We start from the raw sequence: 57,671 nt of genomic DNA on the forward strand, positions 1-57,671 counted from the left end.
GTTCCTACATTCACATGAGGTTTAGTTCTTTCAAATTTCTCTTTTGCCATATTAGATCTCCTGATTATAAAAAAATTAAAACTATATATAAATCTTAAACTTCTTAACCTTATCAACTGGAGCCCATGAGCGGATTCGAACCGCTGACCTTGTCCTTACCAAGGACACGCTCTTCCTCCTGAGCTACATGGGCATGGTTGCGGGGGCTGGATTCGAACCAGCGACCTTCGGGTTATGAGCCCGACGAGCTACCACTGCTCCACCCCGCAAACCATTTGGAGCGGGAGACGGGACTCGAACCCGCGACACTCAGCTTGGAAGGCTGATGCTCTACCAACTGAGCTACTCCCGCATGGTGGAGAGGGTAGGATTCGAACCTACGAAGGCGCATGGCCAACAGATTTACAGTCTGCCGCGTTTGACCACTTCGCTACCTCTCCACATTATGGAGCCGGCGGAGGGATTCGAACCCACGACCCGCTGATTACAAATCAGCTGCTCTGCCACTGAGCTACACCGGCAAATCCCTATCTTTTAAATTATATTAAAGAATAATTTTTTGTCAAGAAGCACTTAATATAATAAACACATTTATAATTTTTGTCAAGTGTTATATTTCAAAATTAAAATTAGATTCTTTAAGCAAATTTCTTGCCAACTCTAAATCTTTTTCTTCAACATATAAATCTCTTGGACCAGTGCTCCCTAAATATGGATTATCAAACCATTTTGTTCTTTTAATTACAACAGGAATCCCTTCTTTTTCTAAAAATTCTTTAATAATTTCGGCTGAAAAAAGATCGTTTACTGTTATTAATTTAACTAAATTCATAAATATTCAAGACCCATCAATCTTTTTACTTCACTTAATGTTTCTTCTGCAACTCTTTTAACCTTGTTTCCTCCTTCTTTTAATATATCCCAAATTGTGTCTTTATCTTTTTCAAGTTGAGCTTTTCTCTCTCTATATGGTTCTAAAAATTGATAAATTTTTTTAGCTATCTCTTTTTTACAATCTACACAACCTCTTAAACCTTTTTCACATTCATTTTTTACTATTCTTGACTTTTCTTTATAGAAATTTCCATAATATGTAAAAACAGAACAAATATCAGGATGTCCAGGATCACTTTTTCTTATTTTTTGAGGGTCTGTTATCATTTGCATAACCTTATTTATAATTTCCTCCTCATTATCTGATAAATTTATTTGATTGTTAAGTGATTTGCTCATTTTTTTTCCATCTATTCCTAAAATTAAAGGAGTTTCAGTTAAAAGAGCTTGGGGTTCAGGAAAATATTCTCCATATAAATAATTGAATCTTCTTGCTAATTCTCTACTAAATTCAAGATGGGGTAATTGATCTTTTCCTACAGGAACTAATTCTCCTTTAACAATCAAAATATCTGCTGCTTGAAGTACTGGATAACCTAAAAGTCCGTATCCAACATTTTCTTTAAGGTCAAGATCTCTTATCATCTCTTTTACAGTTGGATTTCTCTCAAGCCATGGCATTGGAACAATCATTGAAAAAATTAAGTGTAAAATTGGAATTTCAATTACTGAAGATTGAATATAAATTGTAGCTTTGTTAGGATCAAGACCCATTGAAAACCAATCTAATGCCATTTCGTAAATATTTTCTCTTATCTCTTTTGATTTTTCATATCCAGTTGTTAAAGCGTGGTAATCAACTATAAAATAATAACATTCATATTTATCTTGTAGTTCTATCCAATTTTTTAATGCTCCAAAATAATTTCCAAGATGTAATTTTCCGGTTGGTCTCATTCCAGATGCAACTCTTTTCATTTTACTCCTCCTTACGCTTTAGTTGAGGAAATAAAATTACCTCTCTTATAGAGTCTTTATTTGTAATTATCATTGTTAATCTATCAATTCCAATACCTAAACCACCAGTTGGCGGCATACCATATTCTAGTGCTTCAATATAATCTGCGTCAAAATAGTGAGATTCTTCATCACCCTTATCTTTTTCTTTTATCTCCTCTAAGAATCTCTCTTTTTGGTCAATAGGGTCATTCAATTCTGAAAAAGCATTTGCAATTTCCATTCCTCTTACGAATACTTCGAATCTTTCAACCCATCCATTATTATCTCTTTTCTTTTTTGCGAGAGGAGACATCTCTATTGGGAAATCATAAATAATTGTAGGATTAATTAAATCCTTCTCAACCTTTTCTTTAAAAATTTCATCTACAATATTTTTAAAATTTGGTTTCTTTGTTAACTCAATATTTTCTTTCTTTAAATATTCTAATCCAAAATTTATATCTTTAAATTTTTCAATTGGAACATTTGTCTTTTCTTCAAATATCTCTTTATAAGAAAATCTTTTCCAGGGTGGCTCAAAATTTATTTTAATTCCATTGTAATCAATTATATGACTACCATTAACATGTAAAACTACTTCACTAATCAAATTTTCTGTTAAAACCATTATATCTTGATAATCAGAGTATGCTTCATATAACTCAAGCATAGTAAATTCAGGGTTGTGAATAGTTGAAATTCCTTCATTTCTAAAATTTCTGTTAATCTCATATACTTTTTCAAAACCACCAACAATTAATCTTTTTAAATATAATTCTGGTGCTATTCTCAAATAAAAATTTTCTTGTAGAGCGTTATGAAAAGTAACAAAAGGTTTTGCTGTAGCACCACCTGGAATTGGCTGAAGCATAGGAGTTTCAACTTCTATAAAACCGAGGTTATTTAAATAATCTCTTATTTTTTTTATAATTTCACTTCTTTTTATAAAAATATCTATATTTTGTGGATTTGCAATAAGATCAAGATATCTCTTTCTATATCTTACCTCTACATCTTTAATTCCATGATATTTTTCTGGTAAAGGAAGTAAAGATTTTGTAAGAAGAGTAAAATTATTTGCGTTTATAGTGATTTCACCAGTATGAGTCTTAAAAACAGTTCCAGATACTCCTATAAAATCACCAGGATCAATATATTTTTTAAAAAAATTATAATTAGATTCTCCTAAATTATTTATATTTAGATAAATTTGTATTGTTCCACTAAAATCTCTAATTGTAATAAAACTTGCTTTTCCATGTAATCTTTCAGAAATAACCCTTCCTGAAACTTTAACAAGTTTATTTTGAAGTTCATCAAAATTTTTTTTAACTTCGTTAGCAGTATGTGTTCTATCAAATCTATACTCGAAAGGGTTAATTCCTTTTTCTTTTAACTCTTTTAATTTTTGAAGTCTAATATCTCTTTCTTCCATTTTACTTTTCTATGGAGACAATCTTTATCAAAACTTCACCTTTTGGAATTTTTACTTTAACAACATCTCCCTTTTTTTTACCAAGAATTGCTTCACCAATTGGCGATTCTATAGATATTTTATTCTCTTCAGGCTCTCCTTCAACCGAACTTACTAACATAAACTCCATTATTTCCTCACTTTTATCCTTTAAATTTTTTACAAGAATTTTAACTCTACTACCTATTCCCACAGCAACTTTAGAAATTTTTTCAGTATCAATAATTATTGCTTTTGATAAAAGTTCTTCTAACTCTGAAATTCTTCCCTCAATTAATGCTTGTTCTCTTTTTGTTTCCTCATATTCTGCATTTTCAGTTAATTCGCCAAAGGCTTGAACAGCATCTTCTAGTTTTCTTGCGATTTCTGGTCTTTTAACATTTCTTAAATATTCAAGTTCATTTTCAAGTCTTTTTAACCCTTCTTTTGTCATATAAACTTTATCACCTTTTGGTGTAATAATCTCTTCCTTTTTTTCTTTAGAAGTCATATTATCCTCCTTATAGATTATAATTCTATTATATTAGGTTTAATGTTTAGTTTATCAAATAATTCATAATATTCACTTTCGCTTATTTCATTTGGTTTTTTTCCAGTATAAGCACAAATAAGAGCCTCAATTACATTTGTTCCAAAGGTTCTACCATCAAATTCAGGTGTAGTTGTTATTAAATATTTTACACCTCTTTTCTTTAAAAGTTCTCTATCTTCAGGAGTAGTTGTATTTGTAAAGATTATTTTATCTTTAAGATCTTCTGGCATATGCTTTTTTATGTAAAGAAAATCTCCTGCAATAACATCTGCCCATTTATAATATTTTTCATATTTTGGAATAATTTCTTCTTGAGATTTTCCAGTAGGGTATAACCATTCATAAGGTAAATTTCTTGCAATTGGTACAATGAGTGATGCAAGAAATAAAAAAGTTTTATAGTTATAAATAGGAAATGGAAGGTTTAATGAAAACATAAGATCTCCATATAAAATTTTACAACCAACTTCAAGAAAACCTTCAACCTGTCCATATCTACTAACACCTGAAATTACCATAACTTTGGTATTTTTATCTATTAAGCCTTTATCTCTTATAAACAAAACTGCTTTTTTTTCAAGTGTATCTTTAACATATTGCCCATCACAGATGGGTGTAAATACAACATTTTTAACTAATTTTTCTATAGATTTTAATGTTGTTCTTCTTTTACCAACACTTATATAAAGATCTGCTCCTCCTAAACCAAACGCATCAACTTTTCCATCTAGTTCTTTAAACATATTTATCATCTTTTCTTTACTTCCATCGGTTCCTATTCTTTCAATAATAAACCTCTCGCCCAAAATCTCCACTTCTACCTTTTTGTCTCTTTTTGAAGAGCCTAAACTAATACTTACAACTCTTTTCATGAAACACCTCTTTATAATTTCCTAAAATTAAAAAGGAGATTTTTTAACTCATTTATTGATTTTACTCCATTTAACAATTTATTCAATCTTGAAATTCCTGGATATCCCTTTAAATATTTGGGAATATGAATTTTCATTTGTTTTATTGCATAATTTTCAGAATAAATTTTTTTTAATATCTCCATATGTTCAACAATAATTTCAATTTTCTCTTCTAATGATCTTTTCTGAGGATATTTTTTATTAAATAAATAATCTTTAAAATCAGAAAATATCCATGGATTTCCAATAGCAGACCTTCCTATCATAACACCATTACAATTTGTCTCATTAAAAACTTTTTCTAAATCATTAATACTAAATATATCTCCACTATGGATAATTGGTATCTTTAAAGAATTTTTTAACTCCTTTGTTATATTTAAATCTGCTTTTCCAGAATATTTCATTGATACAGTTCTTGGATGAATTGTTAAAAAGAAGACACCCTCTTCCTCACAAATTCTACCAACATCTAAATAATTCATGCTATTTTTATCAAAACCACTTCTAATTTTAACTGAAACAGGCACTTTAGAATTATATATTGCGCTTTTGATTAAATCTCTTATTTTTCTTAGATCGAGCAAAAGATAGCCACCATTGCCACTCATTATAAGATTTTTAGATGGACAACCAAAGTTTAAATCAATAATATCAGGAGTAGTACCTAAAATTTTAACAGCAGTTTCAATTATATGTGGGTCATTTCCAAATATTTGAACTGCTATTGGTCTTTCCTCAGCAAAAATTTGAAATGGAATGGCTTTTTTATTTACAATTTCATATGAAGAAATCATTCCAGTATATGTTAAATCTGCACCAAATCTTTTTGAAAGAATTCTCATTCCTGTATCTGAAAAATTTGACAAGGGTGCTAAAAAAATAAGTTTTTTATTAAACTCTATCATTTTCTATTCAATTCATAAATTAATTTTAGACCTTTTAATATCAAATCTTTTTCATAAATATAATCAATTTTTATAAAAGGTATAATAAAATGAGATGCACCACCAGTAATTATAATTTTTATTTTTTCATTAAGGAATGATTCTACCTCAGAAACTATTCTTTCAACAATCCCACTCCATCCATATAACATGCCCGATTTTATTGCATTAACTGTATTTTTTCCTATTGGTGACGGAGGTGCACTTAATTCAACTTTTGGAAGTTTTGCTGTTCTTGTTATTAATGATTCAAGAGAAATTAAAATTCCCGGCGCAATTGCACCTCCTATAAAAATTCCATCTTTTCTTACAACATCAAAAGTTGTTGCTGTTCCAAAATCAACAACAACAGTGTTTTCTTTTGTAATATAGTATCCCATTGAACTTCCAACAACTCTATCCATACCTATTTCGCTTAAATTCTCTATTTCAAATTTAATTGGTAACTTCATAGAAAGATTTATAAATATCGGTTTTTTATTAAATAGTTTTTCACAGGTCTTTTCAATAATTGGATCAAGTGGAGGAACAACAGATGATATTATTATATCTTCTATATCTTTTATTGGTAATTTATCAAGATAAAAAAGAGAGAATATCTCAAGTGCGTACTCATCTGAGGTTCTCAAAACTCTTGATGATAACCTATATGTTTTTATTAGAATATCCCTTTTAAATACCCCAAAAACAATGTTTGTGTTTCCAATATCAATTGTTAAAAGCATATTCCACCTTCCTTAAATAGTTCTCAATAATAATAAAAGCATCTCCTCTTGATAATCTATTTTTAAAAGATAAACCATCAATATAAAATTTATGTGATACTGCGCTAATTAAAACTTCTCTACATTCTTTTTCATCCAAAGGTAGATTAATATTTTTAATCTCACCATTATATTTTGATGCTTTTAATAATAAATAAAGAGCATCATAAATATTTATGTAAGAAAGTGGATCTATTTCATCTTCAGAAACATCTGAAAAATTAAGATATTCAATTAAATATGGATGAAACCACTCATTTTGAAAATTTTTAAATTTTTCTTTTTGCTCTCTTTTAAAGATTGATTTATAAAAATTTAAAAGTGTCAACCTTAAATTATCAAAAATATTTTTTTTGTTTTCTATTTTTTCATATTTTAACTTACACCTAACAATAAGTGTTATAAATTCACTCTGAGTTATTGCCCAATTAACTTTAAAAGTTCCATCTGGAAAACCTTTAATTATGTCTTTTTCAATTAAATAATTAATTGTATTAATATATTTTTGATCTATTTTTTCATTGAATTTTATACCAACAAGGAAAATTGAAATTAAAATCACTATAAATAAAATTTTTTTCATCTTTTAAATTTTAACACATTTGCTTGGAAATCTTATTTATTAAAATAGTGTTAAAATTAAAATAATTATAAGGAGGATTCATGAAAAAGAAAAACATTATAATATTTATATTTTTAGTTGTTTCAATTACATCAATTTTCATAATAAACAACTATCTAATAAATAAAAAAGAAGAAATAACACTTACAGGTGTAGAAATATTAAATTATAAGAGTGAAAATCTTTCTTCAATTAATGATTTTAGAGAAAATTCTATTAAAGGACCACAATATGTTGATATAAAAAACTATAAATTAAAAGTTTGGGGATTGGTTGAAAAAGAGTTAAATTATACATATGAAGAAATTATAAATAAGTTTCAAAAATATGAAAAAGTGACAACTCTTAATTGTGTAGAAGGTTGGAGTGCTAAAGTTTTATGGGAAGGTTTTCTTGTTAGAGATTTAATAAGTGAAGCAATAGTAAAAGATAACGCTAAAGTTTTAATTTTTTATGCATATGATGGATACACAACTTCTTTTCCAATTGAATATTTTTATGATAAAGATATTATAATTGCATACAAGATAAATGGTTTGATACTTCCACCCGAAAGAGGATTTCCATTTCAACTTGTTGCTGAAGAAAAATGGGGTTATAAATGGATAAAGTGGATAACACAAATTGAAATTAGTGATAATGAGGAATATAGAGGTTATTGGGAAGAAAGAGGATTCTCTAATGACGGAGACATTGATAAATCTTTTATAGAGAATCCAAAATAGTTAAATTTTTAAAAATAGAAGATATGCACCAATTATCATAATTATTGTTCCAATAAATCTATATTTTATATTTTCTTTAAAAAGAAATTTGGAAAGCCAAAGAGTAACTATTGTCCCCAACATGGTTGATGGTTCTGCAATACTAATATCAATTTTTTTAAAAGCAATCAAAAGAAACAAATATGAATATGCATTTGTAATTCCTGCTAAAGAAGATAACAAAAATTTATTTTTTAATAAAAGTTTAACTTCGTAAAATTTTTTTGAAAATAACAAAATCAAGAAAAGAAATATTGTTATTGTTAAATATAAAAAGAAAGAATAAAAAATTGGAGATACACCAGTTTTTGCCGAAAACCCATCAATTGTTCTACCAATTGCAATTAAAAAGGATGACAAAATCATATATTTTGATCCCTTATTTTTAAAAAGTGCACTAAATGATTTGAAAATACTCTCCTTCTTCATAAGGAAAGACGATCCATATACAAGTAAAGAAAGTCCAAAAATTTTAATGAGTGTAATTTTTTCATCTAAAAATATAGATGTTAATAAAATAAGAAAGAAAACATTAAAATTATAGAGCGGGGCAACAAGTGATACATCTTCAATAGAAATGGATTTAACATAAAGAATAAATGAATTTGTATAAATTAGACTAGATATAATGACATTTTTTAAAAAGATAAAATTTGTTGGTTTTTCTATAATAAATACGAAAGGTAAAAGAAATGGTAGAGATAAAAAGAAAAAAATAAATGTTACACTTAAATTGTTTTGTTTGTCTGTTAATTGTTTTATAACTATTCTTTCAAGGCCAATTAAAAAAATTCTACCTAAAAGAGACAAATATGATAACATAAATTATATTTTAACAAAATTTATTTAGTAAATTATTTTAAATTTCTTTTATCATATAATATGCGTCTTCCTTATTATCAGGATAATATTCCTTTTTGATCTTCTCAATTTTAAAACCAAGTTTTTCATATAGTTTTTGTGCAATTATATTAGATACTCTAACTTCTAAAACTACTTTTTTTGCTTTTTCGCTTTTACCCATATCTATAATATAATTCATTAACATCTCCCCAATTCCCCTTCTTCTGTATTGAGGATCCACTGCAATAGTTGTTATATGAATAAGATCTCCTAAAAACCAACTTCCAATGTATCCAACAACTTTTCTATCTATTTCAGCAACAAAATATCTTCCAAATCTATTATAATTTATCTCCCTAAAAAATTCATTTACTCCCCATGGTTGTGAATATGATTTTCTATCTATTTCTACAACTGATAAAATATCTCTATTTAACATTGGTCTAATTTTTAAATTTTCGACCATTCAATATTTTAAACTCGTTTCTCTTTTTTCATTAATTGTCTCAATCTTCTTATAGCTTTTGATTCTATTTGTCTAATTCTTTCTCTTGTTACATTGAATTTTGCGCCAACCTCCTCTAATGTATGTGGAACTTCTCCACCAAGACCAAAACGAAGTTTTACAATTTCTCTTTCTCTTTCAGGTAAAAATTTTAAAAGTTCAAGAAGTTCTTCATTTGAGCAATTTTTAATTGTTTCCTCCTCTGGTGATAAAATAGATTTATCTTCTACAAAATCTGCAAGAGTTGTATCTTCATCATCACCAACTGGAGTTTCAAGGGAAATAGGAACTTGAGCAACTCTTTTGAAATCTTGAACTTTTTTAACTGAGATACCCATCTCTTTTGCAACCTCTTCATCTGTTGGTTCCCTACCTAACCTTTGCATAAGTTGTCTTGTTATTTTCTTTAATCTATTTATATTTTCAACCATATGAACAGGAACTCTTATTGTTCTTGATTGATCTGCAAGGGCCCTTGTAATAGCCTGTCTTATCCACCATGTTGCGTATGTGGAAAATCTCCAACCCTTTTTATAGTCAAATTTTTCAGCCGCTTTAATTAAACCAAGATTTCCTTCTTGAATTAAATCTAAAAAGAGAAGTCCTTGTCCAATATATTTTTTTGCTATACTTACAACAAGTCTTAAATTACTCTCTATTAACTTTTTTCTTGCTTCTGCTCTCTCTTCGGGTGTGCCTTCTTTCATTTTTTTAGCAAGTTCATATTCCTCTTCTTTTGTTAAAAGAGGAATTTTACTTATTTCAACAAGATATGAATTTACAGGATCAAGTGGTTCTCCTAATTCTTCTTTTGTTAAATCTATTCCTTCTTTTAGTTTTTCTAATTCTTCTCTTCTTCTTTCCTCCTCAAGTTCTATTTCTTTTTCATCTCCAAAAATAATTCCATTATCAATTAAAGATTCATACATTTCATCAATTTCTTCTGGAGATAAATCTTCAATAGAAGAGAGAGTTTCAAATATCTCATTATATGATAAATTTCCACGTTCTTTTGCTTTTTCTATTAATCTTGATATCTCATCATGTTTAAACTTATTGCTCAAACTTCACACCTCCTTATATCTTAAATTCTTGATCTCTTTTTCTAACTCAATTAATTTTAACTTAAAATAATCAATAAGTTCGTCCTTTTTCTCTTTTTCTGCTTTCTCTAAATTAATTAATAACTCTTTTTTCTGATTCTGTAAATAGATAAATTTCAATCTTTTAATTATATCAAAAAAATGCTCCTTAGGTCCAATTTCAATATCTGAAAAAAGCAGTTCTCTATATAAAGCATCTTCCATTAAAATAAACTCACTTGAATTTTTGATTTTTATGTACAGATCTTTATATTTTTTAGTCATTATATAATTTTCATTTATTTCATCTTTTATTAAATCTAAAAATTCTCTATTTTTAATAATATATGTTAAAAATTCTCTCTCTAAAATATTATCCTGTATCTCTATAATTTGAGATTTTTTTACTTTTTTCTCTTTAATCTCTTCAAGTAAAATTGTCTCAGGAAAGCCGGTTCTCTCTGAGATTCTTTTTAAAATATCAAATCTTTTTGTTGGATCTTTTATTCTTTTAGCAATTTCAATTAAATCTTTAACAAGAGGAACAAGAGTTTCACTTCCTTTGTTCTTTTTTTCTGCTTCATTCCATAAAAAGTTTATAGCATCCAAAGAATTTTTAATTAAATTAAGGAATTCATCTCTTCCATATTTCAAAACAAATTCATCTGGATCAAGTTTATCTGGAATTTCAATTACTTTAACTTCAAAGTTATATTTCTCACCAATTTCAAGTGCTCTTTTTGTACCTTCAACTCCACCAATATCTGGATCAAAAGAAATGTATAATCTATCAGCAAATCTTTTTAAAATTTTCCCTTGATCTTCTGTAAAAGATGTACCCATTGAAGATACAACATTTCTAATTCCTTTAATATTTAAAATAATTACATCCATATATCCTTCCACAAGAATTGCTTCTTTTGTTTTAAGAATTTCATCTTTATTTTCATATAAACCATATAAAATTTCTCCTTTTTTAAAAATAGTTTCTTGAGAGTTTATATATTTTGGCTCTTCTCCTTCTAATGCCCTACCTGAGAATCCAACAATTTTCCCTGAAACACTTTTTATTGGAAAAATTAATCTTTTTGAAAAATTCCTATAAGGATAAATTCCGGTTTCTCTTAGTTTAGCATCGGAAACATTTTCTTTTTTCAAGAAATCATCGATTTCAATAGGTGCATAACCTAAACAAAATTTCTCAATTCCATTTAAATCAAGTCCTCTTTTAAATAAATAATCAACTATGTTTTCATTTTTAAGTAAATTTTCTTTAAAATAATTTGCTAATTTTTCATGAAATGAATATACCCAATCATTCTTCTTTGAATATTCAAAACTTGGAATTTCTACATTTGCCCAATTTGCGACAATTTCAACTGCTCTTTCAAAACTAACATTTTCCATTTTCATTACAAAATGATAAATTGTTCCACCCACACCACATCCAAAACAGTGAAATAGTCCTTTTTCTCTCGAAATATTTAAGGAAGGATTTTTATCAGGATGAAAAGGACACAACGCAACATAATTTTTACCTCTCTTTTTTATATTTAAATATTGAGATAAAAATTCAACTATATCAACTTTTTCTCTTAAATCTTCTGCAAATTCAAAAATATTTTTCATGCTTTCCAGGGCTTTGGAAGAAAAGTTTCATTATAAATTAAAAGAAGATATTCATCACTCATACCTGAAATATAATCACATACAAATCTTGCTCTAATTTCTATTTTTTCTAAAGCATCCTCCCATGTTTTAAAACTTATTGGAACTTCATATTTTTTAACAAAATTTAATATTTTACTTGGATTTTCCATAAAAAAATCAAAAAGATCACTTATAATTTTTTCAATTCTTAAAATTTCTTCTCCTCTGATCTCCGTGTTATAATACAATCTTTCTTTTAAAAAATTTAAAAATAAATCAACAATCTCTTTTATTTCGTCACTAAATTTTAATTTAAAGGTTTTCAAAAAGTTATAAATTAAATCTTTAACCATTTTATCAATTCTTTCTCCACTATCTTTGCCAAGAATCTTTTTTATTTCCTTTGGAATTTCTCTCTCTTTAATAATTCCACCTCTTATTGCATCATCAAGATCATGATTTAAATACGCAATTCTATCTGAATAAGCAACTACCTCTCCTTCAAGAGTAGTTATATTTTGGATATTACTTTCATCTAGAATTTTTAAACCTTTTGAGTGCATCAAAATTCCATCTCTTGTTTCCCATGTTAGATTTAAACCAGTTATTTTTTTATTTCCATATCCTTCTTCTAAGAAATCAACAACTCTTAAAGATTGTTCATTATGTTTAAAACCACCAGTTTTAACATACTCTTTGTATTTTTTATCTAAAATCTCTTCCCCAATGTGACCAAATGGTGAATGACCTAAATCATGTCCTAAGGAAATAGCCTCAATCAAATCTTCATTTAGTCTTAATGCTCTACCTATTACTCTTGCTATTTGAGAAACTTCAAGTACATGAGTAAGTCTTGTTCTATAATGATCACCCAATGGAAAAAAGAAAACCTGTGTTTTATCTTTTAATCTTCTAAAGGATTTAGAATGAATTATTCTGTCTCTGTCTCTTTGAAAATCGGTTCTTATTTCACATTTTTTTTCTTTAAATATTCTTCCTTTACTTAATTTTGATAAAGTTGCAAAAGGGCTTAAGTTTTTTTCTTCTAATTTTTCAGCGAGTATCCTGATAGGTTGTTGTCTTGGCAATTTTCTCCTCAATTACCGCTTGTGCAGCAGCAAGACGTGCTATTGGAATTCTAAATGGAGAACAAGATACATAATCGAGGCCTGCTTTATGGAAAAATTTAACACTTGTTGGCTCTCCTCCATGTTCACCACATATTCCAACTTCAAGTTTTGGATTAGCCTCTTTTCCAAGTTTTGTTCCAAGTTCAACTAGTTTTCCAACTCCTTCAATATCTAAAACCATAAATGGATTCTCTGGGAGTATCTTCTTGTCTATATAGAAAGGTAAAAATGTTGCTTCAACATCATCTCTTGAAAATGCAAAAACTGTTTGTGTTAAATCATTTGTTCCAAATGAAAAGAAGTCTGCATATTTTGCTATTTTATCTGCACAGACTGCTGCTCTTGGAACTTCAATCATAGTTCCAATTAAATAGTGTATCTCAACTCCTTCTCTCTCCATAACTCTTTTAGCAATATTATCAGTTAATTCTCTTAAGATCTTCAACTCATTTTCATGCGAAACAAGTGGATGCATTATTTCAACAAACGGATTAAGACCTTTTTTCTTTAAATTTATAGCAGCCATAATAATTGCTTCTATCATTGATTCATAAATTTCAGGATAAACTAATCCGACTCTGCAACCTCTCCAACCAATCATTGGATTATGTTCATACAGTTCTTTAACTCTCTTTAAAATATTTTCTCTTTTTTTTACCTCTTCAATATCACCTTTTTCTTTAAATTCCTTTATCTCTTCTTCCAATCTTTCTCTTTGAGGTAAAAATTCATGAAGAGGTGGATCAAGCAATCTTATTGTAACTGGAAGATTATCCATAACTTCAAGCATCTCTTCAAAATCTTTTTGAATCATTGGAATAATTTTTCTTAAATGTTTTTCTCTCTCTTCCTTTGTTTTTGCCATAATCATATCTTGAACAATTGGCAATCTCTCTGGATCAAGAAACATTCTTTCTATTCTTAAGAGTCCTATTCCTTCTGCTCCAAATTTTTTAGCCTTTATTGCATCTTGAGGAGTATTTGCGTTTGCTCTTACTCCAAGTTTTCTAATTTCATCAGCAAACTTTAATAATTTTTCAAGGTTTCCACCTAATTCTGGTTCAATTAATGGTGCTTTACCTAATATAACTCTTCCAGTTCCTCCATCAATTGTTATATATTCATCTTTCATTACTCTTGTTCCATCTGGAGCAATAAAATATCCCTCCTCCATGTTAATTTTTATCTCTTCGCAACCAACAACACATGGTTTACCCATTCCTCTTGCAACAACTGCAGCATGACTTGTCATTCCACCTCTTGCTGTAAGAATTCCTTTTGCAGCAACCATACCATGAATATCTTCAGGTGTAGTTTCTGGTCTAACAAGAATAATTTCTTCTCCATTATTTCCTCTTAATGCTGCTTCATCTGTATCGAAAACAACTTTTCCATATGCAGCACCAGGAGATGCTGGTAAACCTTTAGCTATATGCTTCACATTAGCTTTTGGATCAATCATTGGATGTAAAAGAAGTTCAACTTGATGTGGATCAACTCTCATTATTGCTTCTTCTTTTGTTATTAAACCTTCTTCAACCATATCTACAGCAATTTTTACAGCTGCAATTGGGGTCCTTTGTCCTGTTCTTGTTTGAAGCATGTATAGTTTTCCTTTTTCAATAGTAAATTCAAAATCCTGTATATCCCTATAATGTTTCTCGAGAATATCTTTTACTCTTAACAATTCCTCATATGCAGATGGAATATCTTTTTTAAGTTCATCAATTGGTTTAGGAGTTCTAATTCCAGCAACAACATCTTCACCTTGTGCATTTAGTAAATATTCTCCATAAAGTTTATTTTCTCCAGTTGATGGATCTCTTGTAAATCCTACTCCTGTGCCTGAATCATAACCTGCATTTCCAAATACCATCATCTGGATATTAACCGCAGTTCCAAGTGTTTCGGGTATCTTATAAATTCTTCTATACTCTATTGCTCTTTTGTTATTCCAAGATTTAAAGACTGCCTCAACTGCCATCATAAGTTGTTTGTATGGATCTTGTGGAAATTCTTCTTGAGTTTCCTTTTTATATAACTCTTTGTATCTTTCAACAACCTCAATTAAACCTTCTGCTGGTATTTCTGAATCATATTTGACATTATATTTCTTTTTTACATCATCAAGAATCTCTTCAAATTTTTCATGTTTGATTCCCATTACAACATTTCCAAACATCGATATGAATCTTCTGTAAGAATCATATGCAAATCTTTTATCTTTTGTTAACTCTTCAAGTCCTTTAACAGTTTCATCGTTTAAACCAAGATTTAAAATTGTGTCCATCATTCCTGGCATTGAAACAGGGGCGCCAGATCTTACTGATACAAGTAGGGGATTTTCTTTTGAACCAAACTTTTTATTAACTTTCTTTTCTAATTTATTTAAATATTCTAAAATCTCTTCTTTTAAACCTTCTGGGAGTTTCCCTCCAACTCTATAATATTCATTACAAACCTCTGTTGTAATTGTGAAACCGCTTGGAACAGGTAGACCTATTCTTGTCATTTCTGCAAGACCTGCTCCCTTACCTCCTAAAAGATTTCTCATCTCTTTAGAACCTTCTTCAAACTCATAAATTCTCTTTGTCATTCCCTACTCCTTTCTATTGTTTTAAAATCTCTTCAAAATGGCCAAATTTTCTAAAAATATTTAATAAATTCTTTAGCAAATTTAATCTATTTATTTTAATTTTTTCATCATCAACCATAACAAGAATATTGTCAAAAAATTTATTTATAATATTAACAGATTCAATAAATTTATTGTAAACTTTTTCCAATTCGATTATGTTTCTTTTCTCAATTTCATTTTTAATGTTTAAATAAAATTCATATAAATTTTTTTCCTCATCTTTTTCAAATAGATTCTCTTTAATTTCTCCTTGAATATTATGATTTTTGGTAATGTTATATACTCTTTTATATGCTAAAACAAAATTGTTGAATGGTTCTTCATTATATATATTTTTTATGAATTTACTATTCACATATGCTTTATAAGGTATAAATGGTTCAACATTAATAACAGCATTTATTATGTCATAATTTAAATTTTCTTCTTCTAAAATTCCTCTAAATCTATTTTTTATAAATTTTAAAATATTTTCTAAATTAAAGTCTTTCTTGAGAGAATCTTCAAATGTCTTTAATGAATAATCAATTAAATTATTAATTGAAATTGAATTTTCAAAAGAGATTAAAAGTTTAAGAAGGGTTAAAGAAACTCTTCTTAGACCCATAGGATCTTCACTTGAAGTTGGTTCTAACTTAACAAGAAAACTTCCAACCAGGGTATCAATTCTATCAATTATTCCAAGAATTTTTGGAAGTTTTGACTCTGGAAGTCTGTCATCTTTCTTTCTTGGATATATAAACTCTTTTATTATTTCACAGACATCTTTTTCTTCATTTGATTCAATGCATAAAAATCCCCCAATTATTCCATGTAATTCAGGGTATTCTTGAACAGTTAAAGTTGTTAAATCAGACATTGATAACAGAGCCGCTCTATCAAGAAGTGCTTTCTCTTCTTCTGTTAATTTTAAATCATTATAAAGATTCTTTAATAATTTAATTAATCTAATTGTTTTATCATAATATGTCCCGAGATTTTTTTCAAAAATTATATTTTTTAAACCATCAATTCTGTTCTTTATTGGAATCTCTTTATCTTTTGAAAAGAAAAATAAGGCATCATCAATTTTTGCTTTAACAACACTCATAAATCCTTCTTTTATTATATTTGAATCTTTGAAAATTCCATTTTGAACACCAAATGCATAAATTATTTCATTATTTTTCTTTCCAGGAAAAACTCTTGCACCTTTTATTAATATTTCAACGAGTATCTCATATGGTAGATCTCTTCCTTTTGATGGTAAAGTAAAGTAAAAAACTTTTGGTGATTCAACTAAATTTGTTACTTCATTTAAAAGATCTTCATCTTTATTTATTTCAACTTGAAGTTCTTTTTCAAAATTAGACAACTCTTCAAGAATTATCTTTTTTCTTTCTTCAAAGGATAAAATAATCCCTTCTTTTTTAATAGACTCAAAATAATCATCAACTGAATTAATTTTGATATAATCCATTGAAGTTTTTAAGAATCGTCTTGTTTCTCTTTTACTTTTTATATCTCCAATATTAATATTTATCAATTCATCATTAAACATTGATAAAATCCATCTTATTGGTCTTACAAAAGAAAGCGAGTCCCATTTCATTGGTTTTCTTATTGGAATTGAAAAAAGAATTTTTTGAAAGTTATCTCTTATTAATTCTTTAGTATCTTTACCAAACATTTTCTTTTCTATAAAAACGTATTCTTCATCACCAACTTTTTCAATTTTAATATCATCTATGGTACTATCATTTTTTTGCAAAAAACCTTTTAAAGGGGTAAGAGGTTCTCCATTTTCGTTAAATGCTAAAGATTTTTTTGGACCTTTTACTTTTAAAACTCTATCTTTTTGTCTCTCAGAAATTTCATCAACAAAAATGACTAACCTTCTTGGAGTAAAGAAAATTTGGAGATTCTTATATTCTATTGCCTCAGAATTAAGAAAATCAGAAAAATTTTTCTTAATTAATTCACCAATTTCATTTAAAAATCTGGCGGGTATCTCTTCTACACCAACTTCAATTAAAAGTTTATTACCCATTTCGTTCCTTTAAAAATAACTTAGCACAATTATTAGCAATATTTCTTATTCTTGTTATATATTGATTTCTTTCTGTTAATCCAATGGAGCCTCTCGCGTCCAAAATATTAAATATGTGAGATAATTTAAGGCAATATTCATAAGATGGAAGTATTAAATTTTTATCAAGAAGTTCATGTGCTTCTTTCTCAAAAGAGTCAAAAATCTCTCTTAGCATTTCTGTATTTGCCTCTTCAAAAGAATAAACACACATTTCTCTCTCCTCGAGTAATCTTAAATCTTTATATTTAATTGTTTGATTCCAATTTATCTCAAAAATTGATTCTTTTTTTTGAAGAAAAAGAGCTATTCTTTCTAAACCATAAGTAATCTCTGCAGAAATAGGTTCTAAATCTATTCCACCCGCTTGTTGAAAGTAAGTAAATTGAGTTATTTCCATTCCATCACACCAAACTTCCCATCCAACTCCCCATGCTCCAAGAGTCGGAGATTCCCAATTGTCTTCAACAAATCTAATATCATGATCTTCTTCTTTTATTCCAAGACTTTTTAAACTGTTTAAATATATTTCAATAATATTATTTGGGGGAGGTTTTAAAATAACTTGAAATTGATGATGTTTATATAATCTATTTGGATTATCTCCATATCTTCCATCTTGTGGTCTTCTTGAAGGTTGAACATATGCAACTCTATAGGGATTTTTTCCTAAAACACCAAAAAAAGTTAAAGGACTCATTGTCCCTGCTCCAACTTCAATATCAAAAGCTTCAGCAACTACACAATTTTCTTTGCTCCAAAAAATTCTTAACTCAGTTATAATATCTTGAAAGGTCATTTCTTTAAAATTTTACCACAAATTAATTTTATTTAAAACTTTTTCAAACAAAAATTTTAATTTTGTAGTTAATAATTAAAAATTAACAACTATATATTAAAAAAATTTTAAAATTATTGAATTTTATTAAAATAATGTTAAAATATATTTAAATTATTTTTAATTTATTTTTGGAGGTTATAATGAAAAAACCTCAAGGATTTAAAGGGTTTATTTTAATGTCAATTGGTCAATTTATCTCAATGGTTGGTTCAAGTATGACTCAATTTGGTTTATCAATATGGATTTGGAAAACCACAGGAAATGCCACGCCATTTAGTATAATTACAACTTTATTCTTTATTCCAAACTTAATTTTCTCACCTTTTGCAGGTGCACTTATTGATAGATGGCCTTTAAAAAAATCTCTAATCCTTCCAGATCTAACAGCAGGATTAATAACATTATTAACTTTGATTTTGTATTTGATGAATAAATTAAATCTTCCTTTTTTATACATTGCATCTTTTGTTTCAGGAATATTTAACGCTTTTCAATGGCCAGCATATTCAGTAACAATAAGTGTTATGTTAAAAAAAGAAGAATATGGAAAAGCAAATGGCCTTTTTTCAATGGTTGAAAATGGTCCAATGATAATTGCACCAATCCTTGCGGGTATATTTTTACCTTTAATAAATTTATCTGGAGTAATGATTATTGATATATTTACTTTTTTATTTGCCATTATTGCAGTTCTATATGTCTACATTCCAAAAATTGATAGAGTTTTATCTATTGAAAAATTAAATATTTTTAGTGAAGCCCTCTTTGGATTTAAATATATTTTTAAACATAAACATTTATTATCACTACTCACTGTTTTTCTTCTTGTTAATCTCTTTGAAGGATTTATAAACCCTTTATATTCGCCATTAATTTTGTCAAAAACAAATAATAATAGTATTTTCTTGGGAATAATACAAATGTTTTTTGGTTTAGGTGGGCTTATCGGAGGATTTGTTATGACAATTTGGGGAGGAACAAAAAAGAAAATATACAGTTTATTAGGTGGAATTTTTCTTGGAGGAATCTCTTTAGTTTTCTTTGGAATATCTAAAGCAGTTTATATTTTATCAATTCTTGGATTAATAATCTCTTTCTCAGGTGTTATTTCAAATGCATCTTCTCAAGCAATTTGGCAATCTAAAATTTCTCCTGAATTACAAGGAAGAGTTTTTTCAGCAAGAAGAGTAATAGCACAACTTATTGGAACAATACCAATGATTTCAAGCGGACCAATTGTTGATAACATTCTTTCTAAATATTTTACTTATGAAAATAGATTTTTTTCTTATTTTGGAAGTGGAAAAGGAGGAGCTATGTCTTTTATGACATCTTTATCTGGAATTCTTGTTATATTTGTTGTAATTTATGCTCTTTCTAATAAACTTATAATGAATGTTGAAACAATAGATTAAATTTTGATTTATAATAAATTATGTGGAAATTATGTTTAAAAATATATGTTTATTAATTATTGATATGCAATATGATTTTATTAAGAGCCCTTCTCCAGTTTTTGTTAATGAGTGTAGAGATATTATTCCAAATATCCAAAAAATTCTTAATAGATTTAGAGAAAAAAATCTACCAAGAATTTTTGTTAAAAGAGAACATAGAGAATCTGGTATTGATGTTGATTTACCAAGAAGAGAATTATTTATAAAAAATGGTGGGTTTTTAATAGAAAATAATTTGGGATCTGAAATTATAAATGAATTAAGACCAAATAAAGATGAGATTGTCGTTATAAAAAGAAGATTCTCAGCCTTTTTTGGCACTGAACTTGACTTTTTATTAAGAAGAATGGAGATTAAAACTTTAATTTTAACTGGAATTCAAACTCCAAATTGTATAAGAACAACTGCGTTTGATGCTATCTCTTATGATTATGAAGTAATAGTTATTTCTGATGCAACAAAATCAAAAACAGATGAAATTCAAAATGCAAATTTATTAGATATGAAAGAAGTTGGTATAAAAATTTTATTAACCAATGAATTATTAAATATGTTAAAATGAATTTAAATGATACATGGTATTACCAGATTAAATAGTGAAGAATTAAATAAAAAGAAAGAAGAATATGAAATATATTTAGAAACATCAAAAAAACTTTTTGAAAATTTTATTGATAAAAGAAACCCTTTCACAATTTCATTAATTGATAAGGAGGGAGTAGTATTATTAGTTTGTAGTGCTGAAAAGAACCCTATCATTGAAGAAGGAATAATTATAGATGAAAAATTTGGAGTTACAGCAATATTGAATGTAATAAAAAGTTGCAAAGAATCAGAAATCTTAGGAAATGATCATACTTTACCTTTATTAAAATCTTGGTCATGTGCTGCATCTCCAGTTAAAGATATTTATGGAAATTTAAAATGCATTATTAGTTTATCAAGTGAAAAAGATAAATACCCACAATATGGTTTAAAATTGGTAAAATTAATTACAAGTGCTATTGAAAATGAGGTTAATTTAAAACATACATTAAAAGAAATTGAATTATCAAAGCATTACGCTGAAATAATAGCAGAAGGTAATAAAGATGGTGTCCTTGTTTTAGATAAGAATGCTAATGTATTGTATATAAATCAAGTTGGAGCAAATATTTTAAAAATTGACAGAGAAAAAGCAATAGGAAAAAATGTTACTGAAATAGTAGATTTTACTCCAGTTATATTGAATGTTTTTAAAACACATAAAGGTTATGTAGATAAAGAATTTATTATAGAAAGTCCATCAAGAGGTTTACTTCATTTCATAAAAACAGCCGTTGTATTAAGAGATTCGAATGGGAATTTTGCAGGTGTAGTAGATTTTTTTAGAGAAATTGAAAGAGTAAGAAAATTTGTAACATCGTATATAGGAGCTGAAGCAAAATTTACTTTTGATGATATAAAAGGAGAAAGCGAAAAAATAAAAGAGGTTGTTAGAATAGCCAAAATTGCTTCTAAATCGAATTCAACTGTTTTAATCACTGGAGAAACTGGTACTGGTAAGGAAATGTTTGCTCAAGCAATACATTTTGAAAGTGAAAGAAGATCTGGACCGTTTGTAGCATTGAATTGTGGAGCAATTCCAAGAGATTTAGCAGAAAGTGAATTATTTGGTTATGAACCAGGAGCATTTACAGATGCAGATAAAAGAGGAAGACCCGGAAAATTTGAACTTGCAGATGGTGGTACTCTTTTTTTAGATGAAATTAATGAATTGCCTCCTTCCCTCCAAATTAAACTTTTAAGGGCAATTGAGGATAAAGTAATAACAAGAATAGGTGGAACCAAATCTCTCAAAGTTAATGTAAGGATAATTTCAGCAACTAATAAAAATATTCAAGAGTTAGTAGAAAAAGGAATTTTTAGAAAAGATTTATATTTTAGATTAAATGTTATCCATATAAATATTCCTCCATTAAGAGAAAGAAGAGAGGACATTCCTATTCTAATTAATCATTTTATTAACAAATTTAATATGACACTGAATAAAAATATAAAAGGTTATGATAATTCATTTATTGATCCACTTTTAAATTATGATTTTCCTGGTAATGTAAGAGAATTACAAAATATTATTGAAAGAGCCATAAATATATGTGAGAGTGATAAATTAACTATAGATCATTTACCAGAATATTTATTTGAAAAGAAGTTCGATTTTAAAAAATATATAAATTTAGAAGATATTAAGAGAGACTATATTGAAAAAATTTTACTTGAATGTGATTTTAATATCTCTAAAGCAGCTAAAAAAATTGGTATTTCAAGACCGACTCTTTATAAAATCATTAAAAAATATAAATTAGAGAAATATATTTAATATGTAAAATTTTTTTACAAAAATTTACAAATCTTTGTTAAAATTTTTTACAAAATCATAAAAGAATTAATATAAAATCATTATTTTATTATTTGGCACAAATTTTGCATATATTTTTTGAAACTTAATTATGAAAGAAAGGAGGGATTAATGTCAGATTACTCAAAGGAATTTTTGCAATCACTTTACAGAACTATGGTAAGAATAAGAGTTTTTGAGTTAAAAGCAGAAGAACTTTTCCTTCAAGGCAAATTACCGGGTTTTATACATCTTTATATTGGTGAAGAGGCTATTGCAACAGGGGCAATGGCTAATTTAAGAAAAGATGATTATATCACCTCAACTCATAGAGGACACGGTCATATGATTGCTAAAGGTGCTTCAATGGATAGAATGATGGCGGAGTTATATGGAAAGAAAACAGGTTATTGCAAAGGAAAAGGAGGTTCAATGCATATTGCAGATGTTTCAATTGGCGTATTAGGAGCCAATGGAGAAGTTGGTGGTGGTTTACCGATTGCAGTTGGAGCAGCAATGGGTTTGAAAATGCAAAAAAAAGATTCTGTTGTAATATCATTTTTTGGAGATGGAGCATCTAATAGAGGTTCATTTCATGAATCATTAAATTGGGCTTCTGTTTATAATTTACCTGTTATATTCATATGTGAAAACAATCAATTCGCATCAACAGCAAGATTTAAAGAAACAACATCAGTGGAAAATATTTCAGATAGAGCAGTTGCTTATAGTATGAAAGGAATAACCATTGATGGTAACAATGTTCTTGAAGTTTATGAAACAGTAAAAGAGGCTGTTTATAGAGCAAGAAATGGAGGAGGACCTACATTAATTGAAGCAAAAACTTATAGAATAAAAGGCCACTTTGTTGGTGATCCAATGTTATATAGAGATCAAAAAGAAGTTGAAGAATTTTGGAAAAAGGAACCAATAGGAAGATTTGAAAATTATCTTTTTGAAAATGGTTTTATGAATAATCAAGAAAAAGAAAGTATTTGGCAAGAAGCGAATAAAGAGGTTGAGACTGCTGTTAAATTTGCTGAAGAAAGTGAATATCCAGAACCAAAAGAGGCATTAGAAGATTTGTTTGAAAATGATACTGGATATGACTATTTTTAAAGGAGGAGATAAATGAGAGAAATAACCTTTGCTGAAGCGTTAGGCGAGGCAATGTTAGAAGAGATGGAAAGAGACCCAACTATATTTACTTATGGAGAAGATATAGCTAAACAGGGTGGAATTTTTGGTCAATATAAATCTTTGTTAGGAAAATTCAAAGATAGAGTAATTGATACGCCTATTTCTGAAGAAGTTATATATGGATCTGCTTTAGGTGCAGCATTAGTGGGAATGAGACCAGTTGTTGAGTTTCATTTTGCAGATTTTATTTTTACCGGTATCACATCAATTGTAAATCAAATAATGAAATTCAAACATATGACAGGCGGACAAGGAAAAATAAGGGTTGTTTTAAGAGGACCAGATGGTGTTGCAAAATCTGCTGCAGCACAACATTCTGAGTCTATAGAAACAATCTTTATGCATATTCCAGGAATTTTTGTAGTTATTCCATCTACTCCATATGATATGAAAGGTTTGCTAAAAACTGCATTAAGATGTGATGATCCAGTAATTATATTTGAACATAAAATGCTTTATAAAATTAAAGGTCCCGTTCCAGAAGAAGAATATTTTATTCCTTTTGGTAAAGCGGATATTAAAAGAGAGGGTAAAGATGTAACAGTTGTTGCAACATCAAGAATGGTGCATGAATCATTAAAAGCAGCAGAAGAATTAGAAAAAGAAGGTATAGATGTTGAGGTTATCGATTTAAGAACACTTGTTCCATGGGATAAAGAATGCGTAATTAATTCTGTCAAAAAAACTCATCATCTTGTAATTGCCCATGAAACATGGAAAAGAGCTGGTTGGGGGGCAGAGGTTGCAGCAACTGTTCAAGAAATGGCTTTTGATTATCTTGATGCACCAATAATACGAGTTGGAGCAAAAAATGTTCATATAGCATTCAGTCCTCCTCTTCAAGACTATATAGTGCCAGATTATAAAAGCGTCATTGATGCAGTTAGGAGAGTATTAAATGTATGAGTTAAAGATGCCTAAATTTGGTTTAACAATGGAGGAGGGGGTTATAACAAAATGGTATAAAAAAGAAGGCGATTTTGTTAATAAGGGAGAGGCTATATGTGAGATTGAATCAGAAAAAATAGTGAATGATTTAGAATCTCCTGTGTCAGGTTATATAAAACAAATATTAGTTAAAGAGGGTGAGTCAAAAAAAGTTGGAGAAGTTATTGCATTAATATCAGAAAGTAAAGAAGAATTAAGAAAGGAGGTGATAAAAGAAGAGAGTGAAAAAGAGATTTTAGCATCTCCAAGAGCAAAAAGATTGGCAAAGGAGAAGGGTGTTGATTTAACAAAAATTAAAGGAAGTGGACCAGGAGGTAGAATAGTAGAAAAAGATATTTTAGATTATTTAGAAAGCGTAAAAGAGTCAAAAGAGATTATAGAAGAGTTATCTCAAATAAGAAAAGAAATTATAAAAAATCTTAAAAAAGGATATGAAAATTCTATCTTAGTAACAAATGTAACGAAAGTTGATTTTAGTCATTTAATGAATATAAAAAGAAATTTTCTTAAAGAGATCTCTGTAACTTCTATTTTAGTAAAAGTTGTATCTCAAGTTTTAAAAAAACATCCAAAGTTTAACTCAAATTTTGATGGAGAAAAATTGATTAAATTTAGAGACATTAATATTGGAATTGCAACAGATACAGAAAAAGGTCTCATAGTGCCTGTATTAAAGAATGTTGAAAATATGTCAATTGAAGAGATAGATAAAAAATTAAAAGATTTAATTAAAAAAGCAAAAGATGGAAAACTTTCTATAGATGAGACAAAGGGCTCACATTTTACAATTACAAATTTAGGTATGATGAGAACTGATTTCTTTACACCAATTTTAAATGCTAATGAAGTAGGAATTTTAGGTATTGGAAGGATTGATAAAGAAATTAAAATGGATGAAAATGGGAGAATCTATCCTATAGAAATTTCACATCTTTCTTTATCTTATGATCATAGGGTTATTGATGGTGCTGATGCTGCAAGATTTTTAGATGATCTCTGCAGCATCATTGAAAATGAAAGTAATTTAAAAAAATTATTAAATTTGTAAAAAGGAGGTAAGGTTATGAAAAAATTTTTAACAATTTTTTTAATTGTAACTTTAACATTATCTATTTTTTCATTAACAGGATGTAAAAAGGAAGAAAAAGTTGAATTTGTACCAAAAGCAGAGTATACTATGCAACTAAATGTTGGACCTGCTTTTGGATGGGGAATGGGAGCACAAAAATGGGCTGACTTGATTAAAATTAAAACTGGAGGAAAAATTAATGTTAAACCATATTTCTCGAGTGCTTTACTTCAAGGAAAACAAACAAACTGGTTCCAAGCAGTTGCAGAAGGAAGTATAGATTTTGCAGTAGAATCAACAATTAATTCTTCACCAGTTGTTAAATCACATAATTTATTTTCTTTACCATTTTTCATTAATACTTATGAAAATTTAGACAAAATTGAAAATGGTGAAACAGGTAAAAAACTTTTTGAAGAAATGGAAAAATTAGGAGTAGTTCCTCTTGCATGGGGTGAAAATGGATTTAGACAAATCACCAATAGTAAAAAACCAATTAGAACTCCAGAAGATATGAAAGGATTAAAATTCAGAGTTGTTGGATCTCCTATATTTATTGATATTTTTAAGGCACTTGGTGCTGATGCTGTTAGCATGAACTGGGCAGACGCTGTTACAGCATTTCAACAAGGAGCAGTTGATGGTCAAGAAAATCCATATGGTGTCTTACTTCCAGTTCAAATTTGGCAATACCATAAATATGTAACGAATTGGAACTATGTTGTAGATCCTCTTATCTTTTGTGTAAGTAAAAAAACTTGGGATACATTTCCAGATGATATAAAACAAGCAATAAAAGAAGCAGCAATTGAGGCTGCAGAATGGGAAAAAGCATATGTTAGAAGAGGGCTTGATGATGGAACAGCGCTTAAAATATTGAAAGAAAAATTTAATTATATTCCTGAAATTTCAGATCAAATTGCCTATGTAAAGTTAAATGGGATGACAGTAATAGATATTACTGAAGAAGAGAGACAAAAGTTTATTGAAGCCACAAAGCCAGTTTTTGATAAATGGGTAGAAGTTGTCGGTAAGGATTTAGTTGAACTTGCAAAAAAAGATATGGGAAAATAAAAGAAATTTTTTTATTAAAGGGGGTGATTAACTCACCCCCTTTTTCTTAAAGGAGGAATTATGAAAAAATATACAATTGAAGAAATTTTATCATCAATTATTCTTGGAATAATGGCAATTATTGCTTTTATTAATGTTTTAAGTAGATATATATTTAAATTATCAATAGCAGCGATAGAAGAACTTGAAATTAATTTTTTTGTTTGGTTAACAATATTAGGAATAGCATTAGCATTTGAAAAAGGCTCCCATCTTAACATGACAATTATTTATAATAAATTTCCAAAATGGATGAAAAAAATTTCTATTATTATCTCCTCAATTTTAGCAATAATCTTATTTGCTATTGTTAACTATTTTGCAATTAGAGAAATTTACATGGATTTAACACTTTTTCACATGAGAAGCGAAGCACTTAATATTCCTAATTGGATATATGTTATAGGAATCCCAATTTTTTCAATTTTTGTTTTTAAAAAAATAATTACATCTACTGTTAAAAATATTAAAAATTTAAAATAGGAGGTTATTAAATGTTTCCAGCATTATTATTGTTTGGCATATTCATTATTTTAATTATATTAGGTACTCCAATTGGCACCTCTATTGGTATTGCCGGAGTACTTGGCACAGTTTTTTATAAACTTGGTATAACAATGATTTCAAGAAATTTCGCTTCAGGTATAGCAAAATTTCCATTAATTGCAATTCCATTTTTTGTACTTGCTGGTGCATTAATGGCAAAAGGCGGACTTGCTAAAAAAATTTCCGATTTTATTATTCTTTTAGTAGGTAAATCTGTTGGTGGTCTTGCAATTGCAGCCGTTATTACTGCAACTTTTTGGGGAGCAATTTCAGGATCTGGACCTGCAACTGCGGCTGCAATTGGTTTAATCTTTCTTCCAGCAATGATAAAACAAGGATATTCTGATCTTTTTTCAGCAGCAGTTATTGCTGCTGCTAGTGGACTTGCAATTATTATTCCACCATCTATTGCTTTTATAGTCTATGGAAATATAACAGGAGTTTCTGTCGCAGCACTTTTTTTAGGTGGAATAATACCTGGTTTGGTTGTTTCAGGTTTTTTAATTTTAATCACTTATATTATTTCTAAAAAAAGGGATTATAAAGGAACTGAAAAAAGAGGAACAGTTAAAGAAATTTTATTTGCATTAAAAGAGGCTGTATGGGCACTTATTGCTCCAGTTATAATTCTTGGATCAATTTATGCAGGAGTTGCTACACCAACAGAAGCAGCTGTAATTGCGGTATTTTATTCTCTTTTTGTTGGAATTTTTATATATAAATTACTTGATTTGAGAACAATTATTGATGCTTTAATTGAAACAGCAATAACTTCTGCAGTTGTTATGTTTGTAGTTACATTTGCTGGTATTTTTTCTATTGCTGAAGCAAGATTGGGAATTTTAGATTTAGCAGCTAATGGTGTAATAAATATTTCAAAAAATCCAATAATCTTCTTATTACTTGTCGATATAGTTTTCTTAATTGCTGGTTTCTTTTTAGACGCAATTTCAATAATGTATGTAATTATGCCAATCTTTTTACCAGTTCTAAAATCATTTGGTGTTGACCCTCTCTTTTTTGGAGTTGCAGTAACAGTTGCATGTGCAATCGGACAAATAACTCCACCAGTTGCAGTTAATTTATATGTAACAGCTAATTTAATCAAAAAACCATTAGATCAGGTATCTAAAGAAGTTTGGCCTTTTGTTATATTTACAATAATTGCTCTTTTGATAATAACTTATGCACCAAAACTATCTCTTATAATTCCAATTGCTTCAAAACTTTATATTCCATAAGATTTTTTGAATTCCTCAATTGCTTTAAAAGTTAGAGGATTTTGTAAAATTTCATCAAAAATATTTTTTGGAATTGTTATCGCATCGCTTCCATTTTTTACAACTTCTTCTATTTCTTTAGAACTTCTAAAACTTGCTGAAAGTATTTTTGTGTTTATTTTATTTTCTTTAATTATAAATTTAGCATCTCTTACAATAGATAATGGTTCTCCACCATATCTTCCAATTCTATTTATGTAGGGAATTACATAAACTGGTTCATATTTTAAAGATAAAATTATCTGTGAAAGTGAAAATATTGATGTTATTGAAAATGGAATATTTTCTTTTTTAAAAAGAGATAAACTTCTTAAACCTTCTTTTAAAAATGGTATTTTTAAAATTAAACCCTCAGGATAAAGTGAAAAATAATTTTTTCCTTCTTCAAAAATTTTTATGTAATCATCTTCTAAAGTTTGGACAAAAATTTTTAAATTTAATTTTTTACAAAAATTTATAACTTCTTTTGGTAATACTTTTTCTTTTGAAAGAAGAGTTGGATTTGTTGTAACTCCATCTATTATTCCAATTGAATTTAACTCTTCAATCTCTTTTAAATTAGCACTGTCTAAAAATATTTCCATATTTGATAAAATTATAATACATTGTCTTAAGGAGGTAAAGAGATGAAGTTAAGAGAGATTTACAATTTGTTTATAAAGTTAGGAATAGAATATGATCCAAGAGGGAAAGATGAAGTTTTGAAACTTCTTGATGAAAGAAAAAAAGAATATGAAAAACTTGATGATAGAGAGAAGGAATTTTTTGATTTAGATTCTCTTTTTAATCCATATGGAGACACAAGGATCCTTTATGGAACTGGAGATGAAGAGATAAATAGTTTAATTGCAGGAATTGATATTGATAGTGCAGAAGTTATTCTTGCAAAAAATTTAAATTTTGATCTTGTTTTATCTCATCACCCGAGAGGAAATGCTCTTTTAAATCTTCCAGATGTAATGAAACTTCAAGAAGACGCAATTGTTCATTATGGAGTTCCAATTAATGTTGGCCAAAAATTAATGGCAAAAAGAATTTCTGAAGTTGATAGAGCAATAACACCTCAAAATGCTTACAGAGCAGTTGATACCGCCAAAATATTGAAAATACCTTTTATATGTGTTCACACTCCTTCAGACAATGCTGTACATTCCTATTTAACTAATTTATTTGAAAAAGAAAAACCAAAATATTTAAAAGATGTAATTGATATTCTATTAACAATTCCTGAATATAAAGAAGCAAAAAAACTTGGTTTCGGGCCAAAAATATTTAATGGTGATCCTAAAAGTAAAGCAGGAAAAATAATTGTTGATATGACTGGTGGAACAGAAGGAGCAAAGGAACTTATGAAAAAATTCTCTGAGGCAGGAGTTGGAACTATTGTTGGAATGCATTTCTCTGAAGAACATAGAAAAGAGGCAGAAGAGGCATTAATTAACCTTGTTGTTGCTGGTCATATGTCATCTGATTCACTTGGTTTAAATCTCATTCTTGATGAATTAGAGAAAAAAGGTGTTAAAATAGAATCTTTTTCAGGATTTATAAGAATAAAGAGGATATGAAAATCAAAGGGGAGTGAAGTTCACTCCCCTTTTTTATTTCTAATTAAAATTCAGTTTTTCCTGTAAAATTAAATTCTTTAACCCTAATGTATGGAACAACACTTACATGGGCATTGCCTTTTTGAACTTTTCTCTCTTTTGAAATTTCTAAAACATTGTTCATAAGTTCAACCATATTTTGTGTAAACCTTAAATTTTTTAATGGAGTTGTTATTTTTCCATTCTCAATTAAAAACGTACCGTCTCTTGTCATACCAGTTATAATAACTCTTTTTGGATCAAGTGGATTTGTATAATGAAATCTTGAAACAAAAATTCCCTTCTCAACATTTTTTATCATATCCTCTAAATTACTTTCACCCTCTTTCATAAACAGATTCAAAGCAAATGGACCTATTGAATTTGGTTGAGGAAGAGCATGACCTGTATTTTCTTTTCCATATTTATAAGCATGATATGAATCATACACAACTCCTTTAGCGATTCCATTTTCAATTAAATTTACTCTCCTTTTTGGAACACCTTCAAAATCAAAAACAATTGGAGCACCAATTGGATCTAATCCATCATCCCAAATTGTTATATTTTCACCAAAAACTTTTTCACCTAATTTACCACTCATAAAACTTGTATCTTGATGAAACGATTTCGCTCCAAATGATAGATATGCGAAGAAGAAAAGTATATCTTCAACTGCATAGGGTGTTAAAATTACTTCATATTTTTGAGGTTCAATATCTTTAGGATTTTTACCCATTAAAACTCTATTAATTACTTCTTCAGCGAGATCAATTTCATTTAATTCTGAGAATTTTAATGCAAATCTATCACCATACCCAGATGAATTATCACTCATAATAACAGTTGAAAAAGTCAATGAAGAATACGGTGAGTAAGCCTCAATTCCTCTTGAATTTAATACTAAATACTCTTCAAGATCTAGTGATAAAGCACCTGAAGCAATTAAATTATTTTTTTCAGCAAGTTTAACTAGATTTAGAACTTTATATGCGAGATCTTGTGGAGTAACAGAAAGATTTTCCTCATATAAAGTTTTCACATCTTTTATACTCTCTCTTTCTGGTAGTTTAACAAAATCTGGGTCTTCTTTTGAATATTCAGCAATTTCCTCAGCATCTTTTACTGCTTTAATTATTCCTTCCTCTGTGAGATTGTTTGTTTCAACAAATCCAATTTTTTTGTTTTTAATAACCCTTACTCTTATCTGAGAATTCGTCTCTTTTACATTTTGATGAATAGTATTATTTGCAAATCTTGTTAAAGTAGATTCTTTTCCAAGATATAAAATTTCAATTTCATCAGATTTTGATGAATTAATCCCTTTCTTTAAAATTTTTACAATCTCTTCTTTTCCTCTCATCTTATCACCCCTACTCTAACATTTCTAAATCTTGCAGGTGCTGTTCCATGAGATACCTGCATAATTTGAGTTGGTTCACCTTTTCCACAATTTGGTAAACCCCAAACATGCCATAAATCTTTGTTGCCGATTCCATCACAAGATCTCCAAAATTCATAAGTAATTCCAGTATATGTTGGATTTTTAATCATTTCCCCTAATTTTCCATTTTTAATTTCCCATCCAATCTCACATCCAAATTGAAAATTGAGTTTTTATCATCTATAGACCAACTTTTGTTTGTTTCAACATAAATTCCTTCTTTTACACCACCAATTAAGTCTTCAAAAGTAAGATTTCCAGGTTCAAGATTTATAGAGGTCATTCTTATTAAAGGGATCCTATTCCATCCATCTGCTCTCATAGCACCCATTGGTTTTAATCCTACTTTATGCGCTGTTTCTCTTGATGTTAAATAACCCACAAAAATCCCATCTTTCACAAGATAGACTCTTTGTGCAGGAACTCCTTCATCATCATATTTAAAACCTCCAAGAGCATAGGGTATTGTTGCATCCGCTGTTATATTTACAATTTTCGAACCATATTCAAAATTTCCTAATTTCTCTGGTGTAAGAAATGAAGTTCCAGCATAAGATGCTTCCATTCCAAAAACTCTATCAAGTTCTGATGGATGTCCTAAAGACTCATGAACTTGAAGAGCCATTTGATAACCACTTATAACAATATCCATATACCCTTGCGGACAAGGTTTCGCAGAAAGAAGTTCAACGCTTTGTCTTGCTACTCTTTCGCTATTTTCAATAAGTTTTAACTCTTCAATAAACTCATAACCTTTTCTTGAAAAATCACCACCTAAAGATGCAGGATAACTCCTTCTTTGTACCTCTCCTGTATCACCAATTGCATATGCTTCTATACCACCACCTGATACGATCCTTTCTTGAAAAATGTATGAACCTTCAGTTGAAGCAAAATATTTATTTTGTTTTAAAAAGTATAAACTTCCCTTTCTTATTTTAACCATTTTATATTGAGACATTATTCTATCGCACTCTAAAAGAAGTGAGAGTTTTTTATTTAGCGGAACAGAAAATGGATCAATTTTATAACTTTCATAATATTCATCTTCAACAATCTCAATTGGAGATAAAAATACATCTTCTTTTTTTACAAGTTGTGATGCCTTTGCAATGTTTATTGCTTCATCCAAAACTTTAAGCATCTCATATTTATCTATTTTTGAAGATGAAGAAAAACCCCATGAACCATTGACAAGCACTCTAATTCCAAAACCTTTTGATATTGATCTTCCAATTCCTTGAACTATACCATTCTCTGTGTCTAGAGTTTCAATTTCATCCTCAACCACCCTTACATCTCCATAATAAACTCCTCTTTTTTTAGCCTCATCCATAATCCATCTTACTTCATCTTTCATAAATCCTCCTAAATTTTAAAATGTTAAACTTAAAAGTCTTCTAATTCTTTCTTCAATTGGAGGGTGAGTTGCAAAAATTTTTTCACCAGAAAAAGGACTTCTAATAAATAAGTGAGCAGTTGCATCAGATGCTACTTTCATATCTTTTTTATATTCACTTAATTTTTTTAATGCATTTGCAAGTCCATAAGGATTTCTTACTATATATGCACCATCTGCATCTGCGAGATATTCTCTTTGTCTTGATATTGCTGCTCTAATTAAAGCGACAAGAATTGGAGAAATTATTGCTAAAATAAGTGCAATTAAAATAAGAACTGCATTTCCACCCTCTCTGTCTCTTTTTCTGCCGCCTCCATAGAAAAACATGCTTCTTAAAAAGATATCTCTTAATAAAACTATCAACCCAACAACTATTCCAATAACAGTCATAAGAAGAATATCATAATTTCTTATATGAGCTATTTCATGTGCTATTACACCCTGAAGTTCTTCTCTATTCATCATTTCAAGAAGTCCTGTTGTAACACAAACTGATGCATTTTGTGGGTTTCTCCCTGTCGCAAAAGCATTTGGTTGAGGTTCATTCATAATATACACTTTTGGTTTTGGAACACCAGCAGCAATTGAAACTTCTTCAACAACATTGTGTAATACGTAAAACCTTTCTTTATCAGCAGGAATTGCTCCAACAGAGAGAAGGGCAATTTTATCAGAATTGTAATAAACAATTAAGTTGTAAATAATTATGAATATCGTAATTAAAATTAAACCACTAACTCCCCATTCTAATACATATATAAAAAAATATCCAATAAGAAAGAGAATTATAGAAAATAAAATAAGAAAGAAAAATGTTTTTCTTTTATTTTCTGAAATTAATTCATAAAGAGTTTTCTTCATTTTCTATTTAAAAACTTACTGTAATTCTTCCCCTTTCTTCTTCAGGTACTGGATAATATTCAGCAGGTGTTAATCCCATTATTCTTGCAACAAGTGCTGCAGGAATTCTTTCTTGGGCAGCATTATAATTCATAACGATATCATTATAGAATTGTCTTGCAAAAGCAATTTTATTCTCTGTATTTGTTAACTCTTCTTGAAGTTTTAAGAAATTTTCATTTGCTTTAAGTTCTGGGTATGCTTCTGCAACAGCAAATAAAGTTTTCAAAGCACCAGTTAATTGATTGTTTGCCTCTCCAATATCTTTTATAGAACCAGAAGTCATTGCTCTAGTTCTTAGATCTGTAATCTTTTCAAAAACCTCTCTTTCATGCTTTACATAACCTTTTACAGTTTCAACCAAATTTGGAATTAAGTCATATCTTCTCTTGAGTTGTACATCAACTTGTGCCCATGCATTTTTAACTCTATTTTTTAGAGTTATAAACATATTGTAAGTGCCTATGAACCAAAAGAGCACAATCAGCACTATTCCTAAAATGATCCATCCAATCATTATTCACCTCCAATTTTCTTTAATTATACTTTATTTTAAATATTTTTGTTATATAGATAAAGTAAATATAAGGAAAAAAATATCCCAAAAATTGAGAAAATCAATAAGAAAAGAGGGGAAGAGTTTAATTTTTTATCTATGAAAATTCCAACTGCCCCAAAACTTAAGGTTGTAGTCAAAAAAATAAAAATAATCTCAAAAACTATTTGAATAAAACTTTTATTTTTCATCTACAAGTTAATTATATATAAATTAATGATATAATAGTTTAAAGATGAAAGGAAAAAGTTTTATACATAAAAATGCAATTAGAGATATAGCAATTCTATCTGCTTTAAGATGTTATGGTATAATTGGAATGGCACCAGTAAATATATTACAAAAAATAGAAAAGGCTCTTGGCTCCAGTGAAGCAACAAGAGGTGTCGAAGTTGAATTTTTTAATGGAAAATTTATCATTAAATATCACATTATTGTTTCAAAAGGAATTAATATAAAAGAAGTGATTAACAATTTGATTGAACAAGCAGAATTTTCTTTTAAAAAAATGATTCATATAAAACCTGAAATAAAAGTTTTCGTTGAAGAAGTTAAGGAGGAGTAAGTTTTGGAATATCTCGATAAAGATTTCTTTCTCAATTTTTTTTATCAAGGATATAAAGAAGTTGAAAAAAGAAAAGAAGATATTAACAAATTAAATGTATTTCCAGTACCAGATGGAGATACGGGCACAAATATGTTTATGACACTTCAATCAAGTTATGAAGAAATACAAAAAAATAACCCAAAAAGTGTAGGCGAGATTTCACAATGTATTGCGAGAGGAAGTTTAATGGGAGCAAGAGGAAATTCTGGTGTTATTATGTCTCAAATTTTTAAAGGGATGAATATAGTTTTAAAAGAAAAAGAAAAAATTACTCCTAAAGATTTTGCACTTTCATTTGTTGAAGGTGTTTCAAAAGCATATAAAGCAGTAATAAAACCAGTTGAAGGAACAATTTTAACTGTGGCAAAAAGTTTTGCAAAAACTTTTTATGAAAAGATCAAAGAAGGAAAAAATTTAGAAGATGCTTTTCTTGATGCAATTATAAAAGGAAGAGAAACTCTTAAAAAAACTCCTGAAATGTTAAGTATTCTAAAAGAGGCTCAAGTTGTTGATGCTGGTGGTCTTGGGTTTTTGTGTTTTGTTGAGGGTGGTTATAAAGCAATCAAAGGGAAAGAGGTTGAACTTGAAAAAATAGAACTAAAAGAACCAAAAAAATTTAAAAAATTGCTTTATCCTTATGATGTTGTGATCTTGCTTTCTACAAATTTAAAAGAAGAAACAATAATTAAAGATTTTAATATAGATGGTGATTCATTAATAGTTGGTAAAGAGGAGGATTTCTTTAAAATTCACTATCACACAAATAATTTATTTGATTTAATAAATTATTTCAGCAAGAAAGGAACGATTATAAAAATTAATATAGAAAATATGCAATATGAAATAGATAAATTAAGTCAAATAAAAAAAGAGGTTGGATTTGTTGCAGTATCTCGTGGAAAAGGATTTGAAAAAATTTTGAAAGAAGCAGGGGTTGATTATATAGTTGAAGGAGGACAATCTTTTAATCCATCAACAAAAGATATACTTGAAGGAATTGAAAGTGTTAATGCAGATAAAATTATTATATTTCCAAATAACTCAAATGTTTATTTTTCAGCACTCCAAACAAAGGAACTAACAAATAAAAAGATAGAAGTTATTCCTACGAAATCTATACCAGAATGTATTACATCTCTTACTATGGTTGACAAAAATAAAAGTTTTGATGAGATTGTAGAAGATTTAAAAGAGTATATTAAAAATATTAGAGTTATTGAAGTTACTAAATCTATTAGAGATACCGTTTTTAATGGAACAAAAATCAAAGAGGGTGATTATATTTCAATTTTTGAAGAAAAAATTGTTAGTAATAAAGATTCACCTGAAAAATCACTTATTGAAATGTTAAAAACAATAGAAATTGAAGATGGAACACTCATCTCAATTTATTATGGAGAAGATATAGATGAAAATAGAGCAGAGGAGTTGAAAGAAGAACTTCAAAAATCATTTCCCAATTGTGATATAGAAATTTATTATGGTGGTCAACCTCTTTATTATTATATTGTAGCTTTGGAGTAATTATGATAAAAGTTGTTATTGATTCTGGATGTGATTTACCAGAAGAATATTTGAAGGAGAAAGATATAAGGGTTATCCCTTTATATCTAAAATTAGATGATAAATTTTTAAGAGATGGAATTGATATTAAACCTCAAGAGTTTTTTGAATTATTAAAGAAAAATAAAAATATTAATACCTCTCAGCCTCCAATTGAAGATTTTATAAAAGTTTACAAAGATATAATCAATGAGGGAAATGAAGTAATATCAATACATATAACTGGAAAAGGTTCTGGAACAGTAAGTAGTGCTAAGATTGCAAGAGAAGAAGTAGATAGAGATAAAATTGATGTTCTTGACTCAAATCACATCTCTGCATCATACGGTTTTATTGTAAAAAGAATCCAGGAGTTAATAGACAAAGGATTTTCAAGGAATGAAATTTTAAAAAGATTTACTGAAATTATAAACAAAGTTCAACTTTTTTTTACATTAAACACGCTTGAATATGTTTATAAAGGAGGAAGAGTTAATGAGATAAAAGCAATTTTTTCAAATATACTTGATGTTAAACCAATCCTTATAATGAAAGATGGATTACCTAAAATTTATAAACTCATTAGGGGAAGAAGAAATTCATTAAAAGAGTTAATAAAAATAGTAATTGAATACTTAAAAAATGTTAAAAATTTTGAAATTGCCTTTGTGCATGGAGACGCTTCCTTAGAAATAAATTTAGTAAAAGAGGAGATATTAAAAGTCTTAAAACCAAAATACTTTTTTACTAAATTAATTAACAGCGCCCTTGGTGTTCATGCTGGTCCTGGATCACTTGGAGTTGCTATTAATTTAATTGAGGAGGAGTTATGAGTGAAAAATTTAAATTAAAACCAAATCAATTAAAAAAAGAGTGTGATTTATCTATTTTTAATTTCAAAACAACTGAAGAGATTCAACCAATTGAATATTTAATAGGACAAGACAGGGCTCTATCAAGTATAAATTTTGCTCTAGACATAAAAGTTGACGGATATAATTTATATGTTTCAGGATTGCCTGGTTCAGGAAGAACATCTGCTATAAAAAGAATTGTAAGCGAAAAAGCAAAAGATGAAAAAACACCTGATGATCTTTGTTATGTTTACAATTTCAAAGATCCTGATAGACCTAATTTAATAAAATTTCCTGCTGGAAGAGGTAATAGTTTCTCAAAAGATATAGATGACTTTATATCAACAATAAGAAAAACAATCCCTAAAGCATTTGAAACAGAAGATTATGAAAGAAGAAGGAATGAAATAATAAAAAGATTTCAAGTAGAAAAAGAAAACATAATTCAAGAAATAGAAAATATTGCAAAAGAAAAGGGGTTTTTAATTCAATTAACACCAACTGGAGTTTTAACAATTCCACTTAAAGATGGAGTTCCAATAAAACCTGAAGATTTTCAAAAACTTACACCTGAAGAACAAAAAAGAATTCAAGAAGAAGGTCAAAAACTCTTAGAAGAGTTAAATGAAGTAGTTATAAAAATTAAAAAAATAGACAAAAAATTGATTGAAAATTTAAATGAACTTGATATTGAAATTGCTGTATTCGCCATTGGACATCTTCTTAAAGATTTAAAAGAAAAATATAATGATGTGCCCGAGGTTAGTGACTACCTTGATGAATTAAAAGACGATATTATAAATAATTTAGGTTTCTTTAAATCTCCAAAAGAGGATGCAGAAGAATTTTTGAGAAGATACAAAATCAATGTAATTGTTGATAATTCCAAAACAAAAGGAGCGCCAGTAGTATTTGAAACAAATCCAACCTACTTTAATCTCTTTGGTGGAATTGAATATGAAACAAAAATGGGTGTTACTTTTACTGATTTTAATTTAATTAAATCTGGTTCAATTCATAAAGCCAATGGTGGATATTTAATCATAAATGCTCTTGACCTCCTTTTAAATCAATTTTCTTGGGATGCCTTAAAAAGAACTCTTAAAACAAAAGAGTCAATCATCGAAAATCCTCTTGAACAATTTAAAATAATTCCAACAGTTTCAATTAAACCAGAACCTATTCCTATAGATGTAAAGGTTATTTTAATTGGAACACCGTATATTTACTACTTACTTTATTATTATGATGAAGACTTCAAAAAACTATTCAGAATAAAGGCAGATTTTGATACAGAAATGGACAGAAACGAAGAGAATATGAATAAATATGTAAATTTTATAAGTAGTTTTGTAAGAAAAGAAAATTTAAAGCACCTTACAAAAGAAGCAGTTAAAGAAATAATTGAATATGGTTCAAGAGTTGTGGAAGATCAAGAAAAAATTACAACAAGATTTCAATTAATAGGAGATCTAATTACCGAAGCAAATTATTGGGCTCAAAAAGAAAATTCAAATTATATTGATGCAAAACATATTATAAAAGCGTTAGATGAAAAATATTATAGGTCAAATTTAATTGAAGAAAAAATTCATGAGTTAATTAAAGATGGAACCCTTCTCATCGATGTTGATGGTGAAAAAATTGGCCAAATAAATGGTCTAGCAATAATTTCAATTGGAGATTTTGATTTTGCAAAACCTACAAAAATAACTGCAGATGTTGCGATGGGAGCAAAAGGAATAATAAATATTGAAAGAGAAGTAAAACTTTCTGGAAGAATTCATGATAAGGGTGTTATGATACTTTCAGGATTTCTTGGAGAAAGATACGCAAAAGATAAACCTTTATCTCTTTCTGCAACAATAACCTTTGAACAATCTTATGAAGAAATTGAAGGAGATTCTGCATCAAGTGCAGAATTATATGCTTTAATTTCAAGTATTGGTAAAATACCGATAAAGCAATATCTTGCAGTTACAGGTTCAGTAAATCAAAAGGGAGAAATACAACCAATTGGAGGTGTCAATAGAAAAATAGAAGGTTTTTTTGATGTCTGTAAAATTAAGGGATTAAATGGAAAACAAGGTGTTATAATACCTAAAAGTAATCTCAAGCATCTAATGCTTAAAAAAGATGTGATAGATGCTGTAAAGAATGGAATGTTCCATATCTATGCAATATCAACAATTGATGAGGGTTTAGAAATTTTAACTGGAATGAGTATACAAGATATTGATAAAAAAGTAAATGATGAGTTATATAAATTAGCAATATCGTATAAAAAATTTGGTGAAGAAAAAAGAAGTAAAAGTAAAAACAGAAAATAGTTTAGAAACAATAGAGTTAGGCGAAAGGCTTTCTTATTGTTTAAAGAAAGGCGATTTAATTCTTGTAAAAGGAGAACTTGGAGCAGGAAAATCTACTTTTATTAAAGGTATAGGAAAAGGTTTTAAAATATTAAATGAAATAAAATCTCCTTCTTTTATTATTGTTAATGAATACAAAGGAAAAGAGTTATCACTCTATCATATAGATCTATATAGAATAAATGGAGTTGAAATTTTTGAACTTGGTTTAAAAGAATTTTTAAATAAAGGAGTTGTTGCTATTGAGTGGGCAGATAAAGTTGAAGAATTTTTTTCTGATTTTGATTTAATTGAAGTGAAGATTGAGATTTTAAGTGAAAATGAAAGATTGATTAATATAATAATCAAAGGAGAGGATTTAATAAAAAGATGTTACAAATTTCATTAAATACAGCGATTGAACCATATGGAATTTCACTTTTAGAAGACGAGAAACTTTTATCAGAATATACTTGGTCATTTTCTGATACAGGGAAAAATGATCATATTACTGGCCTTGACTTTCTTTTAAAAAATTTAAATAAAAAAATTAATGATATAAATTTTTTAACTATTCTTTCTGGACCAGGTTCATTTACAGGTTTGAGAATAGGTTTTACCTTTGCAAAAACAATTAATTATCTCTTTAAAATTCCAATAGTTACTGTTGATGCTTTTGAAGTTTTACAAGAAAAAATTAAAGTCGAAAACTATTTAATTGTCATAAATGCAGGACTAAAGGAGTTATTTTTATTTAAGGAGAATGACATAAAAATAGTTAAACAAAGTGAATTAATTGAAATTTCAAAGGAAAGTTTAATTATTTTTCCTGAATATTATTTGTTCAAGGAATTTGGAATTGGAATTTATTTAAATATTGATACATATACTCTGGGTAAAGTTGGATTTAAAAAATTTAAAAAAGGAGAAGTGATTGATTATAAAAACTTAGTACCTCTTTATTTAAGAGAAATTGAATCAATATTTAAAAAATATAAAACATAGGAGGAAATTTTATGGATAGGAAATCTTTAATAAAAGATATAGAAAGAATTAGAAATTCAAAAGTACTCGTTTATTTTCTTGGTCCAAAATCAAATATTGCTCAAGATGCAGTTGAGGTTCTTTTTAATCATTTGAGAATTATAGGTAAGGTTGAAAAACTGGATCTTTTTTTACATACATTTGGTGGAATACTTGAGATACCCCCTAAAATTGTTTCAATTATGAGGGAATTTTCAAATCACTTTTCTGTTTTAATTCCATATAGAGCACACTCTGCAGGAACTTTAATAGCGATAGGAGCAGATGAAATTGTTATGGGAAAAATGGCTGAACTAACACCTGTTGATCCACAAACAAGATCTCCTTTAAATCCTAAAGATCCAAAAGGAGAAATAACTTTTGTTGCAGTTCAAGATCTTATTTCTTTTTTTAAATTTGTTGATACAGTTGGAGTAGAAAAGAAAGAAGAAATATTAAAAAGTTTATTAGAAAACCTTCATCCTCTTGTTATTGGAACTGTAAACAGATCTTGGTCATTAATAAAACATATTATGAATAGATTACTAACTCATAGTAATTATACTAACGAAGAAAAAGAAAAAATCATAGAACTTTTGTCTGGGGGATTACCTTCGCATAATTATTTAATAACAAGAGATGAGGCGAAGGAGATACTTAAAGAAAAGGTTGTCTTCGCATCGGAAGAACTTGATAGATTAATGTGGGATTTATATATTCAATATATGATTCTTTTTAATCCTAATGTGCCATTTATTTTTGATTCACAATTTAATAGAGAAGTCAAAAAAGTGAATATTGCATCAATAGAAACATTGAACTCTTTATCACTATTTATTCAAATTTTTGATAAAAAGGTTGAAGATGGAAAAATTATTGAAGTTCCTATCGCAGGTGGGTGGTTTGATTTTAAGTAATATCCTTTTTTAGAAATTTAAAAAGGTAAATAGAAATTGGAACGCACACAACAATAGCCAGAATTGCTTCTGGAATTCCATGAATAATTCCAACACTAATTGCTTGTTGAATATTTATTACTTTAAATATAACACCCAAACCAAGTGTTATAACTGTATTTGTCATACTACCAACAAAGGATGCAAGGGTTAATGAAACAACCAAGGGCTTACCCTTAGAAATATATAAATAGAATAAAAGTGAAATAATAAAGATAATTATAAGAGAAATATAATAAAATTTTATATATTTCTGAATCACATAAAATAGAATTAGAAATAGAATAATTGATGCTGCCATATGTGTTATTATTAGATTAATTTTTTTCTCTTGTTTTAAAACTTTATATAATGAATAAAATACTAATGCTGCAAAAACTCCAATTAGAGGCCTTGCTGGGAATAAAACCCAAATAGGGAACATTGAACCAAATGCATAAATAACAGAAATTCCAAAAATAACTCCAACAAGTGCACCATATTTTGCGCCTAATACAATACCAGTAATTATAACTGGGATATGCATTATTGTTGCAGCACCTGCAGGTGTTGGAAGAGGAATATAGCCCCATGTGGTAAAACCCAAAAGAATAGTTATAGCACCTAAAATTCCAATTAAAGTAATTTCTCTTGTCTTTTGATTCATGCTCTCCTCCTATAACTCCCCTAAAAGTGTAAAATATAAATTAATAATGCTTAAAACATACATTTTAATTTTAATACTAAAAAAAGATTTATCAATAAAAGTTGGGGTTTTAAAAAATGTTTATTTTAAAAAAGGATATTATATTTACATAGGAAGCGGTAAAAGAAATATAAAGAAAAGAATTTTAAGACATATAAGAAATTATAAAAAAATTAGATGGCATATAGATTATCTAACAACAAATGAAAATTTTGAAATAAAAAATATCTTTTTATTTAGCAATATCTCAGAATGTTATCTGTCTAATAAATTCTATTTAAATAACTTTTCATATATTAGTAAATTTGGTTCTTCAGATTGCTCTTGTAAATCTCATCTTTATTACTCAGAAAGTTTTAAAAAAATAAAAAATTTGTTAAAATCCTTTAAAAAGAGGAGGTTTTTATGAGTAAATTATTTGAAGAGATTCAAATAGGGGATATGGTTCTTAAAAATAGAATCGTTATGCCACCACTTGCAGTAAAAAATCCAGAAAAAGGTGGATTTGTAAATGACATAGTTTTAAAATACTATACAAATATGTCAAAACTTGGAATGGGTTTAATTATCACTGAAAATGCTTTTCCTTCAAAAGAATCAAGAGTTATGCCAAATCAACTTTTATTATCTGATGATATCTTTATTGAAGGTCATAAAAAATTAGTAAATGAGGTTCATAAAAATGGAGTAAAAATTGCTATTGAAATTAATCATGCAGGTGCAAATTTATTTGAAATTCCAGAACTTAAAAATATGCTAAAAAATAAAGATGAAAGAGATTTTATTCTTGAAGATGAAGAAGATACTAGAAAACCCTTAAAATCAATAAATGAAGAAGATTTACCAAAAGAAAAAATTAGAGAAATCGTTTTGTCATTTGGAGAAGCAGCAAGAAGAGCAAAGGAATCAGGATATGATATGATTGAAATTCATGCAGGACATGGATTTTTAATTAATCAATTTCTCTCACCAATGATTAACAAAAGAAAAGATGAATATGGAGGCACTTTTTTAAATAGAGCAAGGATTCTCTTTGAAATAATTGAGGAAGTAAAATTAAAAACTCAGGGTTCTTTAATTTCTGTAAGATTACCTTTATCTGATAATCCTCCTCAATATAAATTTTTTGATGACGGTCTTTCGTTAGAAGAGGGTCTATTAATTGGAAAAGAGGTGTCCTATAAAGTAAATATGATTGATGTTACAGGAGGATACTCTGGTAGTCGACCAAAAGAAATATCTCAATTTGATGGATATTTTAAAGATTATAGTAAAAGATTAAAAGAAATAGTAAGCATTCCAATTAATTTGACTGGAGGAATAAAAACACCTCAATTTGCAAATTTTTTAATTGAAAACGAATATTGTGATACTGTTGGAATTGGAAGAGCGCTTTTATCTAATAAAGATTGGATTGAAGAAGCGAGAAAAGAGTTAGGTTAAAAGTTTAATTAATTCATCTAATCCAAATTCAATAATACCAAATTCCTTTATTTTGATTTTAATTTTACTTTTTTTTGAATAGTTTTTAACTTTTATAGTTATTTTTTCTCCCAAATTCCATTTGAATGGATATTCTTTTTCAATTTTAATTAAAGAACCATCCGTTTCAATTTTTTCAATGTGTAAATCAATAAATGAATTAACTAATTTTAACTCTAAATAATCTTCATTTATTTTACTTTCTTCCTTTAAGATTGTTTTCAATAGATAAGAGAGATTTGTATTTTTTGAACTTTTAATTAAAAATCTATCTGGAAAATCTGTTATAACTCCAAATGGATTTAAGTTTTTAATTAGTTCTATCTCTTCATATTCATTTACAACCCAAGGAATAATCCTTAACGAAAAATTTTTATAGTAATCAACTATATAATTTATGTTAGGCTTTATAAATTGAACATCTTTCAAATATTCATCTATATTTTTGGGAACATGTACAAACAAATATGCAAAATTAATTTCTGGATAAATTTTTTTAAATTCAAAAATTTTGTTATGGTAAAAAGAAGAAACAATAACCTCTTTATAATCAAATTTCTTGATTATATCTAAAGTAAATTTAAAATCATCTGGATTTTTTATTTCAACATCAATAAATTTATTTTTATCTCTAACAAACTCTAAAACTTCTTCTAGAGAAGGAATATTTTCTTTTAAATTTAAATTCTTAAGGGAGTTGTAATTGTTTTTTCTTATATCAAAATCAACTTCAAAGACTCTTCTTAAGTTTGAATCATGAGAAAGGACAATTTTATCATCAAGGGTCTTTTGAACATCAACTTCTATTCCATCTGCTCCTATCTCAAATGCTTTTAAGAAACTTTTTATTGTATTTTCTGTTTCATAAAAACATCCTCTATGTCCTATAATTATCATTTCTTAATTAATTTTTTAAGAGCATTTTCAATTCCAGCATAACCTGTGCATCTACATAAATTACTCTCAAGATATTCTCTAATCATTTCATCATCTGGATTACTATTCTTTTTTAAAAGAGCATAAACATTTACAATAAAGCCTGATGTACAAAAACCGCATTGAAAAGCATCTTCTTCAATAAATGCCTTTTTTATGTTTTCATCATCTATTCCTTCAATTGTAGTTATTTTATCATCTTCATTAATTTCAATAGCAAGAGTCATGCAAGATTTTTGGGGTATATCATTAATTAAAATAGTGCATGCACCACAATCTCCATTTTCACAACCTATTTTGGTACCTGTTAAACCAATCTTTTCTCTTATAACTCTTAAAAGAGTTTCATTTGGTTTAATCAATACTTTTCTTTTTTCGCCATTAATATTTAATATTTTTTCAATGTAACCTTCGTATATTTTCATAACTTTAACTCCTTCCAAAATATCTTAATGCGTCATTTAAAATAATTTTAAACAACTCTATTCTATACTCTTTTGATGCTCTAAAATCTGATTTAAAAAGTGGTGAAAGTCTCTCAACTATTTTTTTAACTATTTCACTCAAATTCAAATCTTTTTGATTTAAAATATCCTCGCTCTCTTTATCTCTTAAAGGAAAGTTAAATGCGCCAGTAATTGCCATTTTTATACTTGTATTTTTAACAAAAAGAGTTGAAACAATGGGATAATCAACTCTTGAAAAGAAAACTTTTCTATCATAATAAAAATCTAAATTTAGAAATTCTTTTTTTAGAATAAATTGTACTACTATATCTCCTTTTGTTATTTTTAAATTTTTGTCAAAAATTTCATTTATATTAAATTCTTTAAAACCTTCAGAAGTATAAATTCTCACTTTTGAATCAAGCAAAAGTAGTGGAAGAACAACTTCTCTAAATGGCAGTTGCCCTACAACATTGCCACCAACTGTTATTTTGTTTCTTGTAGTTCTATCAGCAATAAATCTTATTGATTTTGAAATAATTTTTGAATAGTTAGAATCAACTAACATATTTAGAGAGACTGTTGAACCAATTATTAAATTGTCATTATCAAAATATAAATCTTTACATTCCTTTATGTTCTTTAAATCAATTAAAATATCTGGTGAAATAAGGCCTTTTCTTGAAAAAGTCACTATTTCAGTTCCCCCACTGTAATAAAAAGGGGTCAGTCCCTTTTTTTCATAATCTTTATAAATTTCATATGCTTCTTTTAAATTTTCTGGTTTTACATAAACAAAATCTTTTGATATCATTTCTCCTCCCTTATTTTATTAAAAACTCTTTCAAAAGTTATAGGTAATCTATTAATTTCTTTACCAATTGCTCTTGATATTGCATTTGAAAGAGCACCTGGAATACCTAAAATTGCTTCTTCCCCAATACCTCTTGCACCATATGGACCATCAAGTTGTGGAGTTTCAACAAAATCAATAATATATTCTGGGTGTTCTCCAAATCTTGGAATCTTGAAATCTCTTAAAGTATAATTTAAAACTCTTCCTCTTGAATCGAAAATAAATCCCTCTGTTGTTGAAAAACCTATCGCCATCTCAATCCCGCCAATAAATTGATTTTTAACAAGTTTTCTGTTTATTACATGACCTGCATCTATTACACAAACTGCCTTAAGTATTTTATAGTTTCCATCTCTTAAGTCAACTTCTACCTCAACCGCTTCTGCACCCATAGTATATTCAAGAGAGGGTTCACCCTTGCCTGTTTCTTTGTCAATATCAGTCAAAAATCTTGATATATATTTTCCTCTACCAATAATTGGTCCACCTATTGCATTACCATTTGGATAAACATATCCTAAAACAATATCTTTGAGTTCTAAAAATTTATTTTGATCTCCTAAGACATAAACTTTACCATCTTTTAATTCTAAGTCTTCCTTAGGGCATCTTAGTACTTGTGCTGCTATTTCTTTTATTTGATTTATCGCATCATCACATGCCTCTAACACTGCTCTTCCAGCCATAACCAATGATCTACTTGCAGCAGTTGTCCAATCATGTGGAGATCTATCTGTTATAACTTCAGAAACCACATTTACTTTTGAAATGTCAATTTTAAATTTTGATGCAACAATTTGAGCAATTCCAGTTTGAGTTCCTGAACCTATCTCAACAACACCAACATTCACATTTATTGATCCATTCTCATTAAAAGTTATTATTGCGCCTGCATCTGTATTTGGAGGAATCATAGGTGGTTTCCAAAAACATGCGAAACCTTTTGCTCTAACTTTATTTTCATCTATCTTTATATAATCACCTTCATCCCATTTAATGAGTTCTTTAGCCCTTGTAATACATTTTCTTAAATCTCCAGTTGAATCATCCATTAGTTGTTGTGTTGGGGTTGTATCTCCTTTTTTGATTGCATTTATGTATCTTAATTCAACAGGATCTATATTCAATTTTTTACTTAGAATATCAATTGCTCTTTCAATTGCAAAACCAAGTTCAATATGTCCGAAACCTCTATAAGCAGTTGCAAAAGGATGATTTGTATAAACACATAATGAATCGCATTTAACATTGGGAACATTATATGGTCCTGTACAAGATATAGCCGCACCTCTTGATATGTTTACTGCATAATCTGCATAAGCACCTGAATCAAAAACATATAAAATATCCATTGCAGTTATCACTCCATCTTTTCTTGCACCAATTTTTACTTTTCCATACATACCAATTCTGCCCGGTGATGAAATTAAATCTTCTTCTCTTTTATTAACAAGTTTAACTTTTCTTCCATTCACGCTTTTTGAAAGAATTAATGCTAAACCTTCAAGTTGTATTCCTGCTTTTCCACCAAATCCTCCACCAACTTTAGGGGCAATTATTTTTATTTTTTCATGTGGAATACCAAAAAATTTACTCAATAGATTTCTTACAACAAAAGGTGCTTGTGTAGAAGAATAAATAACTACCATACCATCAGGTAAAATTTCTGCAATTACTGCTCTTGGTTCAAGCGCTACATGATCACCTGGTGGAAGACAAAACTCCTCTTCTATAATTACATCAGCCTCTTTAAATCCTTTTTCAATATCTCCTTTCCTAATTTTTGTTCTATTTGCGACATTGGTTCCCGGTTCTGGATGAATACTTGGAATATGTGAATATTTTTCCATTTCCTCATGAATAATTGGTGCATTTTCTTTTAAGGCATCAAGTGGATTTCCAACAAAAGGAAGCGGTTCATATTCAACTTTTATAAGTTTAACTGCTCTCTCTGCGATCTCTTCATTATCAGCAACAACTGCTGCAACTGGTTCTCCAAAATATCTTACTTTATCTATTGCAAGAGGTGGTTTATCACCAAGATAAATTCCAAAAAGAATTGGATAATCTTTCCCTAAAACTATTGCCCTAACTCCTTCAATCTTTTTAGCCTCTTCAATGTTTATTGATTTTATTTTTGCATGTGAAAGTGGACTTGTTAATAATCTTGCATGTAAAAGATCAGGAAAATTTAAATCATTTGTATAAATTGCTTTTCCAGACACTTTTAAAAATCCATCTATTCTACTAATTTCCTCTCCAATATAATTAAATTCACTCATAAAACCACCCTCATAATTTTATTATAAAATTATAATTGTTTTAATTCAAAATTTAGGGAAAAATTTTCATTGATTTTAGATGTATTGGTGGTAATGACACGCCCTTTTGTGGAAAAGATGATGCTTCTGGTTTATCTGAAAGTCCTAATACCTTCGCATCTCTATCTTTTGCTTTACATATTATTTCATAAACTTCTCTTGTTATCATTATCTCTTCTTCCAACAAAATATCTTGAGGTGTTTCATCATTTAAAAAATCCATTCTTTTTATTGTTTTTTCAAATTCTTTATATCTAAATTCAATAAAGGGTGTCTGATCATAATTTTCGATTCTTAAAATGCAATTTTTGAGTAATTCAATAAATTTAGAGCTTTTTCTAGTTTTTTTTAAGATAGTTTTTAAAAAAGTCAATTTATCAATATGTATTCCTTTTTCAAATTCATCAAGAAATTTACTAAATGGGTATAAATCTAAATAAAAAAGAATTGTTAAAAGAGTCACTATATCTTGATTGTCTTCTGTAAATGAATGATATTTTTTTTCATTTAACTTTTGGTAAATTTCAAAAAACTTTTTTTCATCATAATTACCTATAATTTCATTTGCTATTTCCTTTATAGCATCAAATCTTGCTTTTGTAATAGATAAATCATTTCTTCCTTTTGCACCAATTATAGTTTTATCAATATCTACAATAAAAATTGTATATTTATCCACTTTTATTTCTAACTCATCAAAAATATCCTTAAGATTTTCCCATCTATTATTAATTATTATATTATTATGTCTCACCCTTTCACCCTTTCCCTCTGTTATTATTCCAAAAACTTCATATTTATTTAGAGCAGTCAAGTTTTCAACAACTGATTTATCATTTAAAAATGTATCACCTATATAAATCACCCTTTTAAATTCTCCAATTAATTCAATTAAATATGATAAAACCTTTACATATTCTTTATCTTTTTTTCTTGGAAGAAAATTCAGTGAAAGAGTGTCTTTTATTTTTAAAAAATTAGGCAAATTTTTTTTAACAATATTTAACTCTCTATAAATAATATAATCTTCAAATATATTATTTAAAACATCTCTTTTATACATTACTATACCTTAATATAATTTAATTTATATAAAATTTCAGCATTTAACACACTTCCACCAGCTGCACCTCTTATTGTATTGTGAACTAAGGATGTAAAAGTAAATGTGAAAAAAGAACTCTTTTTAATCCTACCAATGGAAATTGACATACCTTTATCAATATTCGAATCAAGAATAGGTTGAGGTCTAGTTTGTTCATCAAATATTCTTAACACTTTTTTTGGAGAAGTTGGTAAATTTAACTTTTGGGGTTCACCTTTAAAATCTTCTAAAATTTCTTTTATCTTTTCTACATCCACTTCTTTATCTGTTTCTACAAAATTTATTATCATATGACCATCTCTTATTGGAACTCTATTACACCTTGCCTCAACATCAAAATTTGCTGATAGAAAACCATCTTTTGTAAACTTACCTAATATTTTTCTTAATTCAATTTCAATCTTTTCTTCTTCATTTTCAATATACGGTATTATATTATTAATAATTTTCATTGATGGAAGCCCTGAGACTCCTGCGCCAGAAATTGCTTGCATTGATACAGATAAAACTCTTTTAATTCCCAATTTTTCTTTTATTGGTTTAAGAGGAATTGCGATACCTGTTGTTGTACAATTTGGATTTGTTACTATAAAACCGGCTCTTTTTTGAAATTTAATTGATTCAATATGTTCTAAATTTACTTCAGGAATAAGTATAGGAACAAATTTATCGTATCTATGTGAACTTGAGTTACTAAATACATAATAACCCTTTTTTGAAAGTTCATCTTCTATTTCAAAAGAGATCTCTTTTGGTAATGCAGAAAAGATAATTTTACTTTCCAATTTATCATTAATTGATTTTAATTTTATCTCTTTTATCTCATCATTTAACTCTTCCTCAATAAGCCAATCAACTGAATCTAAAAATCTTCTCCCTTTTTTATTTTCACTTGCACACAACTCCTTTATTTTAAAAAATGGATGATTTTGCAAAATTGAAATAAATCTTTGCCCTACAATTCCTGTTGCGCCTAAAATAGCTACCTCAACCATGTTACTCATCACCTAATTTTAACTCATCATGTAATATATTAACAGCATTAATAACATCGCTATCTTTTACAATGAATGAGATATTATATTCTGATGAACCTTGTGCTATCGCTATTATATTAATTTTGTTATTACCAAGAATCGAAAAAATTTTCCCTGCAATACCATATCTTCCTTTCATTTTTGCACCAATTATTGATATTATTGAAACATCGTTATCAACAACTATACTATCAATTTCTTTTCTTTTTAATTCTTCTTTAAACTCAGAATATAATCTTTCAACCAATTTTTCACTCTCGTTTCTTTTTACAACAAAACAGATATTTTGTTCAGAAGAAGATTGGGATATCATTAAAACATTTGTTTTTAATTCAAAAGCATTTTTGAAAACTCTAAAAGAAATTCCAGGAACTCCAAGCATTCCCTTTCCATTAACACTAATAAGAGAAATATCTTGAATAAAAGTTATTGCTTTAATAAACTTTTCATCATCAATTAAATCACATATTAAAGTTCCTTCACTCTTTGGATTAAATGTATTCAGAATTCTTACAGGAATTTTTCTATCAATTACTGGAAGTAAAGAACGTGGATGTAAAACCTTGGCACCATAATAAGAAAGTTCTGCTGCTTCAATATAAGATAGATATTTTATTGTTTTAGCATTTTTAACATATTTAGGATCTGAAGTTAAGACACCGTCTACATCAGTATAAATTCTTACTTCATCTGCATTTAAAAGTCTTCCCAAAATTGTTGCTGAAAAATCAGAACCACCTCTACCAAGAGTAGTTATAAAACCACTCTTTGTTTTTCCAATAAAACCAGTAATAACTGGTACTATTCCATCAATAATTAGAGGAACAATTATTTTATCAACAAGAGGTTGTGATTCTTCATAAATTGGATTTGCATTTCCAAAATTATCATCTGTAATTAAAAAGAGATTTGAATCAACTGGAATAGATTTCAATTTATTTCTTTTGAAATATTCAGAAACAACTCTTACATTCATTCTTTCACCAAAAGAAAGTATAGTATCAAAAGCCCTTGGAGTTACTTCTCCTAAAATTTTTATACTGTTTAATATTGAGTGTAGTTCCTCAAGTAGTTCTTCAACTTCTTTTAAATTTTCACCAAATAACTCGTTCATAATATTTCTGTGTTTTGTTTTTATCCTTTCAAACTCTAAGAGATACTCTTGAGAACCATCTTTTGCAAAATTTGTTGCTCTTATTAGTGCATCAGTTATGCCGCTCATTGCTGAAACAACAATGGCCTTATCATCCTTAACTCCCTCAACTATCTCTTTCACCTTTTTTATAATTTCACTATCACCAACAGATGTTCCACCAAACTTTAAAACTTTCATACCACTTCCAAAACATTTAATATTTTTCTCTCTATCTCTTTTTTCTCATTTTTAACAGTAACAATTCTTTCTTTTATCTCTTCAAATCTCTCACTCATTTCAATAACAATATTTGGATCTTTTAACATATTTCCAGTTAAAATTAAAAGAGGTATTTCTCCTTTTTTAATAATCCCATTTTGAATTAGTTTTTTTAAACCCGCAACTGTTGCAGCAGATGATGGTTCACATCCAAAACCTAAAGAGTCTAATTCAATTTTGGCTTTTAAAATTTCTTCATCTGACACAACTTCTACAACTCCTTTTGTAAATTCAATTGCAAATCTTGCCTTCTCTATATTTACTGGATTACCAATTCTTATAGCGGTTGCAACTGTTTCTGCTCTTTGAGGAATAAATTCTTTAAAGCCACTCTTAAAATAGTTATAAAATGGACTTGCTTTTAGTGCTTGTATAACAGCAATTTTGGGTATTTTATCAATTATTTTAAATTTAAAGAGTTCAAAAAGGACCTTTCCAAAACTTGAACTATTTCCTAAATTTCCTCCTGGAACAATAATCCAATCTGGTATTTCCCAATTTAAAAAGAAGAATGAATCTATAATAATTGTTTTTTGTCCTTCTAATCTTATAGGATTCAAAGAATTTAGTAAATAAATTTTATATTTTGAAGAGATATCTTTCACAATTCTCATTGCATCATCAAAATCACCTTCTATTTCAAAAATATTTGCACCAAAGGATAAAACTTGAGATAGTTTTCCAAGTGCAACTTTTCCTTTTGGTATAAGAACAATACATTTACTTTTAGAAAGCGATGAATATGCAGCGAGAGAACTTGAGGTATTACCAGTAGAGGCACAAATGAAGGTGTTAAAGCCCAATTTTTTACCAATAGAAACTCCGACTGTCATTCCTCTATCTTTAAATGAACCAGTGGGATTTTCTCCTTCATGTTTTATATAAATTTTATTTAAGCCATAAAAGTTATTTATTTCATATAAATTTGTTTTCCCTTCTGGATATGTGATAATTTCTTTTTCTTCTAAATCAAAAACCAATTCTCTATATCTCCAAACCCCGCTCTGATCAATTTTTTTCTTGCTACTTAATCTTTTTTCCCAAATATCTTTGAGAGACGATAAATTTTCTTCCTCTTTTATAAATATTTCAAGAGGTCCACCACAATCACATTTAATTCTTAAATCAAATAAATCATATTCCTTTTTACATATAAAACATCTTAGAACTCTTTTCATAGTGATCTTTTTAAATTTGTTTTTAAAAATTAAATTATATTTTATTAAATTTTTTATAAAATACAACACCATTTTTAATTTTTATTTGAACCTCACCCCTATCTTTTAATTCATTTAATAACGAAAGAATTGAACTTTTAATTAAAGTTGCTACAATGTAAGAATCTATATTTAAATTTAATATATAAATTATATTTTCGATATTTTCATAATTTTTAATTATTTTTAAGATATCATCTTTAATTTTTCTTAAAACTTCTATATTTTCATCTATTATTTTTATTCCCTCATTTTTCTTATAAACTTCTCCATGTGATGGAAGAATAAAGTCAAAATCAAAGTTTTTAATAATTTCCATTTTTTCTAAAAATTTATAATAAGAGTGGAAATATGGAATAATGTATTTTTGAAGAATCTGTGTAGAAAAAAAAGAATCAGAAGAAAATAAAACCTTATTGAATAAAATTCCAATCATTCCAATAGAATGGCCTGAAAGATCAATTATTTTTAAATCTTCATTATCTATAGAAAAAACATTTTCATCAATTAAAACTTTTTCTGACATTACCCATTTGTTTAAAAAATCTTTGGGAGGATTTCCACCTAAAGATAGATATATTGGTTCTAAATTAGGATTTTCAATAAATGTTTTTTCCAAAGGAGATGAATAGATTTTTAAATTTAGAGTTTCTTTTATGTACTTTGCTCCACCAGTATGATCTGCATGGTGATGAGTTAATATTAAATTTTCCACATTTATTTTTTTATCTTCTAAAATTTTCTTAACTTTTCTACTTTTATCTTTATCAATTGGAGAATCAACCAAATAAAAAGAAGAACCTGCCTCAAAAAGAGGCAGGTTTGTTGTATCTTTAATAAAATAAATCCCTTCTTTAATCCTTACTAATTCCAAATTTATTCCTCAGTTTATTTTGCTTCTTTTATTAACTTTTCTTCTCTCTCTTTTTTTCTTTTTAAAATTTCTTCATATCTTTTTCTTTTTTCAAGAGCCTCTTTATTTAATCTCTCCTTTTTTGCTTCTATTGCCTTTTTTGCTGCCTCTTTAAACTTTTCAAAGATGGGCTCCTTTTGCCATACTTCATTCATAACTTTTGCAACTTCTTTTGAATAATTATCAAGATCACTCATAAGTTTTTCATCTGTTGCAATTAAGTCTGCATCAAGATCAGTTGCTTTGGGTTTTGTTTTTCTATAAATATATCTAAAAACTTTTGGTTCATCTATTATCTCACATGGCATAAGTAAATTTTTATTGAATGGTTGAAACTTTCTAATATAAGTAAACAGTGGTGATTTTAAAATTTCAATCAAACTTTTTTCTTTGATGTTTCCACCTGAAAAATGTAAGAAAATACAAGGTTCTACTTCTCCTTTGTGATTAATATGAATATATCTTCTTCCACCCGCAATACATCCAGTTACAAATGGTGCGTCATTCCAGAAATCCATTGGCCAAATTGGTTTATTTTCTCTTGCCCATCTAATAAAATCGCCAAGTTTTTTTCTCTGTTCAGGAGTTGCCATAAGTTCTTGAGATGGTTCTCTTCCAACTGGCATATAAAGGAAATACCAACCCCAGAATGCACCTTTTTCTATTAACATATCAAGAAACTCTTCGCTTGTTACAGTATCTGCATTAAGTTTTGTATAAGTTGTGGAATAACCAAACAAAATTCCATTTTCTCTTAGGAGATCCATTGCATTCATTAATTTTTTAAAAACACCTTTTCCTCTTCTAAAATCTGTTTCTTCTTCAAAACCTTCGATACTTAAAACTGGCATTACATTTCCAACCTCTTTTATCTTTTTAACCATTTCTTCATCAAGAAGAGTTCCATTTGTAAATACCTGAAATGCGCAATCTGAATGTTTCTTGTAAATTTCAAACATATCTTCTCTTATAAATGGTTCTCCACCAAGAATAGTGTAAAGATATGTGCCAAGTTGTTTACCCTCTGTGATTATTTTGTCAACAATTTCAAGAGGAAGATCATCCTTTTTAGTGTATTCACCAGCATAACAACCAATGCATCTTAAATTGCATCTCATTGTTGGACTTATAAGAATTGTAAAAAGACCTGGAACACCAAATTTTTTCTCTGCTTCATTATTTTTTTGAACACCAATAAGAAGAGTATTAACAAAGAAGTTATAACCAAGTCGTGTAAGCATATTTTCATCAACTCTTTTAATAACACCAGTGATTAATTTCCAGTAGTTATCTTTATGTATATTCTTTTTTGCAGCTTCTATTTGATCTTTATACATTTTAATCGGAGTTATGGCTTTCATAAAATCTAAAATCTTGTCAAGATTTTTATCTGGATCCTTTTTAGCATATAAAAGAGTCTTTTTAACAAGAAAACCTGCTATGGCTTGTTTAATACCCATTTTTATCACCTCCATTTAAATAACTAATTAATAAATTTACTATCTCCTCTCTCTCTTCATCTTTTAAATTTATAAAATTAAATTTAATATCTTCCCAATAAGATTCAAAGCCTTTAAAATCATCGAAAAATTTAGTGAGTAAGAAAAATAGATAAGTAATAAAACCTAAAAAAACTATTTTTGAAGTTGAAGATAAAATAAGAAATTCTTTTAATGTTTCAAACTCTTTAGTATTTGAAAATAGAGTTGAAATTAATAAAAAACCTAATACAACATAAAGCAGTGGTTTTATTGTTTTTGATGTTAAAATTTTTAATTTTTCCTTAATAAACTCATTTACCTTGCCTTCACTTTTTGCTTTTTCAAACTCATTTAAAAATTTTTTATATTCATCTATTTTTCTCGATCCATAGAGAAAAACTCTACCTTGAAGTGTTAAAGTGTAAAAATATTTTGGTCTTCCTTTACCTACTTTTTCAAATTCAATTTTTAATATTCCTTTTTCCTTTAAATTTCTTAAATGTTCATATGCAGTTATAAAATTTATATCTAATTTTTTTGCAAGAATACAAGGTGTAATTCTTTTATTTTCTTTAAAATATTCACTTAAAAAGTTAATTAAATCTTTTTGTCTTTCAGTTAGTTTGATATCAAAATTTTCCATGTTAAATCTATTTTATTAGTTTTTTTTATTTTTGTCAATCCCCTTCATTTAAAATTAAATTTAAAGAATATAGTGCTGCTAAGTAAACAATATAGCCTAAACCTGAGATAACTCCTTTTGCTCCTTTTGCTGTTAATAATTTTTGTCTAAAATCTTCTCTTGAAAAAATGTTTGATAAATGAACTTCAATAACAGGGGTATTAATGCTTTTTATTGCATCAAGAATTGCTATGCTTGTATGAGAATAACCCCCTGGATTAATTATTATCCCATCAAAATTTTCACCTTCTTGAATTTTATCAATTATCTCTCCTTCTGAGTTTGATTGAAAAAAAGTTAATGAAAAATTAAATTTTTTTGCCTCTTCTTCCATTTTCCTATTTATAAATTCAAGTGTCATCTCACCATAAATCCCTTTTTCTCTTTTTCCTAACAAATTTAAATTAGGGCCATTAATCACAAGAATTTTTTTCATTTTTCCTCCTTTAAAAAATTAACAAATTCAAATAATTTTTTTATATATTCATCAACATTAAAACAATTAAAAATTCTCACATCACCAATATTTACTGGCAAAACTAAATTTAATCTATTTTCTCTCGATTTTTTATCAAGAAGAAGAGTGTGTTCTAATTTTTCTTTTTTTAACAAATTTAAATCAAGAAATTTCTCATAATTAAAACCAATTTTTTTATAAACATTAAAAATTCTTTCAAATGTTTTTTCTTCCATTAATTTTAATCTTAAAGAGAGATATGAAGAAAATAAAATTCCAAATGCAACAGCTTCTCCGTGTGATATTTTTCCATAGTTGGTTATATTTTCTAAAGCATGCCCCAATGTATGACCTAAATTTAAAAACACTCTTTTATTTTTGTTATCAAACAAATCTTCTTTTATAAAATTTATTTTTTCCTCAATAGAGAGTTTTATTAATTGTATAATCTCATAAAAATCTATTTTCTCTTTTTCTTCAAGAAAATCAAAAATACCATTTTCTCTTAAAATTCCATATTTAAAAACTTCACCTAAACCTGACAAAATTTCATTTTTATTTAAAGTAAATAGAAATGAAGGATCAATAATAGTTTCTTTAGGTAGATAAATTGTACCTACAAGATTTTTGCCTCTTTTTAAATTTAATCCATTCTTTCCACCAATTGAACTATCAACTTGAGAGAGAAGAGTTGTTGGTATAAGATAAAATTGAACTCCTCTCATATATGTGGAAGAAACAAATCCAGATATATCACCCACTACTCCACCACCTATTCCATATAGTAAATCACTCTTTTCAAATTTAATTGAGGATAAAAAATC

The 57,671-nt window shown here is 27.9% G+C and carries 56 protein-coding genes and 5 tRNA genes (1 of these 61 running past the window's edge); 20 read left to right on the top strand and 41 right to left on the bottom strand.

Annotation, left to right across the window (positions count from 1 at the left end; all coding sequences use genetic code 11):
• Nucleotides 1–117 precede the first annotated feature (117 nt).
• The 13 genes from QMD25_04815 to QMD25_04875 form a co-directional block, all read right to left on the bottom strand.
• Nucleotides 118–193, bottom strand: a tRNA-Thr gene (locus tag QMD25_04815).
• A gap of 1 nt (nt 194) precedes the next feature.
• A tRNA-Met gene (locus QMD25_04820) sits at nt 195–269 on the bottom strand.
• Nucleotides 270–276: 7 nt separating this feature from the next.
• Nucleotides 277–352 (bottom strand) — tRNA-Gly (locus QMD25_04825).
• A 1-nt stretch (nt 353) separates the two neighbouring features.
• Nucleotides 354–440, bottom strand: a tRNA-Tyr gene (locus QMD25_04830).
• A gap of 6 nt (nt 441–446) precedes the next feature.
• Nucleotides 447–521: transfer RNA gene (locus QMD25_04835), tRNA-Thr, on the bottom strand.
• Between the two features lie 89 nt (nt 522–610).
• A complete protein-coding gene (locus QMD25_04840) occupies nt 611–832 on the bottom strand; it encodes a DUF2007 domain-containing protein (protein ID MDI6861320.1) in 222 nt (73 codons plus the stop codon).
• Nucleotides 829–1,812: a tryptophan--tRNA ligase gene (trpS, locus tag QMD25_04845; protein MDI6861321.1), complete on the bottom strand. Its 984-nt coding sequence runs from the start codon at nt 1,810–1,812 to the stop codon at nt 829–831. Before trpS ends, QMD25_04840 begins: the two co-directional genes overlap by 4 nt.
• A gap of 1 nt (nt 1,813) precedes the next feature.
• Entirely contained in the window at nt 1,814–3,268 is a 1,455-nt protein-coding gene (gene lysS, locus QMD25_04850; GenBank protein ID MDI6861322.1) for a lysine--tRNA ligase, read from the bottom strand.
• A 1-nt stretch (nt 3,269) separates the two neighbouring features.
• Nucleotides 3,270–3,797 carry a transcription elongation factor GreA gene (greA, locus tag QMD25_04855; protein ID MDI6861323.1) on the bottom strand — a complete coding sequence of 176 codons (528 nt, stop codon included), beginning with the start codon at nt 3,795–3,797 and terminating at the stop codon, nt 3,270–3,272.
• A gap of 17 nt (nt 3,798–3,814) precedes the next feature.
• Complete coding sequence (locus QMD25_04860; protein MDI6861324.1) at nt 3,815–4,711, bottom strand: quinate 5-dehydrogenase; 897 nt, start codon at nt 4,709–4,711, stop codon at nt 3,815–3,817.
• 11 nt (nt 4,712–4,722) lie between these two features.
• Nucleotides 4,723–5,661 carry a tRNA-dihydrouridine synthase gene (locus QMD25_04865; GenBank protein ID MDI6861325.1) on the bottom strand — a complete coding sequence of 313 codons (939 nt, stop codon included), beginning with the start codon at nt 5,659–5,661 and terminating at the stop codon, nt 4,723–4,725.
• A complete protein-coding gene (locus tag QMD25_04870; protein MDI6861326.1) occupies nt 5,658–6,425 on the bottom strand; it encodes a type III pantothenate kinase in 768 nt (255 codons plus the stop codon). Before QMD25_04870 ends, QMD25_04865 begins: the two co-directional genes overlap by 4 nt.
• Complete coding sequence (locus tag QMD25_04875) at nt 6,409–7,047, bottom strand: S-layer homology domain-containing protein (GenBank protein MDI6861327.1); 639 nt, start codon at nt 7,045–7,047, stop codon at nt 6,409–6,411. The genes QMD25_04870 and QMD25_04875 overlap by 17 nt, the downstream gene beginning before the upstream one ends.
• 80 nt (nt 7,048–7,127) lie before the next feature.
• Here QMD25_04875 and QMD25_04880 point away from each other — a divergent pair, with 80 nt between their 5' ends.
• Nucleotides 7,128–7,811 carry a molybdopterin-dependent oxidoreductase gene (locus QMD25_04880; protein MDI6861328.1) on the top strand — a complete coding sequence of 228 codons (684 nt, stop codon included), beginning with the start codon at nt 7,128–7,130 and terminating at the stop codon, nt 7,809–7,811.
• Here QMD25_04880 and QMD25_04885 read toward each other — a convergent pair whose 3' ends face one another.
• Genes QMD25_04885 through QMD25_04920 form a run of 8 tightly spaced genes read right to left on the bottom strand, consistent with a single transcriptional unit; the run spans nt 7,812 to nt 18,565 of the window.
• On the bottom strand, nt 7,812–8,672 hold the full coding sequence (locus tag QMD25_04885; GenBank protein MDI6861329.1) for an EamA family transporter: 861 nt from the start codon (nt 8,670–8,672) through the stop codon (nt 7,812–7,814).
• Between the two features lie 37 nt (nt 8,673–8,709).
• Nucleotides 8,710–9,159, bottom strand: a complete 450-nt coding sequence (rimI, locus tag QMD25_04890; GenBank protein MDI6861330.1) for a ribosomal protein S18-alanine N-acetyltransferase — start codon at nt 9,157–9,159, stop codon at nt 8,710–8,712.
• 8 nt (nt 9,160–9,167) lie between these two features.
• A complete protein-coding gene (rpoD, locus tag QMD25_04895) occupies nt 9,168–10,262 on the bottom strand; it encodes an RNA polymerase sigma factor RpoD (GenBank protein MDI6861331.1) in 1,095 nt (364 codons plus the stop codon).
• 3 nt (nt 10,263–10,265) lie between these two features.
• Nucleotides 10,266–11,909: a DNA primase gene (dnaG, locus tag QMD25_04900; protein MDI6861332.1), complete on the bottom strand. Its 1,644-nt coding sequence runs from the start codon at nt 11,907–11,909 to the stop codon at nt 10,266–10,268.
• Nucleotides 11,906–13,018, bottom strand: a complete 1,113-nt coding sequence (locus QMD25_04905) for a deoxyguanosinetriphosphate triphosphohydrolase (GenBank protein MDI6861333.1) — start codon at nt 13,016–13,018, stop codon at nt 11,906–11,908. The genes dnaG and QMD25_04905 overlap by 4 nt, the downstream gene beginning before the upstream one ends.
• A complete protein-coding gene (gene ppdK / locus QMD25_04910; GenBank protein ID MDI6861334.1) occupies nt 12,984–15,656 on the bottom strand; it encodes a pyruvate, phosphate dikinase in 2,673 nt (890 codons plus the stop codon). Before ppdK ends, QMD25_04905 begins: the two co-directional genes overlap by 35 nt.
• A 13-nt stretch (nt 15,657–15,669) precedes the next feature.
• Nucleotides 15,670–17,727: a glycine--tRNA ligase subunit beta gene (glyS, locus tag QMD25_04915; protein ID MDI6861335.1), complete on the bottom strand. Its 2,058-nt coding sequence runs from the start codon at nt 17,725–17,727 to the stop codon at nt 15,670–15,672.
• Nucleotides 17,720–18,565, bottom strand: coding sequence for a glycine--tRNA ligase subunit alpha (locus QMD25_04920; protein MDI6861336.1), 846 nt, complete (start codon nt 18,563–18,565; stop codon nt 17,720–17,722). Before QMD25_04920 ends, glyS begins: the two co-directional genes overlap by 8 nt.
• Nucleotides 18,566–18,747: 182 nt before the next feature.
• Here QMD25_04920 and QMD25_04925 point away from each other — a divergent pair, with 182 nt between their 5' ends.
• The 9 genes from QMD25_04925 to QMD25_04965 all read left to right on the top strand — a co-directional run bounded on the left by QMD25_04925 (nt 18,748) and on the right by QMD25_04965 (nt 28,561).
• A complete protein-coding gene (locus QMD25_04925) occupies nt 18,748–20,022 on the top strand; it encodes an MFS transporter (GenBank protein MDI6861337.1) in 1,275 nt (424 codons plus the stop codon).
• A gap of 31 nt (nt 20,023–20,053) precedes the next feature.
• On the top strand, nt 20,054–20,626 hold the full coding sequence (locus QMD25_04930; GenBank protein ID MDI6861338.1) for an isochorismatase family cysteine hydrolase: 573 nt from the start codon (nt 20,054–20,056) through the stop codon (nt 20,624–20,626).
• A gap of 6 nt (nt 20,627–20,632) precedes the next feature.
• On the top strand, nt 20,633–22,426 hold the full coding sequence (locus QMD25_04935) for a sigma 54-interacting transcriptional regulator (GenBank protein ID MDI6861339.1): 1,794 nt from the start codon (nt 20,633–20,635) through the stop codon (nt 22,424–22,426).
• 150 nt (nt 22,427–22,576) lie between these two features.
• Nucleotides 22,577–23,563: a thiamine pyrophosphate-dependent dehydrogenase E1 component subunit alpha gene (locus QMD25_04940; GenBank protein MDI6861340.1), complete on the top strand. Its 987-nt coding sequence runs from the start codon at nt 22,577–22,579 to the stop codon at nt 23,561–23,563.
• A 12-nt stretch (nt 23,564–23,575) separates the two neighbouring features.
• On the top strand, nt 23,576–24,550 hold the full coding sequence (locus QMD25_04945; GenBank protein MDI6861341.1) for an alpha-ketoacid dehydrogenase subunit beta: 975 nt from the start codon (nt 23,576–23,578) through the stop codon (nt 24,548–24,550).
• Complete coding sequence (locus tag QMD25_04950; GenBank protein ID MDI6861342.1) at nt 24,543–25,640, top strand: dihydrolipoamide acetyltransferase family protein; 1,098 nt, start codon at nt 24,543–24,545, stop codon at nt 25,638–25,640. Before QMD25_04945 ends, QMD25_04950 begins: the two co-directional genes overlap by 8 nt.
• Before the next feature lie 15 nt (nt 25,641–25,655).
• Entirely contained in the window at nt 25,656–26,735 is a 1,080-nt protein-coding gene (locus QMD25_04955) for a DctP family TRAP transporter solute-binding subunit (protein MDI6861343.1), read from the top strand.
• 60 nt (nt 26,736–26,795) lie between these two features.
• Nucleotides 26,796–27,257 carry a TRAP transporter small permease subunit gene (locus QMD25_04960; protein MDI6861344.1) on the top strand — a complete coding sequence of 154 codons (462 nt, stop codon included), beginning with the start codon at nt 26,796–26,798 and terminating at the stop codon, nt 27,255–27,257.
• A gap of 11 nt (nt 27,258–27,268) precedes the next feature.
• Nucleotides 27,269–28,561: a TRAP transporter large permease gene (locus QMD25_04965; GenBank protein ID MDI6861345.1), complete on the top strand. Its 1,293-nt coding sequence runs from the start codon at nt 27,269–27,271 to the stop codon at nt 28,559–28,561.
• Here QMD25_04965 and QMD25_04970 read toward each other — a convergent pair.
• The gene (locus QMD25_04970; protein MDI6861346.1) at nt 28,549–29,184 is read right to left on the bottom strand and encodes a transaldolase family protein; all 636 of its coding nucleotides are present in this window, start codon (nt 29,182–29,184) and stop codon (nt 28,549–28,551) included. The genes QMD25_04965 and QMD25_04970 overlap by 13 nt on opposite strands.
• A 42-nt stretch (nt 29,185–29,226) precedes the next feature.
• On the opposite strand from QMD25_04970, the gene QMD25_04975 reads away from it, so the two are divergent.
• The gene (locus tag QMD25_04975; GenBank protein ID MDI6861347.1) at nt 29,227–30,165 is read left to right on the top strand and encodes an NGG1p interacting factor NIF3; all 939 of its coding nucleotides are present in this window, start codon (nt 29,227–29,229) and stop codon (nt 30,163–30,165) included.
• A 43-nt stretch (nt 30,166–30,208) separates the two neighbouring features.
• On the opposite strand, the gene QMD25_04980 is transcribed toward QMD25_04975, so the two are convergent.
• The 5 genes from QMD25_04980 to QMD25_05000 are packed head-to-tail and all read right to left on the bottom strand — an operon-like array spanning nt 30,209 to nt 34,446.
• Nucleotides 30,209–31,546 carry a TldD/PmbA family protein gene (locus tag QMD25_04980; GenBank protein ID MDI6861348.1) on the bottom strand — a complete coding sequence of 446 codons (1,338 nt, stop codon included), beginning with the start codon at nt 31,544–31,546 and terminating at the stop codon, nt 30,209–30,211.
• Nucleotides 31,543–31,737 carry a hypothetical protein gene (locus QMD25_04985; GenBank protein ID MDI6861349.1) on the bottom strand — a complete coding sequence of 65 codons (195 nt, stop codon included), beginning with the start codon at nt 31,735–31,737 and terminating at the stop codon, nt 31,543–31,545. Before QMD25_04985 ends, QMD25_04980 begins: the two co-directional genes overlap by 4 nt.
• Before the next feature lie 5 nt (nt 31,738–31,742).
• Nucleotides 31,743–32,987, bottom strand: a complete 1,245-nt coding sequence (locus QMD25_04990; GenBank protein MDI6861350.1) for a TldD/PmbA family protein — start codon at nt 32,985–32,987, stop codon at nt 31,743–31,745.
• A gap of 15 nt (nt 32,988–33,002) precedes the next feature.
• Nucleotides 33,003–33,890: a zinc metalloprotease HtpX gene (gene htpX / locus QMD25_04995; GenBank protein MDI6861351.1), complete on the bottom strand. Its 888-nt coding sequence runs from the start codon at nt 33,888–33,890 to the stop codon at nt 33,003–33,005.
• Nucleotides 33,891–33,897: 7 nt separating this feature from the next.
• Nucleotides 33,898–34,446: a LemA family protein gene (locus QMD25_05000; GenBank protein MDI6861352.1), complete on the bottom strand. Its 549-nt coding sequence runs from the start codon at nt 34,444–34,446 to the stop codon at nt 33,898–33,900.
• 274 nt (nt 34,447–34,720) lie between these two features.
• Between QMD25_05000 and QMD25_05005 the strand changes: the two genes are divergently transcribed.
• From QMD25_05005 to QMD25_05035, 7 genes are read left to right on the top strand one after another with little or no spacing between them, the layout of a single operon-like run.
• Nucleotides 34,721–35,050 (top strand): Asp23/Gls24 family envelope stress response protein, encoded by a 330-nt coding sequence (locus QMD25_05005; protein ID MDI6861353.1) that lies wholly within the window; start codon nt 34,721–34,723, stop codon nt 35,048–35,050.
• A gap of 3 nt (nt 35,051–35,053) precedes the next feature.
• The gene (locus QMD25_05010) at nt 35,054–36,616 is read left to right on the top strand and encodes a DAK2 domain-containing protein (protein MDI6861354.1); all 1,563 of its coding nucleotides are present in this window, start codon (nt 35,054–35,056) and stop codon (nt 36,614–36,616) included.
• A 2-nt stretch (nt 36,617–36,618) separates the two neighbouring features.
• Entirely contained in the window at nt 36,619–37,467 is an 849-nt protein-coding gene (locus QMD25_05015) for a DegV family protein (GenBank protein MDI6861355.1), read from the top strand.
• Nucleotides 37,464–39,818 carry an ATP-binding protein gene (locus QMD25_05020; protein MDI6861356.1) on the top strand — a complete coding sequence of 785 codons (2,355 nt, stop codon included), beginning with the start codon at nt 37,464–37,466 and terminating at the stop codon, nt 39,816–39,818. Before QMD25_05015 ends, QMD25_05020 begins: the two co-directional genes overlap by 4 nt.
• Nucleotides 39,781–40,245, top strand: a complete 465-nt coding sequence (tsaE, locus tag QMD25_05025) for a tRNA (adenosine(37)-N6)-threonylcarbamoyltransferase complex ATPase subunit type 1 TsaE (protein ID MDI6861357.1) — start codon at nt 39,781–39,783, stop codon at nt 40,243–40,245. The genes QMD25_05020 and tsaE overlap by 38 nt, the downstream gene beginning before the upstream one ends.
• Nucleotides 40,227–40,841 (top strand): tRNA (adenosine(37)-N6)-threonylcarbamoyltransferase complex dimerization subunit type 1 TsaB, encoded by a 615-nt coding sequence (gene tsaB, locus QMD25_05030; GenBank protein ID MDI6861358.1) that lies wholly within the window; start codon nt 40,227–40,229, stop codon nt 40,839–40,841. The genes tsaE and tsaB overlap by 19 nt, the downstream gene beginning before the upstream one ends.
• Nucleotides 40,842–40,852: 11 nt before the next feature.
• Complete coding sequence (locus tag QMD25_05035) at nt 40,853–41,776, top strand: hypothetical protein (protein ID MDI6861359.1); 924 nt, start codon at nt 40,853–40,855, stop codon at nt 41,774–41,776.
• On the opposite strand, the gene QMD25_05040 is transcribed toward QMD25_05035, so the two are convergent.
• Entirely contained in the window at nt 41,769–42,461 is a 693-nt protein-coding gene (locus tag QMD25_05040) for an ECF transporter S component (GenBank protein ID MDI6861360.1), read from the bottom strand. The genes QMD25_05035 and QMD25_05040 overlap by 8 nt on opposite strands.
• Before the next feature lie 46 nt (nt 42,462–42,507).
• Here QMD25_05040 and QMD25_05045 point away from each other — a divergent pair, with 46 nt between their 5' ends.
• The gene (locus tag QMD25_05045; protein ID MDI6861361.1) at nt 42,508–42,909 is read left to right on the top strand and encodes a GIY-YIG nuclease family protein; all 402 of its coding nucleotides are present in this window, start codon (nt 42,508–42,510) and stop codon (nt 42,907–42,909) included.
• The gene (locus QMD25_05050) at nt 42,906–43,943 is read left to right on the top strand and encodes an NADH:flavin oxidoreductase (protein ID MDI6861362.1); all 1,038 of its coding nucleotides are present in this window, start codon (nt 42,906–42,908) and stop codon (nt 43,941–43,943) included. Before QMD25_05045 ends, QMD25_05050 begins: the two co-directional genes overlap by 4 nt.
• Here the strand turns inward: QMD25_05050 and QMD25_05055 are convergent.
• The 13 genes in view from QMD25_05055 to QMD25_05115 are tightly spaced (at most 52 nt apart) and all read right to left on the bottom strand, a layout consistent with a single transcriptional unit that may run on beyond the window.
• Nucleotides 43,935–44,879, bottom strand: a complete 945-nt coding sequence (locus tag QMD25_05055) for a glycerophosphodiester phosphodiesterase family protein (protein ID MDI6861363.1) — start codon at nt 44,877–44,879, stop codon at nt 43,935–43,937. The two genes, QMD25_05050 and QMD25_05055, sit on opposite strands and share 9 nt — an antisense overlap.
• On the bottom strand, nt 44,876–45,343 hold the full coding sequence (locus QMD25_05060; protein ID MDI6861364.1) for a (2Fe-2S)-binding protein: 468 nt from the start codon (nt 45,341–45,343) through the stop codon (nt 44,876–44,878). Before QMD25_05060 ends, QMD25_05055 begins: the two co-directional genes overlap by 4 nt.
• A 4-nt stretch (nt 45,344–45,347) precedes the next feature.
• Entirely contained in the window at nt 45,348–46,178 is an 831-nt protein-coding gene (locus QMD25_05065; protein ID MDI6861365.1) for an FAD binding domain-containing protein, read from the bottom strand.
• On the bottom strand, nt 46,175–48,502 hold the full coding sequence (locus tag QMD25_05070) for a xanthine dehydrogenase family protein molybdopterin-binding subunit (GenBank protein MDI6861366.1): 2,328 nt from the start codon (nt 48,500–48,502) through the stop codon (nt 46,175–46,177). The genes QMD25_05065 and QMD25_05070 overlap by 4 nt, the downstream gene beginning before the upstream one ends.
• Nucleotides 48,503–48,554: 52 nt before the next feature.
• A complete protein-coding gene (locus QMD25_05075; protein MDI6861367.1) occupies nt 48,555–49,604 on the bottom strand; it encodes a hypothetical protein in 1,050 nt (349 codons plus the stop codon).
• 2 nt (nt 49,605–49,606) lie between these two features.
• Nucleotides 49,607–50,641 carry an aspartate-semialdehyde dehydrogenase gene (gene asd / locus QMD25_05080; protein MDI6861368.1) on the bottom strand — a complete coding sequence of 345 codons (1,035 nt, stop codon included), beginning with the start codon at nt 50,639–50,641 and terminating at the stop codon, nt 49,607–49,609.
• A gap of 1 nt (nt 50,642) precedes the next feature.
• Nucleotides 50,643–52,016 carry an aspartate kinase gene (locus tag QMD25_05085; protein ID MDI6861369.1) on the bottom strand — a complete coding sequence of 458 codons (1,374 nt, stop codon included), beginning with the start codon at nt 52,014–52,016 and terminating at the stop codon, nt 50,643–50,645.
• Complete coding sequence (gene thrC / locus QMD25_05090) at nt 52,013–53,275, bottom strand: threonine synthase (GenBank protein ID MDI6861370.1); 1,263 nt, start codon at nt 53,273–53,275, stop codon at nt 52,013–52,015. The genes QMD25_05085 and thrC overlap by 4 nt, the downstream gene beginning before the upstream one ends.
• Before the next feature lie 34 nt (nt 53,276–53,309).
• Complete coding sequence (locus QMD25_05095; protein ID MDI6861371.1) at nt 53,310–54,188, bottom strand: MBL fold metallo-hydrolase; 879 nt, start codon at nt 54,186–54,188, stop codon at nt 53,310–53,312.
• A gap of 14 nt (nt 54,189–54,202) precedes the next feature.
• Nucleotides 54,203–55,687 carry a radical SAM protein gene (locus QMD25_05100; GenBank protein ID MDI6861372.1) on the bottom strand — a complete coding sequence of 495 codons (1,485 nt, stop codon included), beginning with the start codon at nt 55,685–55,687 and terminating at the stop codon, nt 54,203–54,205.
• On the bottom strand, nt 55,677–56,351 hold the full coding sequence (locus tag QMD25_05105) for a helix-turn-helix transcriptional regulator (GenBank protein ID MDI6861373.1): 675 nt from the start codon (nt 56,349–56,351) through the stop codon (nt 55,677–55,679). Before QMD25_05105 ends, QMD25_05100 begins: the two co-directional genes overlap by 11 nt.
• 34 nt (nt 56,352–56,385) lie before the next feature.
• On the bottom strand, nt 56,386–56,826 hold the full coding sequence (gene aroQ, locus QMD25_05110) for a type II 3-dehydroquinate dehydratase (protein MDI6861374.1): 441 nt from the start codon (nt 56,824–56,826) through the stop codon (nt 56,386–56,388).
• A protein-coding gene (locus QMD25_05115; GenBank protein MDI6861375.1) for a bifunctional shikimate kinase/3-dehydroquinate synthase crosses the window boundary here: on the bottom strand, nt 56,823–57,671 show its 3' portion. 684 nt of this gene lie beyond the right edge of the window; only the last 849 of its 1,533 coding nucleotides appear in the window; its start codon lies beyond the right edge, outside the window; it ends in the stop codon at nt 56,823–56,825. The genes aroQ and QMD25_05115 overlap by 4 nt, the downstream gene beginning before the upstream one ends.

The organism is Caldisericia bacterium (genome assembly GCA_030018355.1).
Taxonomy (GTDB): Bacteria; Caldisericota; Caldisericia; order B22-G15; family B22-G15; genus JAAYUH01.

Bases quoted from the DNA above. Each gene is read 5' to 3' on its own strand.
- ppdK (MDI6861334.1), bottom strand. From the start codon at position 15,656: ATGACAAAGAGAATTTATGAGTTTGAAGAAGGTTCTAAAGAGATGAGA.
- QMD25_05055 (MDI6861363.1), bottom strand. From the start codon at position 44,879: ATGATAATTATAGGACATAGAGGATGTTTTTATGAAACAGAAAATACA.
- tsaB (MDI6861358.1), top strand. From the start codon at position 40,227: ATGTTACAAATTTCATTAAATACAGCGATTGAACCATATGGAATTTCA.
- QMD25_04875 (MDI6861327.1), bottom strand. From the start codon at position 7,047: ATGAAAAAAATTTTATTTATAGTGATTTTAATTTCAATTTTCCTTGTT.
- QMD25_04860 (MDI6861324.1), bottom strand. From the start codon at position 4,711: ATGAAAAGAGTTGTAAGTATTAGTTTAGGCTCTTCAAAAAGAGACAAA.
- QMD25_04970 (MDI6861346.1), bottom strand. From the start codon at position 29,184: ATGGAAATATTTTTAGACAGTGCTAATTTAAAAGAGATTGAAGAGTTA.
- QMD25_04880 (MDI6861328.1), top strand. From the start codon at position 7,128: ATGAAAAAGAAAAACATTATAATATTTATATTTTTAGTTGTTTCAATT.
- htpX (MDI6861351.1), bottom strand. From the start codon at position 33,890: ATGAAGAAAACTCTTTATGAATTAATTTCAGAAAATAAAAGAAAAACA.
- QMD25_04990 (MDI6861350.1), bottom strand. From the start codon at position 32,987: ATGAAAGATGAAGTAAGATGGATTATGGATGAGGCTAAAAAAAGAGGA.
- QMD25_05070 (MDI6861366.1), bottom strand. From the start codon at position 48,502: ATGAGTGAATTTAATTATATTGGAGAGGAAATTAGTAGAATAGATGGA.
- QMD25_04965 (MDI6861345.1), top strand. From the start codon at position 27,269: ATGTTTCCAGCATTATTATTGTTTGGCATATTCATTATTTTAATTATA.
- QMD25_05075 (MDI6861367.1), bottom strand. From the start codon at position 49,604: ATGTATAAAAGAGATGTTTTAAATAATATATTTGAAGATTATATTATT.
- QMD25_04935 (MDI6861339.1), top strand. From the start codon at position 20,633: ATGATACATGGTATTACCAGATTAAATAGTGAAGAATTAAATAAAAAG.
- aroQ (MDI6861374.1), bottom strand. From the start codon at position 56,826: ATGAAAAAAATTCTTGTGATTAATGGCCCTAATTTAAATTTGTTAGGA.
- QMD25_04870 (MDI6861326.1), bottom strand. From the start codon at position 6,425: ATGCTTTTAACAATTGATATTGGAAACACAAACATTGTTTTTGGGGTA.
- QMD25_04885 (MDI6861329.1), bottom strand. From the start codon at position 8,672: ATGTTATCATATTTGTCTCTTTTAGGTAGAATTTTTTTAATTGGCCTT.
- QMD25_05040 (MDI6861360.1), bottom strand. From the start codon at position 42,461: ATGAATCAAAAGACAAGAGAAATTACTTTAATTGGAATTTTAGGTGCT.
- QMD25_05060 (MDI6861364.1), bottom strand. From the start codon at position 45,343: ATGAAAATATACGAAGGTTACATTGAAAAAATATTAAATATTAATGGC.
- QMD25_04940 (MDI6861340.1), top strand. From the start codon at position 22,577: ATGTCAGATTACTCAAAGGAATTTTTGCAATCACTTTACAGAACTATG.
- asd (MDI6861368.1), bottom strand. From the start codon at position 50,641: ATGGTTGAGGTAGCTATTTTAGGCGCAACAGGAATTGTAGGGCAAAGA.
- QMD25_04980 (MDI6861348.1), bottom strand. From the start codon at position 31,546: ATGAGAGGAAAAGAAGAGATTGTAAAAATTTTAAAGAAAGGGATTAAT.
- QMD25_04950 (MDI6861342.1), top strand. From the start codon at position 24,543: ATGTATGAGTTAAAGATGCCTAAATTTGGTTTAACAATGGAGGAGGGG.
- QMD25_04865 (MDI6861325.1), bottom strand. From the start codon at position 5,661: ATGATAGAGTTTAATAAAAAACTTATTTTTTTAGCACCCTTGTCAAAT.
- QMD25_05035 (MDI6861359.1), top strand. From the start codon at position 40,853: ATGGATAGGAAATCTTTAATAAAAGATATAGAAAGAATTAGAAATTCA.
- lysS (MDI6861322.1), bottom strand. From the start codon at position 3,268: ATGGAAGAAAGAGATATTAGACTTCAAAAATTAAAAGAGTTAAAAGAA.
- QMD25_04945 (MDI6861341.1), top strand. From the start codon at position 23,576: ATGAGAGAAATAACCTTTGCTGAAGCGTTAGGCGAGGCAATGTTAGAA.
- trpS (MDI6861321.1), bottom strand. From the start codon at position 1,812: ATGAAAAGAGTTGCATCTGGAATGAGACCAACCGGAAAATTACATCTT.
- dnaG (MDI6861332.1), bottom strand. From the start codon at position 11,909: ATGAAAAATATTTTTGAATTTGCAGAAGATTTAAGAGAAAAAGTTGAT.
- QMD25_04925 (MDI6861337.1), top strand. From the start codon at position 18,748: ATGAAAAAACCTCAAGGATTTAAAGGGTTTATTTTAATGTCAATTGGT.
- QMD25_05005 (MDI6861353.1), top strand. From the start codon at position 34,721: ATGAAAGGAAAAAGTTTTATACATAAAAATGCAATTAGAGATATAGCA.
- thrC (MDI6861370.1), bottom strand. From the start codon at position 53,275: ATGAAAAGAGTTCTAAGATGTTTTATATGTAAAAAGGAATATGATTTA.
- QMD25_05045 (MDI6861361.1), top strand. From the start codon at position 42,508: ATGCTTAAAACATACATTTTAATTTTAATACTAAAAAAAGATTTATCA.
- QMD25_05085 (MDI6861369.1), bottom strand. From the start codon at position 52,016: ATGAAAGTTTTAAAGTTTGGTGGAACATCTGTTGGTGATAGTGAAATT.
- glyS (MDI6861335.1), bottom strand. From the start codon at position 17,727: ATGGGTAATAAACTTTTAATTGAAGTTGGTGTAGAAGAGATACCCGCC.
- QMD25_05015 (MDI6861355.1), top strand. From the start codon at position 36,619: ATGATAAAAGTTGTTATTGATTCTGGATGTGATTTACCAGAAGAATAT.
- QMD25_04985 (MDI6861349.1), bottom strand. From the start codon at position 31,737: ATGATTAAAAATCCAACATATACTGGAATTACTTATGAATTTTGGAGA.
- QMD25_04955 (MDI6861343.1), top strand. From the start codon at position 25,656: ATGAAAAAATTTTTAACAATTTTTTTAATTGTAACTTTAACATTATCT.
- QMD25_04930 (MDI6861338.1), top strand. From the start codon at position 20,054: ATGTTTAAAAATATATGTTTATTAATTATTGATATGCAATATGATTTT.
- rimI (MDI6861330.1), bottom strand. From the start codon at position 9,159: ATGGTCGAAAATTTAAAAATTAGACCAATGTTAAATAGAGATATTTTA.
- QMD25_04920 (MDI6861336.1), bottom strand. From the start codon at position 18,565: ATGACCTTTCAAGATATTATAACTGAGTTAAGAATTTTTTGGAGCAAA.
- QMD25_05000 (MDI6861352.1), bottom strand. From the start codon at position 34,446: ATGATTGGATGGATCATTTTAGGAATAGTGCTGATTGTGCTCTTTTGG.
- QMD25_04840 (MDI6861320.1), bottom strand. From the start codon at position 832: ATGAATTTAGTTAAATTAATAACAGTAAACGATCTTTTTTCAGCCGAA.
- greA (MDI6861323.1), bottom strand. From the start codon at position 3,797: ATGACTTCTAAAGAAAAAAAGGAAGAGATTATTACACCAAAAGGTGAT.
- QMD25_04975 (MDI6861347.1), top strand. From the start codon at position 29,227: ATGAAGTTAAGAGAGATTTACAATTTGTTTATAAAGTTAGGAATAGAA.
- QMD25_05105 (MDI6861373.1), bottom strand. From the start codon at position 56,351: ATGGAAAATTTTGATATCAAACTAACTGAAAGACAAAAAGATTTAATT.
- QMD25_05065 (MDI6861365.1), bottom strand. From the start codon at position 46,178: ATGATATCAAAAGATTTTGTTTATGTAAAACCAGAAAATTTAAAAGAA.
- QMD25_04960 (MDI6861344.1), top strand. From the start codon at position 26,796: ATGAAAAAATATACAATTGAAGAAATTTTATCATCAATTATTCTTGGA.
- QMD25_05100 (MDI6861372.1), bottom strand. From the start codon at position 55,687: ATGGGTATTAAACAAGCCATAGCAGGTTTTCTTGTTAAAAAGACTCTT.
- QMD25_05020 (MDI6861356.1), top strand. From the start codon at position 37,464: ATGAGTGAAAAATTTAAATTAAAACCAAATCAATTAAAAAAAGAGTGT.
- QMD25_05050 (MDI6861362.1), top strand. From the start codon at position 42,906: ATGAGTAAATTATTTGAAGAGATTCAAATAGGGGATATGGTTCTTAAA.